Below are 49,699 nucleotides of genomic sequence, written 5' to 3'. Positions count from 1 at the left end.
CCACGCACTGGTGACGGCTGGCTCCGGCCTGGCCCTCGCCCTGCCGGCGGTTTACGCCGCCCGCGGCTGGTACCAGCCGCGGGCGGCGTAAACCGCCGGCAGGGCGAGGGCCAGGCCGGAGCCAGCCGTCACCAGTGCGTGGTCCGCGCAGGCGCCGGCCAGGCTCTCGAGGGCGGCGCCGTCCACCGCGTCGACCACCACTAGGCGATGGCCTTGCGTCGCCAGTTGCGCCAGGCGCGCCGCCAGCGCGCCCGGGCCCTGGCGGACGACCGCATGGGTCGCCAGCCCGACCCGGCCCCGCGACTGGGCCTGCAGCACACGGACCAGGTTGGCGTCGGTCATGGGCGTCAGCGGGTGGTGGCGCATGCCCGACTCATGCAGCAGTTGCTCACCGACGAACAGGTGCCCCTGGAAGACGGTGCGGCCGTTCTCGGGCAGCGCGGGGCAGGCCACGGCCAGTGGCGCGTCCAGCGCGTCTAGCAGGGCCTCGGCCACCGGCCCGATGTTGCCCTCGGCGGTCGAGTCGAAGGTGGAGCAGTACTTGAAGTAGATCTGGCGCGGCGCGCCCTGACGCAGCCAGGCCAGCGCCGCCAGGCTGTCGGCCACCGCCTGCTGCACCGGCGCGGTGCGGCTTTTGAGCGCCACGACGACCGCATCGGTCTCAACGGGCAGCGGGTCGCGCAGGTCGGTGCAGACCACCGACCGCAAGCCCTGACGCACCAGCATGCTGGCCACATCGGTGGCGCCGGTGAAATCATCCGCGATCACGCCCAGGATCATGGCGAGCCTGCCCGGGTCAGTAGCGCAATGCGCCGCCACGCCCGGCCGCCTGCTCGAAGGCGCGCATCACCAGGCTGCTGGCCACATTGGCAAAGTAGCGGGCGCCCCAACCGGCGTAGCGCTGGCGGGCCTCCTCGTCCAGGGTGAGCACGCCGGCGCACTTGCCGGCGTCGGCCACCGCGCGCACCGCGCGCTCGATGGCGCGCTGCACCGGCGCTTCCTGCCAGCGGTTCTCATGGCCCATGGTGTGCGAGAGGTCATTGGGGCCGATGAAGACCGCGTCCACCCCCTCGACGGCAGCGATCTCATGCGCGCACTCAACCGCCTCGGGCGTTTCGATCATGACAATGAGCGCAAGCGACTCGTTACTGCGGTCGGTGTGCGCCGGGCCGCCGAAGGCGCCGTAACCGGCGGCGCGCGTGCTGAAGGCACTGCCCCGCCAGCCACGCAAACCCGGCTGGCCGGCCGGGCGCGGGTAGCGCATGCGCTCGGCCAGGCGCTGGGCGTGCTCGGGCGTGTTCACCATCGGCACCTTCACACCGCTGGCGCCCGCATCGAGGGTTCTTGCAATGTCGGCCTCGAAGCAACGGACGATGGGAACAATGCCCGTGGCGCGGGCGGCGCGCAGCAAGTGCTCGGTGGTCTCGATGCTGGCGGTGCCATGCTCGTTATCGATCACCACGAAGTCGAAGCCGGCGAAGGCGGCCATTTCCACCATCGCGGGCGAAGGCAGGCCGCAGAACAGGCCGTGGAGGCTGCCGGTGCCACGCAGCGCCGGGCGCAGCCGGGTATCTAAAGGCATGCCCGGTGCCGGGGCGGGACCCAGGGGAGAAGAAGTGGCTTGCATTCGCAGGTTCCTTTCAGCGCTGTGAGCGGTCAACAAAATGCTTGGGGGCCATGCAGCTGTTGGCGTCGATGGACCAGCCCGCAGCGGCCGCAGCCGCCACGGTGTCGGATTCCCATTGCACTGGCTTCTTCTCGTCGCCGGCCGTCATCAGGAGCAGGTAGGCCTCCGCGGCGCCGGCGTTGTGAAAAGCGCGCCAGGCATCGGCGGGCACCGAGTAGGCGTCCCAATGCGTGGGGGTGCCGCGCAGGACCTGTCCGAAAAGGCCGTCATCGGCGCGCACCTGAAGCTCGACCTCGCCCCGCTTGGCTAACACCACCTGCTTGTGGCTCAGGGCATGCCAGCCCACCTGGCCACCGGCCGGAATGCGCAGCCACTCAATGGAAAAACCATGGGCGTTACCCACCGGCGGGCTGACCGAGCGACTCTGGCTCATGCCCAGCCCGACCACTGGCGCCAGGGCGGCACCATGCCCCGGCAGCATGCTGTCGAGAAGCGAATCGCTCGCCCAGCGCAAATCGGCAAAACGCACCACGCGCTGGCTCATAGCCTCAGGCGACCAGTCTTCTAGCGCAGCGATCTCTTCGGGTGTCATCGGCTGCAGCAAGCGTGTGCCAGGCGGCACCACCTCGCCGCGGCGGGTATCGATCATGCGGTAGTCCTCAGTGAGGAACACGCCCGCCTGCTGGGCTGCGGCCAGGGTGGTGGGGCCCCAGAGAATGCCGCCGGTGTCGTCGCGCCCCAGGCCGGTGAACAGAAAGCCATCGTCCACGCCGACGTTGCAAAAGGCGCGGTAGATCCAAGTTGGCACCGAAGCGATATCGCCTTCTCCGATGAGGGCGTGCTTCTCGTCCGGATTGAAGCCCCACATGAGCCGCCAGTCACCGCGAAAGCACATGAAGATCTCGCAGGTGAAGTGCATGTGAGGTGGGTTTATCTTGCCCTGCGGGATCGACACGCCGCCGACCTGGAAGCCGTGCGGCTCGCGCAGGCTCACCGGCTGGTTGGGGTTTTGCGACACGCCAGGGCCGATGAGCGCGTAGTTGTACTTGGGCGAGCACTCCTCGATCGCGTAGTCGATGAAGGCCTCGGTGGTGTAGCGCAGGCTGTCAAAGGGAATGAAGCGCGCGCGCAGTTGTTCCAGGTTCATGGTGTCGGCAGATTCAGGGCGTGTCGGTTCGGAAGAACGGAGCCAGGGCGGCGGCCACCGCCGCGGGTCGCTCCAGGGGAAGGTAGTGGCCAGCGCCGGGGAGGGTGATGCAGTGTGCGTCCGGCCGGTGCGCCAGGGTCTGGGCCTGCGTAGCAGGGCCGCACCACGGGTCTTGCTCACCACAAAGCAGCAGCAGTGGGCCGCCCCAACGGACCAGTGTCTTGAGCCCGTCGGGGCGGGTGGCATTTAAGCGCGCCTGGGCGAGAAAGGCCGACTCGGAGGTCGCCTCGGCCATGGCCTCAAGGCACTGGGTCAACGCCGGCGTACGGCCTTGGGCGGGCACGGCTTGTTCGGTCATCTGGCGCGCCACGGCCGCAGGCCCCTGCGCGCGCCACTGGGCGATTTGCGCGGCCACCCGGGACTCGTGCGCCGGCGTACCTCCCAGGGCGCTGGCGGCCACCAGAGAGAGGCGCCGGACCCGCTGCGGGGCAAGACGCAACAAGGCGAGCGCGAGCACGCCGCCGAGGGAAAAACCCACCAGGTCTAGTGGGTCGGGCAGGCCTGGCAGCTGACGTTGCCACCAGGCCTCGGCCTCGTCCAGCTCGGACAGATCAAGTACGCGCGCGCCTTCGGCTGGTGCCCCCCCTGTGGGCCACTGTTCGAGCATGGGCGCGAACAATCGGGGGTCGCACAGTGTGCCAGGTATCAGTAATTGCAGGGGCTGGGGCTCGAGGGCGCTCATAGGGCCCCCGCGCTCGGCGCTGAGCTCATGGGCTCACTCACGTCCGAACCCGTTCACCGGTCACCGCATCGAACCAGTAGAGCCGGTCCAGGGGGAGGCGTAAAGCCACCCGAGCGCCGCGGCCCAGGCGCAGGTCCTTGGGCGCCTTGACGGACACCACCCGCTCGTCAAGCTTCAGATTAATCATGGTGCAGTCACCCAGCAGCTCAAAGGTGAAGACCTCGGCTGAAAAGCTGCCCGGGCCGCCATCGCCGAGCTGCATGTCCTCGGCGCGAACCCCGAGTGTCCAGGCGCCCTCGCCCGGCGCCCGTAGTTCGATGGCGGGACCACCCGCCCAGCGGATGACGCCACCTTGCGCAGCCAGGGGCACCAGGTTCATCGCAGGCGAGCCAATGAAGCCGGCGACGAAGGCATTGGCCGGGTCGCTGTAAATGTCCTCCGGTCGTCCCAGTTGCTGGATGATGCCGTCGTGCATCACCGCCACCCGATGGGCAAGGGTCATCGCCTCCACTTGGTCGTGGGTGACATAAACAGTGGTCACACCGAGCTCCTCGCTCAGGTGCTTAATCTCGGCGCGCGCCGTCACTCGGAGCTTGGCGTCCAGGTTGGACAGGGGCTCGTCCATCAGGAACACGCGCGGGTTGCGCACCACGGCCCTGGCGAGCGCCACCCGCTGACGCTGGCCACCCGAAAGTTCGCGCGGCATCCGGTGCAAGAAGGGTTTGAGTTGAACCCGGTCCGCCGCGCGCTCGACCAGTGCGCGACGCTCCTCACGCGGGATGCCTCGCAGCTTGAGCGGATAGCCGATGTTGTCGAAGACCGACATGTGCGGGTACAGGCCGTAGTTCTGGAACACCATGGCCACATCCCGGCCTCGGGTGGGCAGGTCGTTAACCCGCTGTTTGTCGAAGAGGATGTCGCCGCCGGAGGGCTCCTCCAGCCCGGCGATCATCCGCATAGTGGTCGTCTTGCCGCAGCCCGAGGGACCCAGCAAGACCAGAAACTCGCGGTCGGCGATGTGCAGGTTGAGGTCCCGGACCACGGGCGTGTTGCCAAAGCGCTTGTCCAGATGCTGCAGGTCGATGACGGTCATGAATGGTGTGGAGTTCGGGAAAGGGGCGACTTCAGCGCACCGAGCCGGCAGTGAGACTGCCGACGAAGTGCTTTTGCACCATCAGGGAAATGAGGAACATGGGCAGTGTGATTAGCAGCCCGCCGGCCGCCATGAGCTCCCACAGATCGCCCCGCTCGGTGCGAAAGCCGATCAGCCCAATGGGCAGGGTCAACGCATATTGCTTACCCAAGATGAGGGCGAAGAGAAACTCGTTCCAGGTCAGGGTGAAGCTAAAGACCGCCGCGGTAACGATGCCCGGCCAGGCGGCGGGCACCACGATCTCGGCCAGCACCCGCCAGCGCGGCGCGCCGTCGACCATGGCCGACTCCTCGATCTCCAGCGGCACCGCGTCCAGAAAGCCCTTGATCATCCACACCGCATAGGGCAGAACGATGGACAGGTTGACCAGCACCAGGGCGATGCGCGTATCGAGCAGCCCGTAGGCCTTGAACATGAGAAAGTAAGGCAGTACCACCACCGCCGCCGGAATGAACTGCGAAGCGATCACCAGCAGAAAGAGGAATTTCTTGAGCGGGAACTCAAAGCGTGAGAAGGCGTAGGCCGCCGTCGTGGCCATGGGAATGGCCAGCAACACGGTGCCGCCTGCGACCAACAGGCTGTTGATGATCTTGCCGCCCAAGTTCCAGGGATGGGCGAAGACAGTGACCAGGTTCTCCAGCGTCGGCCGGAAAAAGAGTGCGGCGTCCAGCGAGTAGACGTCGCGCGGCAGCTTGAAGGCGGTGAGCAGGATCCACAGGATGGGCAGGACGATCACGCCCACCAGCAGCATCACGGCTGCGCCGTGCAGCAGATCGAAACTCCATCGGCGCACGAAGGCCAAGCCCGGACCGGGAACGCGCAAGACGGCATCGCTCATTTTTTGAGGACCAGTCGCAGGTAGAACATGGCAATACACAGCAGCGTCGCCGTCAGCAGGTAGGCCGCTGCAGCGGCATAGCCCATGTCGTAGTAGCCAAATGCGCTGTTGTAGACGTAGTAAGCCAGGGTCTGAGTCGAGGTGCCCGGACCGCCGTTGGTCAGCGTGAAGATGCTGTCAAAAGCCTTCAGCGCAAACACCGACTTCAAAATCACAACGATCCCCAGCACAGGCATCAGCTGTGGCAGGGTCACGTCCCAGAAGACGCGAATCGGGCCAGCGCCATCTACCTCGGCTGCCTCCTGTGTCTCCGGCGGCACCGAGGCCAGGCCACCGAGAATCACCAGCGTCATGTAGGGCGCCCAGTGCCACACGTCGGCAGCGACCACTGCCGCCATGGCGAGTTGGCTGTCGGAGAGCCAAACGCGCCCCTGCAGCGCCGGTATGAGCAAGCCAAACAGGTACTGAGCGATGCCGTATTCGGCGTTGAAGAAAAACCGGAAGGAAATGCCGATAACCGCCGGACTCATCACAAAAGGCAGCACCAGCAAGACCCGCCCGAGCGAGGTCAGCCGCCCTTGGCGTTTAAGCAGCAAAGCCGCCCCCAGCGCAAGGAATAAGGTGACCGCGACATCCCAGCCCACGAAGATCAGCGTCACCCCCACCGACTCCAGAAACTCCGGGTCGTCGGTGAGCAAGGTGATGTAGTTTTCGAGACCGACCCAATCACCTGGCGTGTCGCTGCGGGCCAGCTTCCAGTCCCGCAAGCTCAGGACGAAGGAGTAGCCCAGAGGAAACACCGCCATGGCCAAGACGAAGGCCAGGGCTGGCGTGAGGAGCCAGACCCAGGCCGGGATGTGCAGTCGCTGCATGGACCGATCAGGCGCGCATGATGCGTCGGGCGCGCTGTGCAGCGCCGTCAAGCGCCGACTTCACGTCGCCCTTACCCGACGCCAGTTCGTTGACGGTTGCCTCGAGCAGGTCCGACATCTGCGGCCACTGCGCGAACAGCGGGACGCCACGAGCGGCCTTGAGCGACTGCGCGGCCGACACATGCATCCCACCAAAGCGGACGTTGACATCGCCGTTGATCAAGTTGGGAACCTGTACCGCGACCACCTCGTTCTTGGTCCTGTCCAGGAGCAGGTCACGCTCGATCTCGGGCTGGGTGAGCCAGGCGAGGAATTCCATCGCCGCATCCTTGCGCGCGCTGTTGCGGTTGACACCATAGAACCACGTGTTGGTGTAGGTTGTACCCGCCTTACCGGCAACGGAGGGCAGTGGCGCGAAGCCTACCTGCTCTGGCTTGAGGGTGGAGGTCTTGGCGTCGGTCAGGTTGGCATAGCGCCACCACCACACGGGGACCATCGCGCTCTTGCCCTGCGCCACTGAATTCACCGCATCTGTCTCGTTGAAGGAGGCACTTGCCGCCGGCGCAGCCTTGTGCTTGAGAAGCACGTCCAGGTATTGCTGCGTGGCGAGCACCGCCTGTGGCGAGTTGAAGGCGACTTGGCCCTTGGCGTCGACCAGGTCGCCGCCATTGCCCCACAGGTAATTCATCCAGATCATCAGGTTCTGGCCACCGCCCTTGCCGTAGTACATCGCCACACCGGCCATGTCGGTCTTGGATTGGATGACCTTGCTGGCCTCGACCATATCGGCCCAGGTCTCGGGCGCCTTCAGGCCCAGGCGGGCGAAAATGTCCTTCCGGTAGAACATCAGCTGCACGTGGCCGCGGATCGGGAAGCCGATGTAGTTCGGGCCATTGCCTAGCCCGTCACGCGCGGCACGCAGGTGGGCCTGCGGGTAGCGCGCGGTCATGTCGATCTTTTTCTCCGCCAGGCGGGCGTTGAGCGGCTCGAACAGGTTGTAGAGGCTGGGGCCCCAGATGTCCATAGCGCTCAGCACGTCGTACTGGTCGGTCTTGGCCACGAGTTCTGCGGTGAGCTTTTCCCGTGTGCTGGCGAAGGGCACATACTGGTACTTCACCTTGATGCCGGTGAGGGCTTCGAACTCCGAGAGCCGGGCCTCGTGGGCGCTGAATTGCGGCGCCACCACACTCAGCACGTTGACTGTCTGGCCCGCGTAGGGCTTTCCGGGCTTGATCGTGGCGCTCTGCGCCATCGCCGAACCTGCGCCGTAAGCGCCAAGGGCCGAGGCACTGGCCCATTGCATCCATTCGCGTCGTTGCATCATCGCTTGTCTCCTTTTTGGGGGGTAGGTAAGGGATCAGGGGTGAGGGGAAAAAAAGGCTCACCGGCTTGTGGCAACGTCATCGCCTGGGCCGGGTTGTCGATCGCTGGCGTGCCGATTGACGAATTTGCAATTGGCCGGTGAGGACCACGGCCTTGCCACGGGGCTTGCGCTTGGCGTCAGCGCTTTGCGCCTTGAGCTGGGCGGTCAGCAGCTGCAGCACCGACTCGATCATTTCGGGCAAGGGCTGCGTGTAGGTGGTGAGCTGGTAGGCCGCCCAAGCAGCTTGAGGGACATCGTCAAAGCCGACCACCGAGACCTGCTCGGGCACTTGCAGGCCGAGCTCGTGACGCAGGGTGTCCATCACCGCCAGCGCCATCTGATCGTCGGCGACCACGATCGCGTCAGGGCAGTCACTGACAGGCCTACGAGCACCATCATCACCGACATACCATCCCCGAACCACCCCCTGGGCCCGATCCGCGCGGTAGTCACCCTCGCCGTAGGCGAAGAGGCGACGACGCCCTTCAGCCAGCGCCTGGCGACAACCCTGCTCGCGCGCCTGGTTGGTGGACGCGTCCTGGCTTCCCGCCAAGTAGGCGATGCGCCGATGATCGTTGTCCAATAGGAAGCGGGTTAGCTGGCGCGCGCCCTCGGCCTGGTTGGTTTGCACCGAGTGGAAGCCGCTGTCTTGGGTATCTGCAACGCGGTTGAACAAGACAACCGGAATGCCGGCCTGGGCACAGGCCTTAGCGAGCTCTGAATGCAGCGTGGTCGCGGCCAGCACAATCCCGTCGACCCGGTACTGCAGCAACTGCTCCAGCAAGTTCCCCTGGCGGCCATCGGCAACGAAAAGCAAGAGCTGCATGCCCTCGGCCTGCAGTCGCTCGGTAAGCAGCTGCAGAAAGCGCGGGTAGAACAGATTGTCGAGGTGGGCCAGGACCACGCCGATGATGCGGGTGCGGCCGGTGCTCAGGGTCCTGGCATGCAGATTGGGCCGGTAGCCCAGGTCGGCAGCCACCTTCATGACACGCTCGCGTGTTTGCGGAGCCACGCTCGCCCCCGGGGTAAAGCAACGGCTTACCGCCGACTGCGAGACGCCAGCCGCTGCCGCCACGTCGCGAGAGGTGACATGTGCCGGCCGGCACTCAGGGCGCCGGGATACATCGATGACGGACGCTGATGCCATGTCGATCTACAGATTTGCATACGTATGCAAGGCTTTACTGTAGCGCGTGAGGGCCTGGGACAGACCTAGAAGAAACCCGGGTAATCACCCGCTTCGAAAACAGATGTGTCAGGGCGGGGCCTGATAGATACCGCAGACTACTGAAGGCTCAGGCCCCGCAACACTTCTTGAATTTCTTGCCCGAGCCGCAACTGCAGGGGTCATTGCGCCCTGGCCCCTCCGCCTTGCGCACCGCCACCACGCGCGGGCCCATGCTTTTCCAAAGCTTGCGCAGCTCATACACGCCCCACAGGGCCGAGCCGTACTGGTCGATGCGGCGCTGGCTCACGCTGGGCGGGCCATCCTCGCTGTGCATGGACAGGATGGGCGTGTCCGTGTCGGGGCGGGTCAGGTCCTCGATGTCCGCAATGGCATCGTCCAGCATTTCGACGGCCTCGCGGTCACGCGGCGGTGCCCAGTCGTCGGAAAAGGTCTGGACCGCATGCAAAAAGCCATGGGCCCAGGTCTCGGCGAAAGAGGGCAGCTCGGCCAGCGGAACCTCGCCGCGTTCGGCCTCGGGCAGCGCGAGCAGGGCGCCACGCACGTCAATGGCCGCGGGCTGGTAGGCGCGCTCGTCGTCCAGCATTTCGACCTCGGCGTCCAGGGCGGCGGCCACTTCCTGCCAGCGTTGCTTCCAGCGCAGGATGAATTCCATCTGGGCCATGGGCCTGAAGTCCGACCCGAGCAGGGGCGGCCAGTATTCCTCCGCCGGCACCTCGCGGCGGGTACAGACGAGCGCCGCCAGGAAGCCCTCGCAGAACTCCCAGTCGGGCGTCTCGGGTTCGGACTCGCGCATGTGGTCGAGGGCCAGGTCCTGGGCGTCGAAGTCGTCGGGGCCCAGGGGCTTGGGATCAGCGGGGGAAACGGAATCAGGCTGGCTCATGGAGGTCTTCGGGGTGGAGCGCGGACCGGGCCTGGACAGACCAAGGCGCCAGGCGCTTTTTCATGGACAGGACGGCGCGGTCCTTGGAAAGCAGCAGGGCCTGGCGAGATACCGCCAGGTCGATGAATTTCTGGTCGTCGGGATCGCTGCAGGTCAGGGGCGCCTTGACGGGCGCCTCGACCAGCGTGGCGTGGCGGTCGAAGGCGTCCAGCACCACTTGGGGCGCCAGACCGTAGTAGGCCAGACGCGGCGCGATCTGAGGATAGCCCAGTACCCGCTCGAGTTCCTCGCGCATCGCCGCCGTGGCCCACCATCGCAGGCGCCCAGCCTCCAGGGCGACGCGCAAGGGCTTGGCGGCTTCGTCGGCGAAGACGAAGGCGTCGAGCACGATGTTGGTATCGAGGACGGCGTTCATCGGCCAGGGTCAGGCACCGGCCTGCGGGTCACCCTCGGGTGAGGCGGGCGTGGTCGGCGCGGATTCACGCGCGCGGACTGAGCCGGCCACCATGTCGAAGCGAAACAGGCGGCATTCCAGCGGGCCGTTCCACATCGGCACCCGGCGCGACTCTTTGAGCCGCATGCGCGAGGGCAGCTTGAGGTCGGGGGTGAGCATCCAGGCGGTCCAGCCAGGGTAGTTTTTCTTCCAGTGGCTGGCTAGGCGGACGAAGAAGTCGCCCGCGGAGTCCTGGCCGCTTTCATCGCGCGCGGTTTCGCGCCCACCGCGGCTGGAGACGCCGGCCACGCCGGCGGCCTCGATGCGCTCACCATAGGGCGGATTGACCAGCATGACCGCAGGCGCGGCGCAAGGCGGCATGCGCTGTAAGGCGTCGCCGCCTCGCAGTTGCAAGGCGCTGGCCACGCCAGCGCGCTCGGCATTGCGCTGGGCAAAGTCGACCATGCGAAAGGCCACGTCGGAGCCGAAGATGGGGACCTGCGGCTCACGCCGCATCGCCTGCGCCTCGGTCTTGAGAGACGCCCACACATGCGGCTGGTAAGGCAGCAGCTTCTCGAAACCGAAGCTCCGCTGCAAGCCCGGCGCGATGCCGCAGGCGACCTGAGCGGCCTCGATGGCAATGGTGCCGCTGCCGCAGCAGGGGTCGTACAGCGGCATGTCGGCGTTCCAGCCACTGGCGGCGATCATGGCGGCCGCCAGGGTTTCCTTCAACGGCGCGTCGCCCTTGTCCTCGCGCCAGCCGCGCTTGAACAGCGGCTCACCGGAGGTGTCGATGTAAAGCGTGCAGTGGGTGGAGGTGAGGTGCACATACAGGCGGGCATCAGGCCAGCGGGTTTCCACGCTGGGGCGCTCACCGGACTTGGCGCGAAAACGGTCAACCACCGCATCCTTCACCTTGAGCGCAGCGAAGTTCAGGCTTTTGAGCGGGCTGTGCTGGGCGGTGATTTCCACCTTGAAGGTCTGGCGCGGCGTGAACCAGATCTCCCAGGCCACCGCCGACGCCGCTTCGTACAGGTCTTCCTCGCCGCGGTAGGGCGTATGCGAGAGTTGCACCAGCACCCGCTGCGCCAGGCGGCTGTGGAGGTTCAACCGCAGGGCCTCGCGCCAGGATGCTGTAGCCACCACGCCGCCGCGGCCGATAAGCAAGGCCTCGCCGGCCAGGCCGGTGAGGCGGTGCACCTCGTCGGCCAGCAGGTCCTCGACGCCGGCGGCGCAAGGAAGAAAAAGCGGGAGGTCGTTCATCGGGTCAGAAGGATAAGGTCAGGCGCGGACACCGCCCGGCGCAGGAATCAGGCAGAAACAGCGATACAGAGCGGCACCCGGGTGTCAGAGTGCCTTGCGCAGGTTGGCAGGTGCGATGCGCAGGGCCTCACGGTACTTGGCCACCGTACGCCGCGCGCACTCGATGCCCTGCTCCTTGAGCATGTCGGAGATCTGGCTGTCCGACAGCGGTTTGTTCGGGCTCTCGGCCGCCACCAGTTGGCGAATCAAAGCGCGCACCGCGGTGCTGGAGGCGTTAGCGCCGCTTTCGGTACCCAGGGCGGAGCCGAAGAAGTACTTCAGCTCGAAAGTGCCGTAAGGCGTGGACATGTATTTGGCGGTGGTCACCCGCGAGATGGTCGACTCGTGCAGGCCCAGCTCGTCGGCGATCTCGCGCAGCACCAGGGGCCGCATCGCCAGCTCACCGTGCGTGAAGAAGTTCTTTTGCCGCTCCACGATGGCGTTGGAGACGCGCAAGATGGTGTCAAACCGCTGCTGAATGTTCTTGATGAACCAGCGCGCCTCCTGCAGCCGCTGCTGCAAGGCCTGCTGACCGTCACCCTTGTGGCCCTTGAGCGCGCCGGCATAGATGTCGTGCACACGCAAGCGTGGCATCACGTCCGGATTGAGCTGCACCCGCAGCCGGGCCTGGCCGCCGCGCATCGTGCGCGTCACGATGACATCGGGCACGACCACATTGCGCTCAACATCGACGAAGCGCCGGCCCGGTTTGGGCTCGAGCCGCCCGATCAGGCCGATCGCCGCCTTGATCTCGGCCTCGCCCTCCCCCGTGGCTGCCATCAGGCGCTTGACGTCACGCCGGGCCAGCAGCTCCATCGGTTGACGCACGATGGCCAGCGCGACCATGCACAGGGCCTCTTGGGCGTCATCGGCCGCCTCCGCCAGCGCCTGTAATTGCAAGGTCAGGCACTCGGCCAGGGTACGCGCGCCCACGCCCACCGGCTCCAGGTGATGCAGCAGGCGCAGGGCCACGGTGAAGTGGTGAACCAGTTCCTCCTGCTGTTCGAAGTCTCCAGGCGCGAGGGTGGCCGCCAGATCCTCCAGCGGGTCTTCCAGGTAGCCGTCTTCGTTGAGCGATTCGATCAGGAAGCGAAGCGCGGCCACATCTTCGCGGGCTAGCCGCAGACCCAGGGCCTGGCGGTGCAGGTGGTCCTGCAAGGACTCATTGCCGCGCGCGAGCTCGGTGGCGTCGACATCGTCATCCTCCGAGCCCGAGGACTTACGCGCCGGCGCGTCACCGCCCCACTCGCCGTCGTCAGGGACGACCTCGGTGCTGCCGTCACCCTCCCAGTCGCTGGGGCCGGATTCAGCCGCCGAATCGGACGTGGACTCCGACCCAGATTCGGACAATGAGGTAGGCGCGCTGTCTTGCGCGAGGCGCTCGCCGGCCTCGGCAAGGACCTCGGCGCCCAGGCCATATTCCTCGCCAGCCTCCACCACCTCGGCCACTGGCTGGTCGGCGCTGGCCAGACCGAATTCCTCGCGCGGGGACTGATCGTCGGACACCTCGAGGAAGGGGTTGTCGCCGAGCATCTGCTCGACCTCCTGGGCCAGCTCGAGGGTCGACAACTGCAGAAGGCGAATGGACTGCTGCAGCTGGGGCGTCAGCGCCAGGTGCTGGGAGACGCGTAGTGAGAGGCCCTGCTTCACCAGCCCTCCTACATCCGGAAATGCTCGCCGAGGTAGACCCGGCGCACATCTGCGTTGTTGACGATTTCATCCGGCGTGCCCTGGGCGAGCACATGGCCGTCGCTGATGATGTAGGCGTGGTCGCAGATGCCCAAGGTCTCGCGCACGTTGTGGTCGGTGATCAGCACGCCGATGCCGCGCGACTTAAGAAAGCCGATGATGCGTTGAATCTCGATCACCGCGATGGGGTCGATGCCGGCAAAGGGCTCGTCAAGAAGGATGAAGCGCGGGTTGGTGGCCAGCGCCCGGGCGATCTCCACCCGCCGGCGCTCGCCGCCGGAGAGGGCCATCGCCGGCGAGGCACGCAGGTGCTCGACGCGAAGGTCTTCGAGCAAGGATGTCAGGCGCTGCTCGATGGCGGCTGGCTTGAGCGGACGGCCGCTCTCATCGCGCTGGAGCTCGAGCACGGCGCGGACGTTGTCCTCGACGTTGAGCTTGCGAAAGATCGAGGCCTCTTGCGGCAGGTAGGACAGGCCCAGCTGCGAGCGGCGATGCATGGGCATACGCTCCACCGCCTGGCCGTCAATGCTGATCTCTCCCGCATCGGCCCGCACCAAGCCCACGATCATGTAGAACGAGGTGGTCTTGCCCGCGCCATTGGGCCCCAGCAGGCCCACCACTTCGCCCTTGGCGACGACCAAGGACACATCCTCGACGACCTTGCGGCTGCCGTAACTCTTGGCGAGGTGGCTGGCGACCAGGCGACTGGCAGCGGGAGGCGGCGCAGCCGCAGCAGGGTCGGCCATGACGGCCTCGTTCACTTGCGCTCCCCGGCCAGGCCAGGGCTGGCGCGTAGCGGCGCCGGAGCGGATGCAGCTCCCGCGGGAGCGGAGGTCGCGCCCGGGGAGGAGACTCGGGGCGCCAGCACTGCGCGGACCCGACCACCTGCGCCCGGGACCGCGCCTGGGGCACGTTGCCCCAGCGGGGCGCCGTTCACGGTGAAGACGTCGGTGGTGTTCTCGTAAGTGATCAGGCTGCCCTGGGTCTCGTCGGCCAGAGTGGTGCCGCGGTAGCGACGCATCTCGGCGCGGCCGATGAACTTGACCCGGTCGCCCTTGCCGTCGTAGTCGATGGTCTCGGCCTCGCCCTCGAGGTAGTCGTCGGCGCCCTCCCGCTTTTGACGCCAGAAAGCGCGCTTGCCGGGCTCGGCGGTGATCAGGCCGTGCTGGAAACCTTCGGGATCCTGGCGCACCTCGAGGCGGGCGCCGCGGATCACGATGCTGCCCTTGGTGGCCACCACCTTGCCGGTAAAGACGCTGGTTTGTTTGAGGTCGTCGTGGCGCAGGTCGTCAGCCTCGACGTTCATCGGCTTGTCGCGGTCAGCCTTTTCGGCATACGCCCACGGGGTCACTGCCAGAACACTGGCGGCGAGGAGGATCGTCAGGAAGCGATAGGTCATAAGGGCATGAATCTTGCTGTTTGAAGACTCTGCCGGGATTGTAGCCACCGGACAGCGGTGCAGGGCAGCAAAAACGTGCGGCGCAGGTGTTGTCCCTGCGCCGCTGGGCGCTCAGCGGCCCTGGCGAACTCGCGCCACCAGGCTGTCGGCGACCTGGACCGCCCGGGCCATGTCGCCGGCCATTTCGCCGTCGGTGTAGAAGCGACCGGCTACGCCCAGGGCCGGGACGCCCTCGACCTCATAGGCGTCCTGCAGCAACTGCGCCCGCCGAATGCGGGTGGTCACGCCAAAGGACTGGTAAGCCGCCTGCACCTTGGCCCGCGGCAAGCCCTGCGTCTGAGCCCAGGCCAGGATGGCCTCTTCGCTGCCCAAGGGCTGGCGGTCCTGGTGGATCGCCTGAAACACCTTCATGTGCAGGTCGAGACGGCCGAGGGTCTCGAGCACAAAGAACAGGCGTTGCTGCGGCTCGAAATCGGGCCGGAAGGCCACCGGCACGCGCCGCAGCACCATGTCGCGAGGCATCCGGCGCGACCAGGCCTCCAGCAGCGGCTCAAAGGCGTTGCAATGGGGGCAGGAGTACCAGAAGAACTCAACCACCTCGATCTTGCCGGTCGGCGCATCGACTGGCGCCGGCTTGGCAAGGCGCCGGAAGTCCTGGCCCTCCTGGGGAGGGCGCTGGGCGCGCAGCGGGCCTGCGAGGGCGAGGGCGCCGCCCACCAGAAGGCCGGCATGAAAGACACGTCGTTGCATGGCGAATTCCTGCGAAATGGAGGGGCGATCAGACTCGGTTGCTGACCCGCGAGATCTCGGCGACGGCTCAGGCAGTTAACGCGGAACCCGCACCAGTGCGGCTTCGGTGCCGCTGGCATCGAGCCTGGCCTTGCTGCGATCAGCGTCCTCTTTGCGATCGAAGGGGCCGATGCGAACGCGATAGACGGTGCGGCCAGACTGCTCTCGCTCGCTGACACGCGCCTCCAGGCCCAGCAGGGAAAGCTTGGCGCGCTGGGCCTCGGCCTCTTGCGGGCTGCGGAATGCGCCGGCCTGCACAAAGTACTGGAAAGGGTCAGAGGAGACGACAACAGCCGAGGCGCGTGACGCCGGTGAGGCCGCTGACGGCACGGCCGCGCCAGGGGCGAAGACGGCGGGCGGATTGGGCGCAGCGGGATAGCTCGGCGACGGAGTCAGGCCCTGGGCCGGGGCCGCGGTGGCAGACGGCCCGGCAGAGCCCTGAACCGGAGCAGCGGGCACAGGCACAGGCACAGGCGCAGGTACCGGCGAGGACGCCGGCGCGGCAGGTGCGGGCTCCGGCGCGGGGACAGCACCGGCGGCGCTGGCGGCACTGGCTGCGGCCTTGGGCTTGCCCTGAAGCAACGCGTTCGGGTCCCAGTTCTGGTTCTTGCGCAATTCAGCCGCGTCTTGCTCGGGTGTGCGGGCCTGGTTCTTGTTGGTGAAGGGCATAGGCACCTTGGTGACGTAGACCGCCACCGCCAGCGCAACACCGAGGCCCAGCACCAGGCCGACGACCAGCCCCAGCAAGGTGGTACCGCGCTGCTTGTGCTTCGGCCCTGGCCTCGGCGCGTGATTCATCTGGCTGCCTCTCACATTTTCTGCGGAGCACTCACGCCCAGCATCTTCAAACCATTGTGCAATACCTGGGCGCAGGCCGCGACCAGCGCCAGCCGGGCCGTACGGACTTTTTGGTCGTCGACCAGGATGCGCTCGCTGTCGTAGTAGCTGTGGTACGCCGCGGCCAGCTCGCGCAGGTAGAACGAGACGTCATGCGGCGCAAAGTCTTCGGCCGCCGCAGTGAGCATGGCCGGGTAACGGGCCAGCACCAGCATCAGGGACTGGGCAGCGGCGCCCTCGAGCGGGGACAGGTCGACACCCTGAAGTGAGCCCAGGTCACCGCCCCAGGCCGCCAGCACCGAGCAGATGCGCGCGTGGGCGTACTGCACGTAATAGACCGGGTTGTCGTTGTTCTGCGCCAAAGCCAGATCAACGTCGAACACGTACTCGGTGTCGGGCTTGCGCGAGAGCAAGAAAAAGCGCACCGCGTCCTTGCTGGTCCACTCGATCAAATCACGCAGGGTCACATAGCTGCCGGCGCGCTTGGAGATCTTCACCTCCTGGCCGCCGCGCATCACCCGCACCATGGTGTGGAGCACGTAGTCGGGGTAGCCCTCGGGAATGCCCACACCAGCGGCCTGCAGGCCAGCGCGCACCCGGGCAATCGTGCCGTGGTGGTCGGTGCCCTGGATGTTGACCACCTTGGTGAAGCCCCGCTCCCACTTGGTGATGTGATACGCGACGTCGGGCACGAAGTAGGTGTAGCCGCCGTCGGACTTGCGCATCACGCGGTCCTTGTCGTCGCCGTAGTCGGTGGACTTGAGCCAAAGCGCGCCGTCTTGCTCGTAGGTCTTGCCCGCGGCCTGTAAGCGGGCCACCGCGTCGGCCACCTTGCCGCTGGTGTACAGGCTGGACTCCAGGTAGTACTGGTCGAACTTCACCTCGAAGGCCTGCAGGTCCAGGTCCTGCTCATGACGCAGGTAGGCGACGGCGAACTGGCGGATGCCGTCCAGGTCGGCCACGTCACCGGAGCCGGTGAATTCGCGGTCGTCGGCCTTCACGGTTTTGCTGGCCAGGAAGTCGGCAGCGATGTCGGCGATGTAGTCGCCGTTGTAGGCCGCCTCGGGCCAGCCGGCGTCGCCAGGCTTGACGCCCTTGGCGCGCAGCTGGGTCGAGTTGGCCAGCGTCTCAATCTGCACGCCGGCGTCGTTGTAATAGAACTCGCGGTGCACATTCCAGCCCTGGCTGGCGTAGAGGTTGCAGATCGCGTCGCCCAGCGCAGCCTGGCGGCCGTGGCCCACGTGCAGCGGGCCGGTGGGGTTGGCCGAGACGAACTCCACCAGCACCCGACGGCCATTGGGGGCCTGCTGTCCGAAGCAGGCACCTGCGGCCAGCACTTCGGCCACCACCTGCTGCTTGGCCGCGGGCTTGAGGCGGATGTTGATGAAGCCCGGGCCGGCAATTTCGAGGGCGTCGACCCATCGGGCATAGGCCGGGGTGGCCAAGAGGGCGGTCTTGAGCGATTCCGCCACCTCGCGGGGGTTGCGCTTGAGTGCCTTGGCCAGTTGCATGGCGGCGGTGCAGGCGAGGTCGCCGTGGGCAGCGGCCTTGGGCGATTCAAAAGCCGCTTTGCTGCCCGATCCGGGCTGAAGATTTTCCAACTCGGACGCCAGAGCGCCGAGCAATTCTTGGGTGACGAGAAGCATCGGGCGATTCTACGGGCGGGGGTGGGAAAACCCGTCCTGCTCCGGCGGCGGCGTCGCGCGGGCGCTGCGGGCGGGTCAGGCCAGGGCCCGGGACGAGAAGGCGGGATGGGCGAAATGCCGCCGCAGGTGGTCGATCCACAGGCGCAGGCGCAGCGGCAGGTGCTTGCGCTGAGGCAGCATGGCGTGGATGCCATTGGGCGGGGCGGCGAAGTTGCCCAGCACCTCCACCAGCCGGCCGGCGGCAATGTCGGCCTCTACCTCCCAGGTGCTGCGCCAGGCCAGCCCCAGGCCGCGCAGGCACCAGTCATGCAGCACCTGACCGTCCGAGCAGTCCACCCGTCCGCCAGGGCGCAGGTACTCGACCTGGCCATCCACGGTGAAAGCCCAGCCCCGCGTCTGGGAGGCCTCGCTGGAGAGGGTCAGGCAGTCGAAACGGACCAGGTCGCCCGGGTGCAGGGGGATGCCGTGACGGCGCAGGTAATCCGGCGTGGCCACACACAGGCGCCGGTTGTCGGCCAGACGCACGCTGACCAGGGAGGAGTCGGGCAGGTCGCCCACCCGAACGCCGCAGTCGAAGCCCTCAGCCGCCAGGTCCACCACCCGGTCGCTCAGGTTGAGGGAGAGCGTCACCTCCGGATGCCGCGCCAGGAAGTCCGGCACCAGCGGCGCCACATGCCGGCGACCAAAGCCCGCCGGGGCGGTGATGCGAAGGTGGCCGCTGGCCTGCAGGCCGCCGGCGCTCACCCCGGCCTCGGCGTTGGCCAGGTCGGCCAACAGGCGCTGGCAATCCTCGAGAAAGGCGCTGCCCTCGTGCGTCAGGGCGAGGCGGCGCGTGGTGCGCACCAGCAGCTTGACACCCAGGCGCGCCTCCAGCGCGTCCATCCGCCGGCTCATGATGGCCGGGGCCACGCCCTCGGCCCGGGCCGCGGCGGTGAGGCTACCGCGGGTGGCCACCAGGGCGAAGGATTCGAGCTGCTTGAACTTGTCCATGGAGAGAGGTCATCTTCACTTTGATTATGTTCATTTTTATCAAAGATAAATTGCCAATCGATTCCTTAATGAGCGTTTGAGTATCAAATACAGTCAGGCCATAGCCCGCCACGCCGGGCCCCCCTCTTCCCATATCCAAGGACTCCCGCATGACCGCTCGAACCACCCTCCACGGCCTCCAGGTGGACGCCGCCCTCGCCCGCTTCATCGACGAACAGGTGCTGCCCGGCACTGGCGTGGCCCGCAACGCCTTCTGGAAGGGCTTTGACGCCCTGGTGCGCGACCTGGCGCCCAAGAATGCTGCCCTGCTGGCCAAGCGGGACCGCATCCAGTCCGAAATGGACGCCTGGCACACCGCCAATCCTGGCCCGATCAAGAACATGAAGGCCTACCGCGCCTTCCTCAAGAAGACCGGCTACCTGGTCAAGCCGCCGAAGGGCGTGAAGGCCACCACTGCCAACGTCGACGCCGAACTGGCCACCCAGGCCGGCCCGCAGCTGGTGGTGCCTATCCTCAACGCCCGCTACGCGCTCAATGCCGCCAACGCCCGCTGGGGTTCGCTGTACGACGCGCTCTATGGCACCGATGTCATTGCCGAGGCCGGTGGCGCCGAGAAGGGCAAGGGCTACAACCCGGTGCGCGGCGCCAAGGTGATCGAGTACGCACGCTATGTGCTCGATCGCACCGCCCCCCTGAAGAAGGGCTCGCATATCGACTCCACCCGCTACGCGGTGAAGGACGGCAAGCTGGTGGTCACGCTCCAGGGTGGCGCCACCACTGGCCTGGCCGACAAAAAACAATTCGTGGGCTTCCAGGGTGACGCTGCCGCGCCCTCCTCTGTGCTGCTGGCTCACCACGGCCTGCACCTGGACATCCGCATCGACACCCAGCACCCGATCGGCAAGACCGACCCGGCTGGCGTCGCCGACCTGGTGGTCGAATCCGCCCTGTCCACCATCTTGGACCTGGAAGACTCCATCGCTGCGGTAGACGCCGAGGACAAGCTGCTGGCCTATGGCAACTGGCTGGGCATCCTCAAGGGCACGCTGACCGAGCAGGTCACCAAGGACGGTCGCACCTTCACCCGCGGCCTCAACCCCGACCGCCTCTACACCGCGCCCTCGGGCAAGGGCCAGGTGCGCCTGCATGGCCGCTCGCTGCTGTTCGTGCGCAACGTGGGTCACCTCATGACCAACCCGGCCATCCTCTGGGGCCAGGGCCAGGAAATTCCTGAGGGGATCCTGGACGCGGTCATCACCACCACCATCGCACTGCACGACCTGCAAGGCCACGGCAAAGACGGCCTGCGCAACTCGCGCAAGGGCTCGGTCTACATCGTCAAGCCCAAGATGCACGGCCCAGAGGAAGTGGGCTTTGCCAACGAGCTGTTCGGCCGCGTCGAAAAGCTGCTGGGCCTCAAGGCCAACACCGTCAAGCTCGGCATCATGGACGAGGAGCGCCGCACCAGCGTGAACCTGCAGGCCTGCATTGCCGCCGCCAAGGCGCGCGTAGCCTTCATCAACACCGGCTTCCTTGACCGCACCGGCGACGAGATGCACACCGCCATGCGCGCCGGCCCGATGATGCGCAAGGGCGATATGAAGTCCAGCGCCTGGATCCAGGCCTACGAAAAGAGCAACGTCATCACCGGCCTGTCCATGGGCCTGTCGGGCCGTGCGCAAATCGGCAAGGGCATGTGGGCCATGCCCGACCTGATGGCCGCGATGCTGCAGCAAAAGATCGGTCACCCGCTGGCTGGCGCCAACACCGCCTGGGTGCCCTCGCCCACAGCCGCCACGCTGCACGCCATGCACTACCACCAGGTCGACGTGTTCGCGGTGCAAAAGCAATTGGCCAAGACCTCGATCGACAGCGCCCGAGATGAGCTCCTCGCGGGCCTCTTGCAGGTGCCAGTGGTGACCAAGGCCGACTGGAGCGCCGCCGACCGCCAGCAGGAGTTGGACAACAACCTCCAGGGCATCCTGGGCTATGTGGTGCGCTGGGTCGACCAGGGCGTAGGCTGCTCCAAGGTGCCCGACATCCACAACGTGGGCCTGATGGAAGACCGCGCCACCCTGCGCATTTCCAGCCAGCATGTGGCCAACTGGCTGCGTCATGGCGTGGTGACCTCGGCGCAGGTGAATGAAACCTTCCGCCGCATGGCCCGCGTGGTCGACCAGCAAAACGCCGGCGACCCGTTGTACAAGCCCATGGCCGGCAACTGGGACACCAGCTACGCCTACCGCGCCGCGCTGGACCTGGTGTTCAAGGGCGAAGCCCAGCCCTCGGGCTACACCGAGCCGCTGCTGCACGCCTGGCGCCAAAAGGCCAAGGCGAGGGCCTGAGGGAGAGGCGTCGTGGTGGGCAGCGACATGCGTGACGCAGAACCGGGCGCCCCTGCGGCGTCGTCGGGCACCGGTGACGCGCAGGGCACGCTCCCTGCCACGGTCGACCCCACGCGCTGTCCCTTGTGCGGCGGGCCCAACACCTGCGCCATGGAGACCGCGCGCGCCACCGGCCAGCCCCAGCCGCCTTGCTGGTGCACGCAAGTGGACTTCAGCGCCGAGCTGCTGGCGCGGGTGCCGCCTGAGGCCCAGCGACGCGCCTGCATCTGCGCGCGCTGCGCCGCTTCGGAAAACCCTGCGACGACGGCGAGTGTCACCACAAGAGCTAGCAGTTACAGGTAAGTCGCCCGGCTAAAGGGCCCCGATCACGCCCAGCAGACGGCCCTGCGCCAGCGCGGTCCACACCAGGTTGGTCCCGGCGTTGAGCGCCTGGAGGTCGTTGACCAGGCGCGGGACGGTGTTGGCCCGGTCTGTGCCCACGGGGTTCGTCACAGACTCACCCGCGCGGACATCCTCGACCACCGCGGCTATGACTTTCTGCAGGTCGGCCTGGGTCTGGGCATCCATGCCAGCCGACGCCAGATCGGTTCTCAGCGCCGCGCACCAGGCGGCAAAGCCGGCCAAGTCCATCCCCGGCTGTATCGCCTGCTCGAGCAGCGCCGTGTGCAGGTCGGCACGGGCGGCGTCCCGGTCCTGGAGGATGGGGTCTTGCTGGTCGCTCACACCAGCCTGCCGGCTGGTGCCTGCCAGGCCCAAGGCGCTCGCCGCGTAACGCAGGGCGGCACTGGCGGGGGCAATGCCCTCGTGTGGCATGGACAGGGCCAGCCCGGCGGCGCCCAGGCCGACGATCAGCACCGCGCTGACGTTTTTGCCAAGCGACTTGGCCTGTGCTTCGGGCAGGCCCCAGCGTGTACCCAGGGCGTAGATGAGGTTGCCCAGGGAGTTGGCGCCCAGGGGCATGCGAACCGGCGGCGTTTCCTTGGCGCCGCGCCAATCGGCCCAGGCGCACATGGAATCAGAGACCAGGACTGCGGCCCGTACCGAGGCAATGAGGACGAATGGAAGCGCCGCACCGCCAGTTGCCACTGCCAGCGCCGCCGCCACACCCAGCGTGATCAGAGCCCCACCCGTCGACAGCAGCTTGTTGAAGAATGTCGCCTTGCGCAGCTGGACGCCCGCCGCCTCGGCAAGCTGGTTCTTCGTCGCCCATCGGTGGGCCATGCGCACGATGTACTGGCGGTTGGAGCGGACCGCCACCACGCCCGGCCCCTGGGCCAAGGCCATCGCGGCCGCCTCGATCGCGCGCGCCTCCTCGGGGGGCGGGGCCACCGCCGGCGGCTGGAGCTCGCCCGGAAAGGCTTGCAATGGCGGCGGCGCCTCCACGACAGCGGGGGGCGGCGGCACTTCGCCGGCGGCGGCGCCCTGCGAGGGCGGCGTACCCTTACGCCAGGCGGCGTGGACCGAGGAGCCCACTGGGACATGAAATTGGATCGTGTCTTTCATGACGGTCCAACAGACATCAGAAAATTTCCTGGATCAGCGCGAGATCGAGAGCGCCCGCATAGCCCGCCACCTGCGCCAAGGCAAGCGTTCTCTGGGCAGGGGTCAGGCGCTTCGAGGTGTCGAGATCCATCCGGACCTGGTCCCGGGCCTCCCGGCCCCGGCCATAGTCCGGAGCAGACGCCCAGGCCCCGTCCCTGAGCGTCTCGAAGGCCTCCGACAGGGCCGCATCGGACGCGTCCGTCGCTTCGGGCCGGCCGACGGTGATCTGCGCGCACCAGGTATCGAAGAGTGACCGGTCCATGGTGCCATCCGGTGCGACGAAAAACCGTTGCGCGCTATTCCTGAGCAACTCGAACAGCGCCTGCTTGGCCTGGTTGTCGATTTCGACGCGGTGCTCGGCGCGGGCGGCCATGGCCGCCCGCGCAGTACCACCGACCAGACCCGTTCCAGAAGAGATCCCGCCCGCCAGCATGGTCACCAGCGTGAACGCCTCGGTCGGCACGGTCATGGCCATGCCCGTCGCCGCCAGACCGATAACAGCCACTGCACTCACCCCCTGGCCCAAGAGCTTGGCCTTCTTCTCCTTCACCGCCTCGTCCGGCTCACTCAGGCAGGACTTGGCCAGGGTGTAGACCAGGTTCCCCACGGAATTGGCCCCCAGGGGCAGGGACCGGGGCGGCGACTCCTGCGACCGCTTCCAGTCAACATAGGCGCAGGCACAGTCGGCCACCAGGACCGTCGCGCGGACCGACGCAATGATGAGTAGCGGCGTGGCAGCGCCGCCGGTGGCCACCGCCAGGGCACCGGCAATGCCCAGGCACACCAGCGCAGACCCCAGGGCAACGAGCTTGGACATGAAGGTGGCGCGGGTCAGATCCACGCCCGCCTTCAGGGCGCGCTCGTGGTTCGTCGCCCAGCGCAGGACCTTCGCCTGCACCTCACTCCGGCCGGCTTCCGCGGCGTGCGGCCAGGGATGCGTGTCCAGCCGGTGCAGGCTGTGGAGGTTGCGCGCCTCCTCCGGGGACAGGGTCGTTGCGGCAGGCGACAGGGCGCCTGGCAGCGGCGCCGGCCCCCAGCTACTCCCGGTCGCGCCTGCATCGGCAGGCGCAGGCGGGGGTGGGGCCGGGTGGACTCGGAGCAGGCTGGGCGAAACAGGCATGGCACCCCTCATGCGGTACGCCTCAGGCGCCCGCGCGCACCAGCTGGTCCAGGCGCTGCAGCGCGGCCTCCCGTACCGCGGGCTGGCCCGGCTCGATCCAGGACAGCTTGACCGCCGTCTCGAACGCCTCCCGGGCCGCCTCCAGTTCGCCCATCGCCCCCAGGCACTCGCCAGCCCGATAGGCGCACATGGCGTCGGTCGCGTCGGACAGCAGGGCCTCGGCGTAGAAGCGGCCGGCAGCCTCCCACTGGCCCACGCTTTGCAGGGCGTGGGCGAAAGCCACCTGGTAGCGACGCTCCCAGGGGTCTTGCTGCACCACAAAGGCCAGCCGCTCAATGGCCTCATCGAAGCGAGCGGCGGACAGGTCCTCCAGGGCCAGGCCATAGACGGCCTCGAGCTCGTCGGTTCTGATCCCGGCAAGCTGGGCCGGCTTCACCCCATGCAGCAGGACGGCGTCACGCCGGCCCTCAGGGGTGCTTACATCGAGAAGCTCTTCCGCCATTCCTGACTCCTTACTCATCCACGCTTTGGTTGCATGGAAGAGCTGTCGGTTCCCTGTCGCCCCAGCCACAATGGCGGCATGTGCCAACTCCTCGGAATGAACTGCAACACGCCGACGGATGTGACCTTCAGCTTCAGCGGCTTCGCGCGGCGTGGTGGCCAGACCGACCACCATGCGGACGGCTGGGGCATCACCTTCTTCGAAGGACGGGGCGTGCGGCATTTCGTCGACCATGAGCCGGCGTCCACCTCACCAGTGGCCGAGCTGATCGCCCGCTACCCGATCAAGAGCCGCCACGTGGTGGCCCATATCCGCAAGGCCACCGAGGGCGCGGTGGCGCTGGAGAACTGCCACCCCTTCGTACGCGAGCTGTGGGGGCGCTACTGGGTGTTCGCCCACAACGGCACCTTGAAGGACTTCCACCCCCGATTGCACGGAAACTTCCGGCCGGTGGGCCAGACCGACAGCGAGCGCGCCTTTTGCTGGCTGATGCAGGAGCTGGCCAAATCGCATGTCAGCGTGCCCAGCGTCGCCGAATTGACGCTCACCCTGCGCGAGCTCGCGCCGCAGATCGCCCGGCATGGCAGCTTCAACTTCCTCTTGTCCAATGGGGAAGCGCTATGGGCGCATTGCGCGACCAACCTCTACTTCGTCGAGCGCAGCCACCCCTTTGCGCATGCGCAGCTGGCCGATGAAGATTTGTCGGTGGACTTCGCCACTGTGACCGCGCCGGGCGACCGGGTGGCGGTGGTGGTGACCGCGCCGCTCACTACCAACGAAACATGGACGCAGATGACGCCGGGCGAGCTGCGGGTGTTCGTGGACGGAGTGAGTGCGGGCTGAGCGCGGATAGACCGCAACCGCGGCGCGGCGGCTCAGGAGGCTGCGACCGCTGCCTCCAGGGCGTCGACAAACATCGCCGCGACATCAAAACCAGTTTGTTGGGTGATTTCCTGAAAGCAGGTCGGTGAGGTGACGTTGATCTCGGTGAGGCATTGGCCGATCACGTCCAGTCCGACCAGCAAGAGGCCGCGCGCGGCCAGCACTGGGCCCAGCGCCTCGGCGATTTCACGGTCACGGGCCGAAAGCGGCTGGGCCACGCCCTTGCCGCCAGCAGCCAGGTTGCCGCGCACCTCGCCGCCTTGCGGGATGCGGGCCAGGCAAAACGGCACCGGCTTGCCGGCAATGACCAGCACCCGCTTGTCGCCCTCGGAAATCTCGGGCACGAAGCGCTGCACCATCAGGGTGGTGGCGCCGCCGGCATTGAGCGTCTCGATGATGGCGCCCAGATTGAGCCCATCGTCCTTGACCCGGAAGATGCCCATGCCGCCCATGCCGTCCAGGGGCTTCAAGATGATGTCGCGGTGCTCGGCATGGAAGTCGCGCACCGCCTGTTCGCTCCGGGTCACCAGCGTGGGGCTGGTGAACTGCGGGAACTCCATGATGGCCAGCTTCTCCGGATGGTCACGCAAAGCGGTGGGCTTGTTGAAGACACGGGCGCCCTCCCGTTCGGCTTGCTGCAGCAAATGCGTGGCGTAGAAGTACTCGCTGTCAAAGGGCGGGTCTTTGCGCATGACGATGGCGTCGAAACCGGCCAACGCCTGCACCACGCTGCGGCGCTCGGCGAACCATTCTTCTTCTGTGCCGGTGAGCGTGACCTCGCGCACCCGCGCCTCAACCCGGCCACCGGAGCGCCACACCAGGTCGGCAGGCTCGCAGGCCGCCACCGTGTGCCCGCGGCGCTGGGCCTCACGCATCATGGCGAAGGTGGTGTCCTTGTAAATCTGGAAGGACTCGAGCGGGTCGGCGACGAAAAGCAGGTTCATGGGGCGTGTTTTCTTTGGCGCGGCCGTGGCAGCCCGGAGCAGGACACCTAGGCGCGTGATCGTCCGTAATGTTGCACGAAAAGCGCGAGCGCGCCGGCCGCCAGGCCCCAGAAGGCCGAGCCGATGCCTGCGATCACCACGTCACTGACCGTCACCAGAAATGTCAGCAGGGCCGCCTCGCGCCGACCCTCGTCGGCGAGCGCAGTGGACAGGCCGCTGCCGATGGTCCCCAGCAGGGCCAGCCCGGCGATGGCCGACACAAGCTCCTTGGGGAAGGCGCCGAGCGTGCCTGCCACCGCGCCGCCGAACAGGCCCACCGCGAGATAGATCACGCCACAGACCACTGCCGCGGTATAGCGCCGCGCCGGGTCCTCGTGCGCCTGCGGCCCCATGCAGATCGCTGCGGTAATCGCCGACAGACACAGGGCGTAGCCGCCGAAGGGTGCGAGCAGCAGCGTGGCCAGGCCGGTGATCGCCACCAGCCGCGAGATCGGCATGGCGTAACCAGCAGCGCGGATCGCCGCCACCCCCGGCAGGTTCTGCGAGGCCATGGTCACGACGAACAGCGGCAAGGCCATGCCCACCAGGGCGCGAACGCTGAACTCCGGTGCGGTGAACACCGGCTGCGCCAGGGCCAGGGGGATCGGCTGCCAGGCCATGCGGTCGCTGGCCAGGGCCTGGAGCACACCCGCCGCCAAAGTCACCACCACCGCATAGCGGGGCAGGTACCGGCGCGCCAAGAGGTACGCCACCAGCATGACCAGCACCAGCGCGAGGTCGGTGGCAGCGGCGCCGAAGGCCTGCAGGCCAAAGCGCGCCAGCACGCCGGCGAGCAGGGCCGAGGCCAAGGCCATGGGAATGCGGTCCATCACTCGCTCGAACCAGCCCGTGGCGCCCGCGAGGGTGATGAGCGCGCCGCTGGCAAGAAAGGCGCCCACCGCCTCGGCCATGGACAGGCCGCCCGCGAGCGCGGCAGAGGCCACCACCGCCGCGCCCGGGGTAGACCAGGCCACCATCACCGGCTTGCGCAGCCAGAGGGATGGCAGCGCGGTGCACAGCCCCATGCCCACGCCCAGAGCCCAAATCCAGGAGGTGATCTGCTCGGGGGTGGCCGACAACGCCTGAGCGGCCTGAAAGATCAAAGCGACCGAACTGGTGAACCCCACCAGAACCGCGACGAAGCCGGCGGTTGCGGCCGACAGGCTCAGGTCACGGAAAAAGCGCATCGCGACAAGGATTCCAGGGCGCGAGGGCGCGTTGCCCCCAGGGGCGACCAACAGACGGCCCCGACCACTGCGCGGGGCAGGGCTGCGATCAGATCGCCACCTTCGAACCCAGCTCGACGACTGAGTTGTTGGGCAAGCTCAGGAAGTCGGCCGCACCACTCGCGTTGTGGTGCATCTGAGCGAACAGCTTCTCGCGCCAAGGCGCCATGCCACCGCCGATGGTCGGCACCACCACATCGCGGGAGAGGAAGTAGCTGGTGGTCATCGGGTCGACCTGGCAGCCATGCTCGCGCAGCAGGGCAAGGGCCCGCGGCACGTCGGGGTCGTTCTTGAAGCCGTAATTGAGGATCACCTGCCAGCAGTTGTGACCCAACTGCGTCACCTCCACCCGGCGGGTCAGTCCGACCCAGGGCACCTCGTGACTGCGAACCGTGACGAACAGGTTTTGCTGGTGCAGCACCTTGTTGTGCTTGAGGTTGTGCAGCATCGCGTTGGGCACCGAGCCCGGCTCGGCGGTGAGGAAGACGGCCGTACCCTCGACTCGGGCCGGCGGGCTGATGAACACGGCCTCTAGGAAGCTGGACAGCTCGATCGCGTCTGATTTGAGCGCGTCGTTCATCAGCGCGCGGCCACGCTTCCAGGTGACCATGAGCGTGAAGATGGCGCCGCCGATCAGAAGCGGGAACCAGCCTCCGTCGAGCAGCTTGAGCATGTTGGAGGCGAAGAACACCGCGTCGATCAGGAAGAACAAGCCAGTGGACGCCACGCACAGCCACAGCGGGTACTTCCAGCCATAGCGGATCACGAAGAAGGTAAGTACTGTTGTGATCAGCATGTCCAGCGTGACTGCAATGCCGTAGGCCGCTGCCAGGTTGCTGGAGGAGCGGAACATCACGACCGCCAGCACGATGGCGACGAACAGGCCCCAGTTGACGAAGGGAATGTAGATCTGGCCGGTCTCGCGCACGCTGGTGTGCTGGATGTTTAGGCGCGGCAGGTAGCCCAGTTGGATCACCTGCTTGGTGACGCTGAAGGCGCCGGTGATGAGAGCCTGGGAGGCGATCACGGTGGCGGCCGTGGCCAGCAGCACGATGGGCAACTGGGCCCATTCGGGCGCCATCAGGAAGAAGGGGTTCTTCACCGCTTCCGGGCGCTCGAGCAGCAAGGCACCCTGACCGAAATAGTTAAGGACCAGGGAAGGCATCACCACGCTGAACCAGGCCAAGCGGATCGGCGTCTTGCCGAAGTGGCCCAGGTCGGCGTAGAGCGCCTCGGCGCCGGTCACGCACAGCACCACCGCGCCCAGGATGATGAAAGTCGTGCCGGGGTTGGCCCAGGCGAAGCCGACCGCGTGGTGCGGGCTGATCGCCTGCAAGATGGTGGGGTGCTCCAGGATGTTCACCACGCCCAGCAGAGCCAGCACCGCGAACCACACCAGGGTGATGGGGCCGAAGAAGCGACCTATACCCGCCGTGCCGCGCTTTTGCACCCAGAACAAACAGAACAAAATGGCCAGGGTCAGCGGAATCACGGCCCGCTTGAAATCCGGCGACACCACTTCAAGGCCTTCCACGGCCGACAGCACCGAGATCGCCGGCGTGATGACGCCATCGCCATAGAACAGGCTGGTGCCGAAAATACCCACCATCAGCAGCACATTGCGCAGCTTCGGCTTGTCTTTGACCGCCTGCGAGGCCAGGGCCAGCATGGCCACCAGGCCGCCCTCGCCATGGTTGTCGGCGCGCAGCACCAGCAACACATACTTGATGGAGACGATGACGGTGAGCGTCCAGAAGAAGAGGGACAGGATGCCGTAGACGTTGCTCGGGGTGAAGGGCACATGGCCGGAGCCAAAGACCTCCTTGACCGCATACAGCACGCTGGTCCCGATGTCGCCATAGACAACGCCAATGGCGCCCAGGGTGAGGGCTGTCAGGGAGGATTTGGAGGAGGACACGTGGGGGTCAGTCGTAGTTCTCGGCGTCGGGATCGGTGGCCTCGAGCTCGTAGCTGGCCGCCAGCAGCGCCAGGCGACCGATCACGCCGTACATGTAGAAGCGGTTGGGAGCGCTTGCGCCGGGCTTCTCCCCAGGCTGGGGCAGCCGGCTGGTGTTCTCGAACGCCAGCGGCACAAAACTCGCCCCGGGCGCGTTGAGGTTCTCGTCGACTCCGCGCTCGGCGTGGATCCGGTAGAAACCACCGACCACGTAGCGGTCCATCATGTAGACCACCGGCTCGGCCACCGCCGCATGAATGCGCTCCTCGGTGAGGACGCCTTCCTGGATGATGACCTCGTGGACCTGCTGGCCGTCCTTGACCACCGACATCTTGTTGCGCGTCTTGCGATTGAGCTGCTCGAGCTCTTTGGCGTCGCGCACGGTCATGATGCCCATGCCGTAGGTACCGTTGTTGGCCTTCACGACGACGAAGGGCTTTTCGTGGATGCCGTAGTCCTTGTATTTCTTGCGGATCTTGGACAGAAGCGCGTCGGTCTTGTCCATGACGCACTCGCCGCCTTCACCCGAGGCGAAGTCGACCTCACCGCAGTGGCTGAACATCGGGTTGATCAGCCAGGGATCGATGCCCAGCATCTTGCCGAAACGCTTGGCGACTTCCTCGTAGCTCTGGAAGTGGTTTGTCTTGCGCCGCACGCTCCAACCGGCATGCAGGGGCGGCAGCAAGTACTGCTCGTGCAGGTCCTCCAGGATGCCGGGGGCGCCCGCCGACAGGTCGTTATTGAGGAGGATGGTGCAGGGGTCGAAATCCTTTAGGCCCAGACGGTGCTTGGTGCGCACCACGGGGTCGAGGGTGATGACCTCGCCGCCGGGCAACTCGATCCGGGTGGACTCGGTGATCTCAGGGCTGATGGAGCCCAGGCGGACGTTGAGGCCCGCCATATGAAAGATGCGCTGCAACTGCGCCAGGTTGCTCAGATAGAAGGTGTTGCGGGTGTGGTTCTCGGGAATCACCAAGAGGTTCTTGGCCTCGGGGCAGATCTTCTCGATCGCCGCCATGGCCGCCTGCACCGCCAGCGGCAGCATCTCGGGGGTGAGGTTGTTCCAGCCGCCAGGGAAGAGGTTGGTGTCGACCGGCGCGAGCTTGAAGCCAGCATTGCGGATGTCCACCGAGCAGTAAAACGGCGGCGTGTGCTCCATCCACTCCAGGCGGAACCAGCGCTCAATCGCCGGCATGGACTCGAGAATGCGCTGCTCGAGTTCGTTGATGGGGCCGGTCAAGGCCGTGACGAGGTGGGGGACCATGGAGCCCTTGAGTTGCTACGGGAATGCGGACTCCCATTGTAGGGTTTCACCCCATTAGGTCCGGACCTGCCCCTCGCCCAGCACCACCCATTTCAAAGAGGTCAGGCCCTCAATGCCCACCGGGCCGCGGGCGTGGAACTTGTCGGTGCTGATGCCGATCTCGGCCCCCAGGCCGTACTCGAAACCGTCCGCGAAGCGGGTACTCGCATTCACCATAACGCTGGAGGAATCAACCTCACGCAGAAAGCGCTGGGCATGGACATGGTCCCGGGTGAGGATGGCGTCGGTGTGGTGGCTGCTGTAGTGGTTGATGTGGGCAATGGCCTCGTCGAGGCCGGCGACCACCTTCACGCTGATCACAGGGGCCAGGTACTCCTCGAACCAATCCTGCTCGGTGGCGGGCACGACCTTGGCGCCGGGGACCGCAGCCAGGACAGCCTGGGACTCAGGACAGGCACGCATCTCGACCCCCTTGGCCGCGAACACCGCGCCGATACGGGGCAGAAAGGCGGCTGCCACGCCCCGGGCCACCAGCAGGCCCTCGGTGGCATTGCAGGGGCTGTACTTCTGGGTTTTGGCGTTGTCGGTGACGGTCAGCGCGAGGTCGAGGTCGCTGGGGTCGTCGACATAGGTATGGCAGTTGCCATCTAGGTGCTTGATGACGGGCACCTTGGCCTCGCGCGAGATGCGTTCGATCAGGCTCTTGCCGCCCCGGGGAATGATCACATCCACATACTGGGGCATGGCGATGAGCTGGCCCACCGCCTCGCGGTCGGTGGTCTGCACCAGTTGCACCGCCTCGGCGGGCAAGCCCGCCGCTGCCAGCGCCTGTTGCACCAGCACCGCCAGGGCCTTGTTGGAGTCGATGGCTTCCGATCCGCCGCGCAGGATGCAGGCGTTGCCGCTCTTAATGGACAGGCTGGCCGCCTCGATGGTGACGTTGGGACGGCTCTCGAAAATCATCCCGAAGACGCCGATGGGCACCCGCATCTGGCCCACCCGGATGCCCGAGGGCTGCTGGCGCAGGCCAGAGATCTCGCCGATCACGTCGGGCATGGCAGCCAACTGCTCGCAGCCCTGGGCCACGGTCTCGATGACCTTGGGCGTCAGGCGCAGCCGGTCCACCATCGGGTCGGACAGGCCGGCGGCCTGCGCCCGCCCGATGTCCAGGGCATTGGCCTGACCCAGCGCCGGCGCGCTTTCACGCAGCAGGCCGGCGAGGACGCGCAACGCGCGGTTGCGGGTGGCGGCGTCGGCCCGGGCCATGGCGGCCGAGGCGGTGCGGGCCTGTGCGCCCAGGGACTGGACGTATTCGGCGATGTTGAGCGCGTTCATGCTGAAATTTTCTCATGCGCCGGCGCGCAGGCCAGGCAAAGCTCCAGGGCCAGACGCTGCAGGGCCTGCCAGCTGTCTGTCGGCCAGCCGGGCGCCTTGAGGCCCTTGACGATGCCATCCACCACATGAGCCGAATGCAGAAGGCCGTCCAGCGCCAGCGGGGTGAGCCGGGGCAGTACCCGCTCGAAGAGGCGCTCTTTGAGGCCCCAGACCCGCTGCTCACGCAGCGCCATCGGCAACGGCCGGCCGGCGGCCATCGCATCCTTGACCCGCTTGAGCGCCCGAATGTCCTCGGCCAGGGTGTAGTGCACCAGTACCTCAGCCTCGCCCTCAGCCTGCAGGCCCTCGAGCATACGCTGCACCCGCTGTACCTGACCAGCCAGGACCGCCTCGGACAGCTTGAACACGTCGTAGCGGGCGACGTTCAGCACGGCCGCCTCGACCTGCTCGTAGGCCAGCTCGCCCGGCGGGTAAAGCAGGGCCAGCTTCTCGATTTCCTGGTGCGCCGCCAGCAGGTTGCCCTCCACCCGGTCGGCGAAGAACTGCAAGGTGCGCTGGCCCGCCTCGCCCGCCAGCACCCGCTGTCCGTGGCGGGCAAGACGCGCGGCGATCCAGGCCGGTAGCTGGGCGCGCTCTATTGGGTCGACCTTGATGGTGACGCCAGAGGTTTCAAGAGCACTGAACCAGGCACCCTGGGTGCTCATGCGGTCGAGGCGAGGCAGGAGCACCAGGGTCAGCACACCCTCGTTACCCTCGGCCTGCTGGGCCAGCTGCTGCAGGGCGACGCTGCCTTCCTTGCCCGGCTTTCCCGAGGGAATGCGGACCTCCACGATCTGCCGGTCGGCAAACAGGCTCATGGAGCCACCGGCGGCCAGCACCGCACCCCAGTCGAAATGCGCGCCAGCGACGGTGTGCACCGTGCGTTCGGTGTAGCCCTGGCTGCGGGCAGCGGCGCGAATCGCATCGGCCGCCTCCTGCACCAGCAGCGGCTCGTCCCCGTGCAGGGCGTAGAGCGAGCGCAAGCCCTTCTGAAGATGGGGCTGGAGTTGGTTCAGGGCCAGCTGCATGATGGAATGGCTGTGAGGCCGCGTGGGATAGACCGGTGGGCGCCGTGCGGGTGGTGACGCCGATCAGCCTGGCTGCAGCGTTGCCAGCCGTCGGACCAGTTGCTGCGTCAGGTCGGACTGCATGTCGCGGAAAAGGATTTCCTCCTCCGCCTCCTTGGCCAGGGCCACGGTCTCGTTGTAGCTCACATCCCGCTGCTGCTCCATCAGCAGGTCGGTGATCAGGTCGACGCCGCGCGCCGAGCGGGCCGAGACCCGCACGGAGAGCTGCAGCTGCAACTCGCGCACCTGGCCGTTACTGGTGCGGCTAACCACCACACGGGCACGCTGCTCGCCCGAGATCAGCAGCACCACCTGGGCCCGCTCCGGCGGGTCCTTGGGGCCAAAGACCTGCAGGCCGTTGCCCCGCAAGGCAAGCCGAAGTTCCTCGGCCAGGGGCGTGGTCGCCGCCAGGTGCAAGCTGTCATAGGCGAACCTGGCTGAGCCGCGAAGGCGGAAACCGCAAGCCGCCAACATCGGGGCCAGGGCTAGGGCACCGCCGGTGAGGGCGGCCGATCGCAGCAGGCGGCGGCGCTCCATCAGACCACCAGGTTGACCAGCCGGCCAGGCACCACCACCACCTTCTTGGGTGCAGCCCCCTGGGCGAACTTGGTGAAGGCCTCGCTGGCGACGGCGATCTGCTCGATCTGCTCGCGGCTGGCCCCGGCGGGCACCCGCAGGCTCCCGCGCAGCTTGCCGTTGACCTGCAGCATCAGCTCGACCTCGTCCTGCACCAAGGCAGCTTCATCGACCTGGGGCCAGGGCGCGTCGATCAGTTCGCCATGGATAGCGGCGTAGCCTAGCGCCTGCCACAGGCCGTGGGCGATGTGCGGGGTGGCCGGGTAAAGCGCGCGAAGCAAAATGCCGAAGCCCTCGGCCAACGCGGCATCTGCACCCGCGTCTGCACCAGCCTCAGCCTCGGCCTTGAAGTTCTCCAGCGCGTTGAGCATCTTCATCGCACCGGAGACCACGGTGTTGTACTGCATGCGCACATAGTCGTAGTCGACCTGGCGCAGCACGGTATGGATCTCCAGGCGCAGGGCACGGGCGGCCTTGCCCAGGTCCCCGGCCTGAACCGCTTGCGCGCGACCCGCCACCGCAGCGGCCTGGCTGCCCGCCAGCTTCAGGCCGAAGTTCCAGACCCGGCGCAGGAAACGGTGGCTGCCCTCGAGCGCGGCGTCGTTCCACTCCAGCGTGGCCTCGGGCGGCGCGGTGAACATGGTGTAGAGGCGCGCGGTGTCGGCGCCGTAGGTCTCGATCAGGGCCTGCGGGTCGACGCCGTTGTTCTTGGACTTGGACATGGTGGTCCAGCCCTCGTAGGTGACCGGCTGGCCGTCGGCCTTGAGCGTGGCTGTCACCGCCTTGGTCTGCGGGTCGCGAACGATGTCGAGTTCGTGCTGCCAGTAGTACTGCTTGCCGGTGGTGGTGCGCGAGAAGGCCTCGTTGAGCACCATGCCCTGCGTGAGCAATTTGGTGAAGGGCTCGTCAATCTTGACCAGGCCCAGATCGCGCATGACCTTGGTCCAAAACCGCGCGTAGAGCAGGTGCAAGATGGCGTGCTCAATGCCGCCGATGTACTGGTCCATCGGCATCCAGTACTGGGCGCCCTCGGCCACCATCTGCTGGTTGTTCGTCGGGTCGCAGTAACGCATGAAGTACCAGGACGAATCCACGAAGGTGTCCATGGTGTCGGTCTCGCGCCGGGCCGGCTTGCCGCAGACGGGGCAGGTGCAGGCCAGAAAGTCCTCGCGCTTGTTCAAGGGGTTGCCCGAGCCGTCGGGCACGCAGTCGAGCGGCAGGACGACCGGCAGGTCCTTCTCGGGCACCGGCACCGCGCCATGCTCGGCGCAGTGAATGATGGGAATCGGGGTACCCCAGTAACGCTGGCGGCTGATGCCCCAGTCACGCAGGCGCCAGGTGGTCTTTTTCTCGCCAAGGCCCTTCTGGCCCAGGGAGGCCGCGACCGCATGGACGGCCTCCTTGTAGCCGAAGCCACTGAAGATGTCGGAGTTGATGGTCACGCCCTGCGTCTTGTCCGCGTACCACTCCTGCCAGTGGTGGTAGTCGTAGGCTTGGCCATTGACATCGATCACCTGCACGATCGGCAGGCTGTACTTGAGAGCGAAGGCAAAGTCACGCTCGTCGTGACCGGGCACGCCCATCACCGCACCATCGCCATAGCCCATGAGCACATAGTTGCCCACCCAGACATCGACTGGCTCGCCGGTGAGCGGGTGAGTGACCTGCAGCCCGGTGGGCATGCCTTCCTTTTCCCTGAGCGCAAGCTCGGCCTCGGTGGTGCCACCCTTCTTGCATTCTTCGATGAAGGTGGCCAGCGCGGGGTTGCCCTGGGCCGCGTGGGTGGCCAGCGGATGCTCGGGCGCCACCGCGCAGAAAGTGACGCCCATGATGGTGTCGGCGCGGGTGGTAAAGACATAGAGCTTGCCATCGCCAATGGGCTGGCCGTCGGCGTCCTGGATGGCGTGCGGGAAAGCAAACCGCAGGCCCTCGCTCTTGCCGATCCAGTTCTCCTGCATCAGCTTGACCCGCTCGGGCCAGCCGGGCAACTGGTTCTGTACGTGCTCGAGCAGTTCTTCGGCGTAGTCGGTGATCTTGAGGTAGTAGCCCGGGATCTCGCGCTTTTCGACCACCGCGCCGGTGCGCCAGCCCTTGCCGTCGATCACCTGTTCATTGGCCAGCACCGTCTGGTCCACCGGGTCCCAGTTGACGACCTGGGTCTTGCGATAAGCGATGCCTTTTTCAAGCATCTTCAGGAACAACCACTGGTTCCACTGGTAGTAGCTGGGGTCGCAGGTGGCGATCTCGCGCGACCAGTCGATGGCCAGTCCCATCGCCTGCATCTGCTTCTTCATGTAAGCGATGTTGTCGTAGGTCCACTGCGCCGGCGGTACGCCGTTCTTGAGCGCCGCGTTCTCGGCTGGCAGGCCGAAGGCGTCCCACCCCATCGGCATCAGCACGTTGTGACCGTTCATGCGCAGGTAGCGCGTGAGCATGTCGTTGATGGTGTAGTTGCGCACGTGCCCCATATGCAGCTTGCCGCTGGGATAGGGGAGCATGGAGCAGGCGTAGAACTTCTTCTTGCTCGCATCCTCGACGACGCGGTAGGCGTCGCGGGCGCTCCAGTGGTCCTGGGCCGCCTTCTCGATCTCGAGGTGGTTGTACTTGTCTTGCATGGTGCTCAAATTGTAGGGTCGGGCACCGGCCGCGGCGGCCGCACTGGCCGCAACGATGCCGTGGGACGCGATCAGGGCTTGACCGGCTCGGCAACGAAGGCGATGCGCGCGAGCCCGGCCTGCTGGGCCGCGCCCATCACCTCGGCCACTCGGCCGTAGGGAACAGACTGGTCAGCGCGCAGCCGAAGCTCGACATCCGGGTTGTCACGGGCTGCCTGGGCCAGGCGCTCGGACAGTTGGGCGGCGGTGGCGGGCTGGTCGTTCACGAAACGCTGTCCCTGGGCGTCGATCGAGACCGACAGGAAGCGGGGGGCGTCGGCGGGCCGGGTGCCGGCCGCTTGGGGCAAGTCCAGCCGCAGGGCGCTGGCGAGCAGGGGGGCGGTGACCAGCAGGATGACCACCAGCACCAGCAACACGTCAACCAGGGGGGTGACGTTGATCTCGGAAATGGGAGCGGCCTGACCGCCGCGCTCGAGGCGGCCGAAGGTCATGGCACGACAACTTCCACGTCCAGCGCTGCGTGCGGGGCGCTCGCTGGCTTGGGGCGGCCCGGCGCTGCGCTCATGACTTTCCCGCGAGGAGGTCGCGCAAGTCGAAGGCGAAGCCTTCCAGCGTGGCCTCTAGCCGGGCAACCCGGCGGTTGAAGACGTTGTAGGCCAGCACCGCCGGCAGTGCCACCGCCAGGCCGGCGGCGGTCATGACCAGGGCCTCCCCGACCGGGCCAGCGACCTGGTCGAGGGTCACCTGGCCACCGCCCGTCAGGCCTGCTAGCGCGTGGTAGATGCCCCAGACAGTTCCCAGCAGGCCGACGAAGGGCGCAGTGGAGCCGACCGTGGCCAGCAGCACCTGGCCGAACTGTAGACGGTCGGTGAGGCCGTGCAGGGCGTCGCGCAGGCTGCGAGTGAGTTGCTGGGCGCGGTCGCCACCCGCTGCCAAGCCGCCAGTGGGCGGCTCCGTGGCGTCCACCAGGCAGGAGACCAGCGGCTCGCGCTCCAGGTCAGCCAGACGGGCGCGGGCCTCGGCCACCGAGGCCGCCTGCCAGAACGCGGAGACGCCAGCCAAGATGTCGGCGCCCACGCGGCGCAGGAACCAGAGCTTCCAGAGAATGACAACCCAGCTGGCGACAGACATGACGAGCATCAGCAACGCCACCCCTTGCGTCAGCGCATCACCTTGGCGAAGTATTTGAAGCAGGTCCATGGGTCGGAGGCCGCCAGGAGGGATCAGCGCAGCCCGAGGACGTCGAACATGTCGAACAGGCCCGCCGGGCGGTCCGCCAGGAAGCGCACCGCCCGCAGGCTACCCTGGGCGTAAGTTGCGCGGCTCGAGGACTTGTGGGTGATTTCGATCCGCTCGCCGGTACCGGCAAAGAGCACGGTATGGTCGCCCACGATGTCGCCACCGCGCACGGTGGCAAAGCCGATAGACGAAGGGTCACGTTCGCCCGTCACGCCCTCGCGGGCATACACCGCGCAGTCTTTCAGGTTGCGACCCATCGCCTCGGCAATCACCTCGCCCATCTTGAGCGCGGTGCCCGAGGGCGCGTCGACCTTATGGCGGTGGTGGGCCTCGATGATCTCGATGTCATAGCCGGTAGACATCGCCTTGGCGGCCATCTCCAACAGCTTGAGGGTGACGTTCACCCCCACACTCATATTGGGCGCCATCACGATGGCGATGTCGCGGGCGGCGTCTTCGATTTCCCGCTTTTGCGCCTCGGAAAAACCGGTCGTTCCGATCACCAGCTTGACACCGCGCTCGCGGCACACCCGCAGGTGGGCCATCGTGCCCTCGGGCCGGGTGAAGTCGATCAGCACCTCGGCGTTGGCCAGGCCGGTGCGAAGGTCGGCGGTCACCGGCACGCCGCTGGCGTGTCCGAGGAAGGCGCTGGCGTCGTTGCCCAGGGCCGGGCTGCTTGGAATGTCGAGCGCGCCGGTCAGGCGACAGTCGTCGGAGGCGCGCAGGGACTCAATCAGCATGTGACCCATGCGGCCGGTGGCGCCAGCAACGGCCACGCGGTGGAAGGAGGATGTCGCCATCGGCAGTTTTGATTCGGGTGGTGGTCGGTCCGCCCCGGCGCCCTCAGCGCGCGGGGACGGGGGCGGGGGTGGGGACAGATGCAGGCTCGAGCGGCGGGTAACGGCCGACCGAGACAGCAGCCGGCGCTCCTGGCGCCGAGGCGGCTGCAGCACGCGGGCGGGCAAAGCGGGACAGCTGGGCCTCAGTCGCCTCGAGCACAGGCACCTTGCCGACCTGACGCTTGTCCACCGCATCGGCGAACTCGGCCTCGGTCGGCGGCGTGTCGCCCTCGAGGCGCTCGAGCCGGTCGTCCTTGAAGAACAGGCTCAAACGGAACGCCTGTGGCGCCACCCCTTGACGGCGCAGTGTGAAGGCGTAGTCCCAACGGTCAGCGTGGAAGACGCTGGTGGCCAGGGGCGTACCCAAAACTTCGCGCACCTGATCGCGGGTGATACCAGGCCGCAGGTACTCGACCTGCTCGCGAGACACGAAGTTGCCCTGAACCACCTGCGGGCGATAGGGCTGTACGACCCCGGCGACGCGTTGACTGGTCGATTCCACGGTGCCACAGGCTGTGGCCAGCGCGCAGGCAGCCAGGCCCATCCCCAGGCGCAGCGCCTGCCGCCAGCCCCAAGGGCGGTCGGATTGTCGAAGGGAGAAATGGGGCATCTCTGAGTGGACGGATATGATCGGCGCATTGTAGCGGCGACCCCCCTGATCGCAGCCTGTTTGGGGTGATCTTCGCAAGCACTGCACCCCCGCCTGCCCATGGCAAACATCGACGAACTCAAGAGCAACGGCCTCAAAGCCACGCTGCCGCGCCTGAAGATCCTGGAGGTGTTCCAGCGCGGCACGCTGCGCCACATGACGGCCGAAGACCTCTACCGGGTGCTGCTCGAAGAGCGCTCAGACATCGGCCTGGCCACCGTCTACCGGGTCCTGACCCAGTTCGAGCAGGCGGGCATCCTGTCGCGCAGTCACTTCGAAAGCGGCAAGGCGGTCTATGAGCTCAATGAGGGCCAACACCACGACCACCTTGTCTGCCTCGACTGCGGCCGGGTGGAGGAATTCTTCGACCCGGAGATCGAGACGCGCCAGCAGAAGGTGGCCGCCGCCAAGGGTTTTGCCATCGCTGACCATGCGCTCAGCCTGTACGCGCACTGCACCAAGACGGACTGCGCCAACCACCCGGGCGCCAGCCGCCGCTAAGCGCGGCTGAAAGCGGCTCAGTGCCGCCGGCGAGGGCCGATCAGCCCGAGGCGCCGCCTTCAGCCTCCATGGCGCGCCGGTGGCGCTCCACGAATTCCTCGTAGGTGTCCACCCCGCGCATCTGCAAGATGGCATTGCGAACCGCCGCTTCGACCAGCACCGCGATGTTGCGGCCGGCGACCACCTGGATTACCACCTTGCGAATTGGAACCCCCAGCACATCCTGGGTCAGTGGCTCCGAGGGCAAGCGCTCGTACTCGCGCTCCAGGGTCTCGCGGCGCACCAGGTGAACGAAGAGCCGCAGGCGCATCTTGCGGCGCACTGCGGATTCGCCAAAGATGGCCCGGATGTCCAGCAGGCCGATGCCTCGCACCTCCAGCAAATTCTGCAGCAGCTCCGGACAGCGGCCCTCGATCGTGGTCTGGTTGATTCGGTACAGGTCGACCGCGTCGTCGGCCACCAGACCGTTGCCGCGCGAGACGAGTTCAAGGCCTAGCTCGCTCTTGCCAAGGCCCGATTCGCCCGTGATCAGAACGCCCAGACCCAGGATGTCCATGAACACCCCGTGCATAGTGGTCCGCTCGGCGAAGTGCTTGGACAGGTAGGCCCGCAGCACGTCGATCACGAAAGCCGAGGACTCCCGGGTGGCGAACATCGGGATTTGCGCACGCTCGCACATGGCGGTGAGCGCGTCGGGCGCCACCTGGCCGTCGGCCAGAACCAGCACCGGCGGCTCGAGGGTGACGATGCGGGAGATGCGCCGGGCGCAATCTTCGGGGGTGGAATTGGTGAGGTAGGCGATCTCGCGCTCGCCCAGGATCTGCACCCGATAGGGGTGGATGTAGTTGAGGTAGCCCACCAGATCGGCACCGGAGCGGGCCGCGCGGATCGCGATTTCGTCAAAGCGACGCTCGGAGGCGCCCAGGCCAGCAACCCACTCCCACTTGAGCTTGGCCCGATGGTCCTCAAACAGGACATCGGCGCTGACGACGGTGGGCTTCACGGATCGGCGGCGCGGGTTGGACGGAAGGACCCGGCCTCAGGCCGGCTGGGCCGACTGCCAGCCCTCGATCAGGGCGTGCAGCTCTTGGGAGGTACTGCTGGACTTGATGCGCTCCCGCAGGGGGGCATCGCTGAGCAGCTCAGCGATCTCGGACAGGATCTCGAGGTGCTTTTGGGTAGCCGCCTCGGGCACCAGCAGGAAAATCAGAAGGCCGACCGGCTGCTCGTCCGGGGCGTCGAAACCGATAGGGCTGGACAGCTGGAGCAGTGCCGCCATGGGCGCCTTCAAGCCCTTGATGCGGCCATGGGGAATGGCCACACCATGACCCAGCCCGGTGGAGCCGAGGCGCTCACGGGCAAACAGGCTGTCGGTGATGAGGGCGCGCGAGAGACCATGCAGGTTCTCGAACAACAAGCCCGCCTCCTCGAATGCCCGCTTCTTGCTCGTGGCATCGACGTGCACCAGCACCTGGGTGGCCGGCAGGATAGAGGCGAGGCGGTTCATGGTTGGGGAGCGAATTATGCACCCCATGCCCAGCACTCCCAACGGCTCATAGAAGGTGCGTGGACAAGGCGCCACAGGGGTCACCAACTCATGCGCCGGGGACCAGCGACCCGCTGTTCGCTAGGGCGGGGAAGACAACGCGCCCTGAAGGGCGCCCCGGCGCGGGGAACGCAGGGGCGAACTGACGAGGGAACGCGCCGGGGGGAGGCCCAGGTCGTGGGGGTCTCGGGCGCGGGTCAGGCCGCCGGGCTGATCAGGGGTGCCCCCAAGGCCTCGCTACCCAGGACGTCCCGTTTGGCGGTACGGCCGGCCAAGGCCCGTTCACCGATACGGTTTTTATGCTCCGACACCTGGCGGTCCAGCTTGTCAACCAAGAGGTCGATGGCGGCGTACAAGTCCTCGTCGGCGCATTCGGCGAACAGGTCGCTGCCCTTGACATGAATGCGGCACTCGGCCCGCTGCCGTCGCTCCTTCTCCTTCTGGTTGTCCACCTTCAGCAGCACCCGGATATCGACCACCTGGTCGAAATGACGGGTGATGCGCTCGAGCTTGTTGACCACATAGGCGCGCAGGGCGGGGGTGACTTCCAGATGGTGACCGCTGATCGTCAAGTTCATGGGTGCGTCTCCAGTTGCACGGTGGGAATAGCCGCTGCGCTGACCAGCGCAACAGCTGGAAGGATCACAAGTCAAACCCACTATGCGCCTGGCCGCCCGGTTTTGCAACGCGGGCAAGGCGTCTGGGGGTATGCGGCTTCACCCGCCCGGGGGTGGCGAGGGGGGTCGGGACGGTCGAGGTTGGCATGTTCGATTCGCTCAACCCGAGGCTTGTCCGGGGACGAGGGCGGGCGGCGACGACGGATCATTCGGGCGAGGGACATCTCAGAGGGTTCCTGGCAACAAGGCGCCAAACTGCTGTCGGCGCGGAGGCCTGCCCGGCAGCCCATGCGGGGCCCTTTGCGGCACCACATCCGACGTCAAGGCCACCGCCCCGGCCAGGACCGGCGGGGGCGCGGTCGGAGATCCAGCGTCACCCAAGGCATGGCTGCGAAATGGCCATGGCGGTGCGGCGCGCGTATGCCGATGCGGGCCGGGCGGGCTAGCGGCGTCCGGCGTGGCGCATCCTCTCGCACTGCTTCGGGTGGAGGACGGCGAGACAGGGTCCGCAAGAACTTCAGTAACAGGGTGAAACATGGGCGCAGGCTCCCGAGAAAATCTGTCCGCCGCGCTCGTTGCATCCAGGGTGGCAACACCAAGGTGCAACATGCGCCAAGCGTGAGATCGGTAGACGACATTGGCAACAATCTAGAGCCAAGCTCCTCTGCGGGGCGTCGGCTGGCACTGCTATCCGAGGTAGGACGATTCCTGCAACTTGGAAGATGCATACATTTGAACTAGCATGGGGTCGAGCGGATCCGTGACCACTGAACCATGACCCTTGCCACCCTGATCCAGATGAGCGCCACAGCGCCGCAGCGCAGGCGGCAGGCGCTGGTCCTTATGGGGGGTGGCGCGCGCACGGCCTACCAGGTGGGCGTACTACGCGGACTGGCCAACCTGCTGCGGGTTCAGTCGACCGCCCCCAGCACCTCGTTTCCTTTCCAGGTGCTCGTGGGCACATCCGCTGGCGCGCTCAATGCGGCCTTCCTGGCCAGCGTCGCCACCCAAGGCCTGGACGCCTTCGACCGGCTCGCCGACTTCTGGTTGCGGCTGCGCAGCGAAAGGGTCTACCGGCTGGATGCCCCCCATTGGGTGCGGTTCTCCCGCCTGCTGGCTGCGGTGCGGCTCTGGAGTCGTGCACGCCAGGAGGGCGCACTGCTGGACACCATGCCGCTGGTCGACACCCTGCACCAGGCCATCTCGCTGGACGGGATCGAGGCCTCGCTGGCAAGCGGGGCGCTGGACGCAGTGGCGGTGACCGCTTCGAGCTACACCTCCGGAGAGCACTGGACTTTTTGCCAGACCCATCCGGCGGGCCCTTCCGGCTCGGGCGGCCCGCGCCAGCCCTGGGCGCGCCCCGGCCGGCGTGGTGAATTCCAGCCGCTGACGATCGAGCATTTGATGGCCTCGGCTGCCATCCCGCTGCTGTTCCCCGCTACGCCGCTGTGGGTGGAGGGTCGGCGCGAGTACTTCGGCGACGGCTCGATGCGCCAGATCTCCCCGCTGTCGCCTGCATTGCACCTGCAGGCCGACCGGGTGCTGGTGATCGGGGTAGGTCAGCCGCAACGCGCCGGGATGGGCGGCGCAGCCACGGCGGCAGCCGCACCCATGGGCGAGCCTCGCATGGGTGCGATCATGGGCCACGCCCTGGCCAGCGTCTTTCACGACACCCTGCAGGCCGACGTGGAGCAGGCCCAGCGGGTCACCCAGACCCTGCGGCAGATGCCCCGTGAAATCGCAGCGCTCATGCCCTACCGGGCGGTCGACGTGATGGCGCTGCAGCCCAGCGAGTCACTGGACGCGCTGGCCCAGGCCCATGCAGGCGCGCTGCCGAGAGAGGTGCGCCGCGCCCTGGCTGGCCTCGGCGCCATGCGCAGCGGCGGCCCCTTGGCCAGCTATCTGCTTTTCGAGCCGGCTTTCGTCAGCGCACTGGTCAACCTCGGGGAGCAGGACGCTTACACCCACAAGGCCGAACTGCTGGCTTTTCTGGATAACGGCCGAGCAAGCCCCATCGGTTCCAGCAGCTGAGCGCGGCATAATCCAACGGTCGAAACCACCGGAGGCATTTGCCTTGGAAACCTGCCCTAGTCGGTAGCTTTCGACGCCCGTGACTGCGGCGTCGGAAGCACCCATCCCCGCCGCACCCCCGCCTTGTCACGGAGTGAGCCATGCTCAACATCTTCACGCTCGTCAATGGGCGCCTCTTCCAGGAAGAAATCGAGTCCCTGGAAGAACTCTCCAAGTTCCAGCCCATCTGGGTAGACCTCGAATCGCCCACGCTGGAAGAAAAGCGCTGGGTCAAGCAGTACTTCGGCCTGTCCATCCCCGACGACGCGATGGACGAGGACATCGAGGAGTCCGCCCGCTTCTATGAAGAAGACAACGGCGACCTGCACATCCGCAGCGACTTCCTGGTCGCTGGCGACGACGAACCCCGCACGGTGCGGGTGGCCTTCATCCTCAACTTGGTCAATGAAAGCCTGCGCAGCAAGGGCGTGCTGTTTTCCATCCACGACGAAGATATCCCGGTGTTCCGGCTGCTGCGCCTGCGCGCCCGCCGTGCCCCCGGGCTGATCGAGGATGCCAAGGAGGTGCTGCTCAAGCTGTTCGACGCCGACGCGGAGTACTCGGCCGACACGCTGGAAGGCATCTACGACGAGCTCGAGAAGGCCGGCAAACAGGTGCTGTCGGGTGAAGTGACCGACACCCTGGCTGGCGAGGTGCTGGGCGCCATCGCCCGCCAAGAGGACTTGAACGGCCGGATCCGCCGCAACGTGATGGACACGCGCCGCGCGGTGAGCTTCATGATGCGCAGCCGCATGCTCTCGGCCGAGCAGTTCGAGGAGGCGCGTCAGATCCTGCGCGACATCGAATCGCTGGACAACCACACCGCTTTCCTGTTCGACAAGATCAACTTCCTGATGGACGCCACCGTCGGCTTCATCAACATCAACCAAAACAAGATCATCAAGATTTTCTCGGTGGCCAGCGTCGCCCTGCTGCCACCGACCTTGGTCGCCAGCCTGTACGGAATGAACCTGCGCTTCCCCGAGATCGCATGGCTGGGCGACCTGGGCTACCCCTATGTGCTGGGCCTGATGATCGCCAGCGCCCTGGTGCCCATGTGGTACTTCCGAAAACGAGGCTGGCTACGATGAACACACGCCCGATGAACCGATACCTCTTGCGCATTGCGCGCCTCCTTCGCGCCGCGAGCGCTCTGGCGGTGGCCAGTGTCACCTTGCCAGCCCTGGCAGCCGGCGGTCACCATGCCATCGACGACGCCGCCCTGCTGGAGCCGGGCCGCTGCAAGCTCGAGTCCTGGGCCAGCCGCAGCGGCCCCGGGCCGCTGGGCTTGTTGCACGGCGCAGCCGGTTGCCGGCTCGGGCCGATCGAGTGGTCGCTCGGCGTCGACCAAGTCCGTGAGGACGGCACCCGGCAGCGCACTTTGGGCGCCCAACTCAAATGGGCGACGGCGCTGACCCCCTGGCTCAGTGGCGGCCTCGCCGTGGCCCCGGCCTGGACACCGACGGCACGGCCACGGGAGCGGTCGGTGGTGGTCAACGGCCTGCTCACGGGCACCTGGAGCGAAGACCTGCGCTGGCATGCCAACCTGGGGCGCACGCAGGCGGATCCCGGCGGCGCACGCGCCTGGCGCGGCGGCCTGTCGGTGGACTGGGCCTTCCGCCCCGATTGGCAGGTGATGACGGAGCGCTATCGGGAGGACGGCAGTGACTTCCTGCGCTCGGGTCTGCGCTGGCAGCCCGCGCAGGGCTGGACGCTGGACGCGAGCCATGCCTGGCGCCTGCGCGGCGAGGGCAAAACCGCCAGCACACTGGGCCTGACTTTCGAGTTCGAGTAAGGGCCAGCTTGGCCGGCCCGCAGGGCGAAGGCCGCGCCGCTCAGGCCAGCAGGTGGGCGACGATGGCCGCCGAGTGCCGGCTGGCCACCTCCTGGACGAAGTGCAGAAAATCGCCGTGGGCCGCGTCGTCGGCCCGGTCGGAGATGGTGCGCACCGCCGCATAGGGCAGACCGTAGTCGTGGCAGACCTGGGCGATGGCGGCGCCCTCCATTTCGACCGCCAGCGCGTCGGGCAGTTCTGCCTGCAGCGCCCGCGCCTCGGCGGTGGTCGCGACGAAGCGATCGCCGCTGACGATCAACCCCCGATGCAGCCGGGCCTGCGGCAAGGCAGCGCCAGCAGCCAGCGCCAAGCGTGCGCTGAGCGACGCATCGGTGGCAAAACGACTTTTCCCGTAAAGGGGGACCTCGTGACGTGGGAACAGGGGTGAGGCGTCTAGGTCATGCTGCAAGAAGGCGTCGGCCACCACCACGTCACCCACCTGCACGCCAGGACCCAGGCCTCCGGCCACGCCGGTGAAGACGATGGCGGAGGCGCCGAATCGCTCAATCAAAGTGACTGCAGTGGCCGCAGCTGCCACCTTGCCGATACGCGAGAGCACCAGAACCACATCCTGGCCATGCAAGCGCCCGCGAAAAAATTCACGCCCCGCGACGGTGCTGCAGGTCTCGGCCGGCATGAGGGCAAGCACCGCGGCCAGCTCCTCGCGCATGGCGGCGACGATGGCGAGTGTCATGAGGCCCTCTGCGCAAGCAGAGACAGATCCCGAGGTCCGAAGGGCGGCCGAAGGCTCAAGTCTTGTCGCGCAACTCGCGGCGAAGGATCTTGCCCACCGGGGTCTTGGGCAGCTCGGTGCGGAACTCGATGGCGCTCGGCCGCTTGTAGCCGGTGAGGTTCGCGTGGCAGAAGTCGCGCACCTGCTGCTCGGTGAGCGCCGGGTCCTTCTTGACGACGAAGAGCTTGACCGCCTCGCCGCTGTGCTCGTCGGGCACGCCGACCGCGGCGCACTCGAGCACGCCGGGCAGCATCGACACCACGTCTTCTACCTCGTTGGGATAGACGTTGAATCCTGAGACCAGGATCATGTCTTTCTTGCGGTCAACGATCTTGAAGTAGCCCCGCTCGTCCATGAATCCGACGTCACCGGACTTGAACCAGCCGTCGGCGGTCATGACCTTGGCGGTCTCGTCTGGGCGCTGCCAGTAACCCGCCATCACTTGCGGTCCCTTGATCGCAATCTCGCCGCGCTCGCCCACCGGCACGTCATTGCCATCGTCGTCGAGGATCTTCATCCGGGTCGCAGGAATGGGGACGCCGATGGTGCCGGTGAAGTCGGTATTGGTCACCGGGTTGCAGCTGGCCGAGGGCGAGGTTTCCGACAGGCCATAGCCCTCGCAAATGGGACAACCCGTCTTCTCCAGCCACTGCTTGGCAACGGCGCTTTGCACCGCCATGCCGCCGCCCACCGAGATCTTGAGGTGACTCCAGTCGACGGTGCCGAAGTCGGGATGGTTGACCAGGCCGTTGAACAGCGTACTCACCGCGGGGAAGCTGTGGAAACGGTGCTTGGAAAGCTCCTTGAGCACCGCCGGCAGGTCGCGCGGGTTCGGAATGAGAATCTGCTTGCCGCCATTTCGCATGGACACCATCATGCTCACGGTGAACGCAAAGATGTGATAAAGCGGCAGCGCGCAGACACCGGTGGGTTGCTCGCCCGCCGGAATTTTCTTCATGACCGGGTCGTTCCAGACGTCGGACTGCAGCACATTGGCCACCACGTTGCGGTGCAAAAGCACTGCGCCCTTGGACACGCCGGTGGTGCCGCCGGTGTACTGCAGGACAGCAATGTCATCAGGGCCCACCGCTACCGGCGACAGGGTGCGCCCCTCGCCCTGCGCCAGTGCGGCATTGAACCGGACCGAGCCGGGCAGGCTGAAGGCCGGCACCATTTTCTTGACACGACGAACGACGTAGTTGACCAGGGCACCTTTGAGCGCACCCAGGCGGTCGCCCATAGCTGCCACCACCACATGCTTGACGCCGGTATTGGCGATACAGGCCTGCAGGGTATGGGCGAAGTTCTCAACGATGACAATCGCCTTGGCGCCCGAGTCGCGCAGTTGGTGATCAAGCTCGCGCGCGGTGTAGAGCGGGTTCACATTGACCACCACCATGCCAGCACGCAAGATGGCGGCGACGGTGATCGGGTACTGGGGCAAGTTAGGCATCATGACCGCCACCCGGTCCCCTTTGGACAACCCAAGACCCTGAAGATAGCTGGCCAGTTGCCGGCTCAGGCGGTCGGTGTCGCCAAAGCTCGTTTCCTTGCCCAGAAAGCTGTAGGCGGGGCGGTCGGCAAAGCGGGAGAAACTCTCCTCCATCAGCTCCACCAGCGAACGGTACTGGCCAGGGTCGATGTCGGTGGGGACGCCGGCAGGATAGGCGGATAGCCAGGGGCGGTCGGTCATTGTGGTCACTCCTCGGTACTTCCGAACGTTAAGACAGGACTTCCAGTCCCGGTGCCGGCTGCATGACGGCCCCGAGTCACTCCCTGCTGCGGTCTGCGCCGCTTGACTACGAGGGCGGCAGAACCATCCGCGCCCTCTTCGCTCACTCCACGGCCTTGACCATGTCCTCGACCACCTTCTTGGCGTCGCCGAAGACCATCATCGTCTTATCCATGTAGAAAAGTTCGTTGTCCAGCCCGGCGTAGCCAGCAGCCATGCTTCGCTTGTTCACGATCACCGTCTTGGCCTTGTAGGCATCGAGAATGGGCATACCGTAGATCGGGCTGCCCTTTTGCATGGCGGCGGGGTTGACCACGTCATTGGCGCCCAGGACGATGGCCACGTCGACCTGCCCGAATTCGCCGTTGATGTCTTCCATTTCGAAGACCTGGTCGTAAGGCACCTCGGCCTCGGCCAGCAGCACGTTCATGTGACCGGGCATACGGCCGGCGACGGGGTGGATGGCGTACTTGACGGTGATGCCCTTGTGCGTGAGCTTCTCGGCGAGCTCCTTCACCGCATGCTGGGCGCGCGCCACCGCCAGGCCGTAGCCGGGCACGATGACCACGGTTTCCGCATTGCCCAGGATGAAGGCGGCGTCATCTGCACTGCCGCTCTTCACGCTGCGTTGCGGCTGTGCGCTGCCAGTGGCGGCGGTGGCGTCACCGCCAAAGCCGCCCAGGATCACGCTGAAGAACGAGCGGTTCATGGCCTTGCACATGATGTAGCTGAGGATGGCGCCCGAGCTGCCGACCAGAGCCCCGGTGATGATCAGGGTAACGTTCTCGAGCGTGAAGCCCAGCGCCGCCGCCGCCCAGCCCGAGTAGCTGTTCAGCATCGACACCACGACCGGCATGTCGGCGCCGCCGATCGGGATGATGATGAGCACGCCCATCACGAAGCCCAGGGCGCAGATCAGGCCGAAGTCGAGTGCGCTTTCCGAGTGCCAGAAGCCGAACAGGAAGAACAGCGTGGCCACCGCCAGGGCCGCGTTGAGCTTGTGCTGGCCGGCAAAAGTGACCGGGGCGCCCTGGAACAGACGGAACTTGTACTTGCCGCTCAGCTTGCCGAAGGCGATGACCGAGCCGCTGAACGTGACCGCACCGATGAAGGCGCCCAGTGCCAGCTCGACCCGGTTGCCGCCCGGAATGGCGCCGCCCTTGGTGGTGATGGCGAAAGCCCAGGGCTCAGCCACGGCCGCGGCCGCGATGAACACCGCCGCCAGGCCGATCATGCTGTGCATGAAGGCGACCAGCTCGGGCATCTTGGTCATTTCAACCCGGCGGGCCATGGTGGCACCGGCGGCGCCGCCCACAACGAGCGCGCCCAGCACCCAGGCCAGGCCTTCGCCGAAACCGACGTCCAGCGCGACGGCCTGGCGCTGGATGAGCGCCGCGGTGGTCAGCACGGCGATCGTCATGCCGATCATGCCGAACAGGTTGCCGCGGATCGAGGTGGTCGGGTGCGACAGGCCCTTCAAGGCCTGGATGAAGCAGACGATGGCGATCAGGTACAGCAGCGTGACGAGGTTCATGCTCATGCCGATGCTCCCTTGTCTGCCGCGGGCTTCTTGTCTTTCTTCCTGAACAT

Annotated in this window: 47 protein-coding genes; 7 read left to right on the top strand and 40 right to left on the bottom strand. The window is 66.7% G+C overall.

What is annotated here, in order from left to right:
* Positions 1–51 precede the first annotated feature (51 nt).
* The 19 genes from otnK to QE494_RS07855 form a co-directional block, all read right to left on the bottom strand.
* Positions 52–780 (bottom strand): 3-oxo-tetronate kinase, encoded by a 729-nt coding sequence (gene otnK, locus QE494_RS07945; protein WP_336619430.1) that lies wholly within the window; start codon positions 778–780, stop codon positions 52–54.
* Positions 781–796: 16 nt separating this feature from the next.
* On the bottom strand, positions 797–1,627 hold the full coding sequence (locus QE494_RS07940) for an HpcH/HpaI aldolase/citrate lyase family protein (RefSeq protein ID WP_300042387.1): 831 nt from the start codon (positions 1,625–1,627) through the stop codon (positions 797–799).
* A gap of 13 nt (positions 1,628–1,640) precedes the next feature.
* Positions 1,641–2,774, bottom strand: coding sequence for a hypothetical protein (locus tag QE494_RS07935; protein WP_300042386.1), 1,134 nt, complete (start codon positions 2,772–2,774; stop codon positions 1,641–1,643).
* 13 nt (positions 2,775–2,787) lie between these two features.
* Positions 2,788–3,516, bottom strand: a complete 729-nt coding sequence (locus tag QE494_RS07930) for an alpha/beta fold hydrolase (RefSeq protein WP_300042385.1) — start codon at positions 3,514–3,516, stop codon at positions 2,788–2,790.
* Between the two features lie 37 nt (positions 3,517–3,553).
* On the bottom strand, positions 3,554–4,609 hold the full coding sequence (locus QE494_RS07925; protein ID WP_300042384.1) for an ABC transporter ATP-binding protein: 1,056 nt from the start codon (positions 4,607–4,609) through the stop codon (positions 3,554–3,556).
* A gap of 31 nt (positions 4,610–4,640) precedes the next feature.
* Positions 4,641–5,507: a carbohydrate ABC transporter permease gene (locus tag QE494_RS07920; RefSeq protein WP_300042382.1), complete on the bottom strand. Its 867-nt coding sequence runs from the start codon at positions 5,505–5,507 to the stop codon at positions 4,641–4,643.
* A complete protein-coding gene (locus QE494_RS07915; RefSeq protein ID WP_300042381.1) occupies positions 5,504–6,379 on the bottom strand; it encodes a carbohydrate ABC transporter permease in 876 nt (291 codons plus the stop codon). The genes QE494_RS07920 and QE494_RS07915 overlap by 4 nt, the downstream gene beginning before the upstream one ends.
* Positions 6,380–6,386: 7 nt before the next feature.
* Positions 6,387–7,703: an ABC transporter substrate-binding protein gene (locus QE494_RS07910; RefSeq protein ID WP_300042380.1), complete on the bottom strand. Its 1,317-nt coding sequence runs from the start codon at positions 7,701–7,703 to the stop codon at positions 6,387–6,389.
* Between the two features lie 76 nt (positions 7,704–7,779).
* Positions 7,780–8,889, bottom strand: a complete 1,110-nt coding sequence (locus QE494_RS07905) for a LacI family DNA-binding transcriptional regulator (RefSeq protein ID WP_300042378.1) — start codon at positions 8,887–8,889, stop codon at positions 7,780–7,782.
* A gap of 148 nt (positions 8,890–9,037) precedes the next feature.
* Complete coding sequence (locus tag QE494_RS07900; protein WP_300042377.1) at positions 9,038–9,811, bottom strand: UPF0149 family protein; 774 nt, start codon at positions 9,809–9,811, stop codon at positions 9,038–9,040.
* Positions 9,798–10,226 (bottom strand): putative toxin-antitoxin system toxin component, PIN family, encoded by a 429-nt coding sequence (locus tag QE494_RS07895; protein ID WP_300042376.1) that lies wholly within the window; start codon positions 10,224–10,226, stop codon positions 9,798–9,800. The genes QE494_RS07900 and QE494_RS07895 overlap by 14 nt, the downstream gene beginning before the upstream one ends.
* A gap of 9 nt (positions 10,227–10,235) precedes the next feature.
* A complete protein-coding gene (locus tag QE494_RS07890; protein WP_300042375.1) occupies positions 10,236–11,507 on the bottom strand; it encodes a class I SAM-dependent RNA methyltransferase in 1,272 nt (423 codons plus the stop codon).
* Between the two features lie 84 nt (positions 11,508–11,591).
* Complete coding sequence (locus QE494_RS07885) at positions 11,592–13,196, bottom strand: RNA polymerase factor sigma-54 (RefSeq protein WP_300042374.1); 1,605 nt, start codon at positions 13,194–13,196, stop codon at positions 11,592–11,594.
* A gap of 8 nt (positions 13,197–13,204) precedes the next feature.
* Positions 13,205–13,981, bottom strand: a complete 777-nt coding sequence (gene lptB / locus QE494_RS07880; RefSeq protein WP_300042388.1) for an LPS export ABC transporter ATP-binding protein — start codon at positions 13,979–13,981, stop codon at positions 13,205–13,207.
* Between the two features lie 11 nt (positions 13,982–13,992).
* Complete coding sequence (gene lptA / locus QE494_RS07875; RefSeq protein ID WP_300042373.1) at positions 13,993–14,634, bottom strand: lipopolysaccharide transport periplasmic protein LptA; 642 nt, start codon at positions 14,632–14,634, stop codon at positions 13,993–13,995.
* Between the two features lie 111 nt (positions 14,635–14,745).
* Positions 14,746–15,384: a thiol:disulfide interchange protein DsbA/DsbL gene (locus QE494_RS07870; protein ID WP_300042372.1), complete on the bottom strand. Its 639-nt coding sequence runs from the start codon at positions 15,382–15,384 to the stop codon at positions 14,746–14,748.
* Between the two features lie 75 nt (positions 15,385–15,459).
* Complete coding sequence (locus tag QE494_RS07865) at positions 15,460–16,221, bottom strand: SPOR domain-containing protein (protein WP_300042371.1); 762 nt, start codon at positions 16,219–16,221, stop codon at positions 15,460–15,462.
* 11 nt (positions 16,222–16,232) lie between these two features.
* Positions 16,233–17,906 carry an arginine--tRNA ligase gene (argS, locus tag QE494_RS07860; protein WP_300042369.1) on the bottom strand — a complete coding sequence of 558 codons (1,674 nt, stop codon included), beginning with the start codon at positions 17,904–17,906 and terminating at the stop codon, positions 16,233–16,235.
* Positions 17,907–17,981: 75 nt separating this feature from the next.
* The gene (locus tag QE494_RS07855) at positions 17,982–18,896 is read right to left on the bottom strand and encodes a LysR family transcriptional regulator (protein ID WP_300042368.1); all 915 of its coding nucleotides are present in this window, start codon (positions 18,894–18,896) and stop codon (positions 17,982–17,984) included.
* Between the two features lie 149 nt (positions 18,897–19,045).
* Between QE494_RS07855 and QE494_RS07850 the strand changes: the two genes are divergently transcribed.
* Complete coding sequence (locus QE494_RS07850; protein WP_300042367.1) at positions 19,046–21,241, top strand: malate synthase G; 2,196 nt, start codon at positions 19,046–19,048, stop codon at positions 21,239–21,241.
* Between the two features lie 27 nt (positions 21,242–21,268).
* Positions 21,269–21,583, top strand: a complete 315-nt coding sequence (locus QE494_RS07845) for a cysteine-rich CWC family protein (RefSeq protein WP_300042366.1) — start codon at positions 21,269–21,271, stop codon at positions 21,581–21,583.
* 9 nt (positions 21,584–21,592) lie between these two features.
* On the opposite strand, the gene QE494_RS07840 is transcribed toward QE494_RS07845, so the two are convergent.
* Genes QE494_RS07840 through QE494_RS07830 form a run of 3 tightly spaced genes read right to left on the bottom strand, consistent with a single transcriptional unit; the run spans position 21,593 to position 24,405 of the window.
* On the bottom strand, positions 21,593–22,744 hold the full coding sequence (locus QE494_RS07840) for a hypothetical protein (RefSeq protein ID WP_300042365.1): 1,152 nt from the start codon (positions 22,742–22,744) through the stop codon (positions 21,593–21,595).
* A 16-nt stretch (positions 22,745–22,760) separates the two neighbouring features.
* The gene (locus QE494_RS07835; RefSeq protein WP_300042364.1) at positions 22,761–23,903 is read right to left on the bottom strand and encodes a hypothetical protein; all 1,143 of its coding nucleotides are present in this window, start codon (positions 23,901–23,903) and stop codon (positions 22,761–22,763) included.
* A 22-nt stretch (positions 23,904–23,925) separates the two neighbouring features.
* Entirely contained in the window at positions 23,926–24,405 is a 480-nt protein-coding gene (locus tag QE494_RS07830; protein ID WP_300042363.1) for a hypothetical protein, read from the bottom strand.
* A gap of 78 nt (positions 24,406–24,483) precedes the next feature.
* Between QE494_RS07830 and QE494_RS07825 the strand changes: the two genes are divergently transcribed.
* Positions 24,484–25,248, top strand: coding sequence for a class II glutamine amidotransferase (locus QE494_RS07825; protein WP_300042362.1), 765 nt, complete (start codon positions 24,484–24,486; stop codon positions 25,246–25,248).
* A 32-nt stretch (positions 25,249–25,280) separates the two neighbouring features.
* Here QE494_RS07825 and gshB read toward each other — a convergent pair whose 3' ends face one another.
* The 12 genes from gshB to QE494_RS07765 form a co-directional block, all read right to left on the bottom strand.
* A complete protein-coding gene (gene gshB, locus QE494_RS07820) occupies positions 25,281–26,231 on the bottom strand; it encodes a glutathione synthase (protein WP_300042361.1) in 951 nt (316 codons plus the stop codon).
* Positions 26,232–26,278: 47 nt separating this feature from the next.
* On the bottom strand, positions 26,279–27,457 hold the full coding sequence (locus QE494_RS07815) for a benzoate/H(+) symporter BenE family transporter (RefSeq protein ID WP_300042360.1): 1,179 nt from the start codon (positions 27,455–27,457) through the stop codon (positions 26,279–26,281).
* A gap of 88 nt (positions 27,458–27,545) precedes the next feature.
* Positions 27,546–29,414: a potassium transporter Kup gene (locus tag QE494_RS07810; protein ID WP_300042359.1), complete on the bottom strand. Its 1,869-nt coding sequence runs from the start codon at positions 29,412–29,414 to the stop codon at positions 27,546–27,548.
* Between the two features lie 7 nt (positions 29,415–29,421).
* On the bottom strand, positions 29,422–30,717 hold the full coding sequence (gshA, locus tag QE494_RS07805; RefSeq protein ID WP_300042358.1) for a glutamate--cysteine ligase: 1,296 nt from the start codon (positions 30,715–30,717) through the stop codon (positions 29,422–29,424).
* Between the two features lie 54 nt (positions 30,718–30,771).
* Positions 30,772–32,052, bottom strand: coding sequence for a glutamate-5-semialdehyde dehydrogenase (locus QE494_RS07800; RefSeq protein WP_300042357.1), 1,281 nt, complete (start codon positions 32,050–32,052; stop codon positions 30,772–30,774).
* Positions 32,049–33,119 (bottom strand): DNA polymerase III subunit delta, encoded by a 1,071-nt coding sequence (holA, locus tag QE494_RS07795; protein WP_300042356.1) that lies wholly within the window; start codon positions 33,117–33,119, stop codon positions 32,049–32,051. The genes QE494_RS07800 and holA overlap by 4 nt, the downstream gene beginning before the upstream one ends.
* Positions 33,120–33,182: 63 nt before the next feature.
* Entirely contained in the window at positions 33,183–33,695 is a 513-nt protein-coding gene (gene lptE, locus QE494_RS07790; RefSeq protein WP_300042355.1) for an LPS assembly lipoprotein LptE, read from the bottom strand.
* Positions 33,695–36,349, bottom strand: coding sequence for a leucine--tRNA ligase (gene leuS / locus QE494_RS07785; protein ID WP_300042354.1), 2,655 nt, complete (start codon positions 36,347–36,349; stop codon positions 33,695–33,697). The genes lptE and leuS overlap by 1 nt, the downstream gene beginning before the upstream one ends.
* 71 nt (positions 36,350–36,420) lie before the next feature.
* Positions 36,421–36,840 carry a biopolymer transporter ExbD gene (locus QE494_RS07780; protein WP_300042353.1) on the bottom strand — a complete coding sequence of 140 codons (420 nt, stop codon included), beginning with the start codon at positions 36,838–36,840 and terminating at the stop codon, positions 36,421–36,423.
* 70 nt (positions 36,841–36,910) lie between these two features.
* Positions 36,911–37,549, bottom strand: a complete 639-nt coding sequence (locus QE494_RS07775) for a MotA/TolQ/ExbB proton channel family protein (protein ID WP_300042352.1) — start codon at positions 37,547–37,549, stop codon at positions 36,911–36,913.
* Between the two features lie 23 nt (positions 37,550–37,572).
* Positions 37,573–38,388: a 4-hydroxy-tetrahydrodipicolinate reductase gene (gene dapB, locus QE494_RS07770; protein WP_300042351.1), complete on the bottom strand. Its 816-nt coding sequence runs from the start codon at positions 38,386–38,388 to the stop codon at positions 37,573–37,575.
* Between the two features lie 43 nt (positions 38,389–38,431).
* Positions 38,432–39,037: an outer membrane protein assembly factor BamE gene (locus QE494_RS07765; protein WP_300042350.1), complete on the bottom strand. Its 606-nt coding sequence runs from the start codon at positions 39,035–39,037 to the stop codon at positions 38,432–38,434.
* Between the two features lie 99 nt (positions 39,038–39,136).
* Between QE494_RS07765 and fur the strand changes: the two genes are divergently transcribed.
* On the top strand, positions 39,137–39,577 hold the full coding sequence (gene fur / locus QE494_RS07760; protein ID WP_300042348.1) for a ferric iron uptake transcriptional regulator: 441 nt from the start codon (positions 39,137–39,139) through the stop codon (positions 39,575–39,577).
* 40 nt (positions 39,578–39,617) lie between these two features.
* On the opposite strand, the gene hprK is transcribed toward fur, so the two are convergent.
* From hprK to raiA, 3 genes are all read right to left on the bottom strand, one after another.
* Positions 39,618–40,580, bottom strand: a complete 963-nt coding sequence (hprK, locus tag QE494_RS07755) for an HPr(Ser) kinase/phosphatase (protein ID WP_300042347.1) — start codon at positions 40,578–40,580, stop codon at positions 39,618–39,620.
* Positions 40,581–40,616: 36 nt separating this feature from the next.
* Positions 40,617–41,084 carry a PTS sugar transporter subunit IIA gene (locus QE494_RS07750; RefSeq protein ID WP_300042346.1) on the bottom strand — a complete coding sequence of 156 codons (468 nt, stop codon included), beginning with the start codon at positions 41,082–41,084 and terminating at the stop codon, positions 40,617–40,619.
* Positions 41,085–41,320: 236 nt separating this feature from the next.
* A complete protein-coding gene (raiA, locus tag QE494_RS07745; protein WP_300042345.1) occupies positions 41,321–41,701 on the bottom strand; it encodes a ribosome-associated translation inhibitor RaiA in 381 nt (126 codons plus the stop codon).
* Positions 41,702–42,514: 813 nt separating this feature from the next.
* Between raiA and QE494_RS07740 the strand changes: the two genes are divergently transcribed.
* From QE494_RS07740 to QE494_RS07730, 3 genes are all read left to right on the top strand, one after another.
* Positions 42,515–43,771, top strand: a complete 1,257-nt coding sequence (locus QE494_RS07740; protein WP_300042344.1) for a patatin-like phospholipase family protein — start codon at positions 42,515–42,517, stop codon at positions 43,769–43,771.
* A 140-nt stretch (positions 43,772–43,911) separates the two neighbouring features.
* Positions 43,912–44,901: a magnesium/cobalt transporter CorA gene (gene corA, locus QE494_RS07735; RefSeq protein WP_300042343.1), complete on the top strand. Its 990-nt coding sequence runs from the start codon at positions 43,912–43,914 to the stop codon at positions 44,899–44,901.
* 11 nt (positions 44,902–44,912) lie between these two features.
* On the top strand, positions 44,913–45,605 hold the full coding sequence (locus tag QE494_RS07730) for a hypothetical protein (protein WP_300042342.1): 693 nt from the start codon (positions 44,913–44,915) through the stop codon (positions 45,603–45,605).
* A gap of 40 nt (positions 45,606–45,645) precedes the next feature.
* Here the strand turns inward: QE494_RS07730 and QE494_RS07725 are convergent, their stop codons facing one another.
* The 3 genes from QE494_RS07725 to QE494_RS07715 all read right to left on the bottom strand — a co-directional run bounded on the left by QE494_RS07725 (position 45,646) and on the right by QE494_RS07715 (position 49,649).
* On the bottom strand, positions 45,646–46,338 hold the full coding sequence (locus QE494_RS07725; RefSeq protein WP_300042341.1) for a 5'-methylthioadenosine/adenosylhomocysteine nucleosidase: 693 nt from the start codon (positions 46,336–46,338) through the stop codon (positions 45,646–45,648).
* A gap of 55 nt (positions 46,339–46,393) precedes the next feature.
* Positions 46,394–48,070 carry a long-chain-fatty-acid--CoA ligase gene (locus QE494_RS07720; protein ID WP_300042340.1) on the bottom strand — a complete coding sequence of 559 codons (1,677 nt, stop codon included), beginning with the start codon at positions 48,068–48,070 and terminating at the stop codon, positions 46,394–46,396.
* Positions 48,071–48,212: 142 nt separating this feature from the next.
* Entirely contained in the window at positions 48,213–49,649 is a 1,437-nt protein-coding gene (locus QE494_RS07715; protein WP_300042339.1) for an NAD(P)(+) transhydrogenase (Re/Si-specific) subunit beta, read from the bottom strand.
* Positions 49,650–49,699: the final 50 nt, after the last annotated feature.

Source organism: Ramlibacter sp. (assembly GCF_029866045.1).
In the GTDB taxonomy this organism is placed as follows: domain Bacteria; phylum Pseudomonadota; class Gammaproteobacteria; order Burkholderiales; family Burkholderiaceae_C; genus Ramlibacter.
The sequence above is the reverse complement of the archived record's forward strand: the minus strand, read 5'-3'. Positions and strand labels throughout refer to the sequence as shown.

Coding starts and splice junctions, on each gene's coding strand:
- otnK (WP_336619430.1), bottom strand. CDS start 780: ATGATCCTGGGCGTGATCGCGGATGATTTCACCGGCGCCACCGATGTG.
- QE494_RS07940 (WP_300042387.1), bottom strand. CDS start 1,627: ATGCAAGCCACTTCTTCTCCCCTGGGTCCCGCCCCGGCACCGGGCATG.
- QE494_RS07935 (WP_300042386.1), bottom strand. CDS start 2,774: ATGAACCTGGAACAACTGCGCGCGCGCTTCATTCCCTTTGACAGCCTG.
- QE494_RS07930 (WP_300042385.1), bottom strand. CDS start 3,516: ATGAGCGCCCTCGAGCCCCAGCCCCTGCAATTACTGATACCTGGCACA.
- QE494_RS07925 (WP_300042384.1), bottom strand. CDS start 4,609: ATGACCGTCATCGACCTGCAGCATCTGGACAAGCGCTTTGGCAACACG.
- QE494_RS07920 (WP_300042382.1), bottom strand. CDS start 5,507: ATGAGCGATGCCGTCTTGCGCGTTCCCGGTCCGGGCTTGGCCTTCGTG.
- QE494_RS07915 (WP_300042381.1), bottom strand. CDS start 6,379: ATGCAGCGACTGCACATCCCGGCCTGGGTCTGGCTCCTCACGCCAGCC.
- QE494_RS07910 (WP_300042380.1), bottom strand. CDS start 7,703: ATGATGCAACGACGCGAATGGATGCAATGGGCCAGTGCCTCGGCCCTT.
- QE494_RS07905 (WP_300042378.1), bottom strand. CDS start 8,889: ATGGCATCAGCGTCCGTCATCGATGTATCCCGGCGCCCTGAGTGCCGG.
- QE494_RS07900 (WP_300042377.1), bottom strand. CDS start 9,811: ATGAGCCAGCCTGATTCCGTTTCCCCCGCTGATCCCAAGCCCCTGGGC.
- QE494_RS07895 (WP_300042376.1), bottom strand. CDS start 10,226: ATGAACGCCGTCCTCGATACCAACATCGTGCTCGACGCCTTCGTCTTC.
- QE494_RS07890 (WP_300042375.1), bottom strand. CDS start 11,507: ATGAACGACCTCCCGCTTTTTCTTCCTTGCGCCGCCGGCGTCGAGGAC.
- lptB (WP_300042388.1), bottom strand. CDS start 13,981: ATGGCCGACCCTGCTGCGGCTGCGCCGCCTCCCGCTGCCAGTCGCCTG.
- lptA (WP_300042373.1), bottom strand. CDS start 14,634: ATGACCTATCGCTTCCTGACGATCCTCCTCGCCGCCAGTGTTCTGGCA.
- QE494_RS07870 (WP_300042372.1), bottom strand. CDS start 15,384: ATGCAACGACGTGTCTTTCATGCCGGCCTTCTGGTGGGCGGCGCCCTC.
- QE494_RS07865 (WP_300042371.1), bottom strand. CDS start 16,221: ATGAATCACGCGCCGAGGCCAGGGCCGAAGCACAAGCAGCGCGGTACC.
- argS (WP_300042369.1), bottom strand. CDS start 17,906: ATGCTTCTCGTCACCCAAGAATTGCTCGGCGCTCTGGCGTCCGAGTTG.
- QE494_RS07855 (WP_300042368.1), bottom strand. CDS start 18,896: ATGGACAAGTTCAAGCAGCTCGAATCCTTCGCCCTGGTGGCCACCCGC.
- QE494_RS07850 (WP_300042367.1), top strand. CDS start 19,046: ATGACCGCTCGAACCACCCTCCACGGCCTCCAGGTGGACGCCGCCCTC.
- QE494_RS07845 (WP_300042366.1), top strand. CDS start 21,269: ATGCGTGACGCAGAACCGGGCGCCCCTGCGGCGTCGTCGGGCACCGGT.
- QE494_RS07840 (WP_300042365.1), bottom strand. CDS start 22,744: ATGAAAGACACGATCCAATTTCATGTCCCAGTGGGCTCCTCGGTCCAC.
- QE494_RS07835 (WP_300042364.1), bottom strand. CDS start 23,903: ATGCCTGTTTCGCCCAGCCTGCTCCGAGTCCACCCGGCCCCACCCCCG.
- QE494_RS07830 (WP_300042363.1), bottom strand. CDS start 24,405: ATGGCGGAAGAGCTTCTCGATGTAAGCACCCCTGAGGGCCGGCGTGAC.
- QE494_RS07825 (WP_300042362.1), top strand. CDS start 24,484: ATGTGCCAACTCCTCGGAATGAACTGCAACACGCCGACGGATGTGACC.
- gshB (WP_300042361.1), bottom strand. CDS start 26,231: ATGAACCTGCTTTTCGTCGCCGACCCGCTCGAGTCCTTCCAGATTTAC.
- QE494_RS07815 (WP_300042360.1), bottom strand. CDS start 27,457: ATGCGCTTTTTCCGTGACCTGAGCCTGTCGGCCGCAACCGCCGGCTTC.
- gshA (WP_300042358.1), bottom strand. CDS start 30,717: ATGGTCCCCCACCTCGTCACGGCCTTGACCGGCCCCATCAACGAACTC.
- QE494_RS07800 (WP_300042357.1), bottom strand. CDS start 32,052: ATGAACGCGCTCAACATCGCCGAATACGTCCAGTCCCTGGGCGCACAG.
- holA (WP_300042356.1), bottom strand. CDS start 33,119: ATGCAGCTGGCCCTGAACCAACTCCAGCCCCATCTTCAGAAGGGCTTG.
- lptE (WP_300042355.1), bottom strand. CDS start 33,695: ATGGAGCGCCGCCGCCTGCTGCGATCGGCCGCCCTCACCGGCGGTGCC.
- leuS (WP_300042354.1), bottom strand. CDS start 36,349: ATGCAAGACAAGTACAACCACCTCGAGATCGAGAAGGCGGCCCAGGAC.
- QE494_RS07780 (WP_300042353.1), bottom strand. CDS start 36,840: ATGACCTTCGGCCGCCTCGAGCGCGGCGGTCAGGCCGCTCCCATTTCC.
- QE494_RS07775 (WP_300042352.1), bottom strand. CDS start 37,549: ATGGACCTGCTTCAAATACTTCGCCAAGGTGATGCGCTGACGCAAGGG.
- dapB (WP_300042351.1), bottom strand. CDS start 38,388: ATGGCGACATCCTCCTTCCACCGCGTGGCCGTTGCTGGCGCCACCGGC.
- QE494_RS07765 (WP_300042350.1), bottom strand. CDS start 39,037: ATGCCCCATTTCTCCCTTCGACAATCCGACCGCCCTTGGGGCTGGCGG.
- fur (WP_300042348.1), top strand. CDS start 39,137: ATGGCAAACATCGACGAACTCAAGAGCAACGGCCTCAAAGCCACGCTG.
- QE494_RS07750 (WP_300042346.1), bottom strand. CDS start 41,084: ATGAACCGCCTCGCCTCTATCCTGCCGGCCACCCAGGTGCTGGTGCAC.
- raiA (WP_300042345.1), bottom strand. CDS start 41,701: ATGAACTTGACGATCAGCGGTCACCATCTGGAAGTCACCCCCGCCCTG.
- QE494_RS07740 (WP_300042344.1), top strand. CDS start 42,515: ATGACCCTTGCCACCCTGATCCAGATGAGCGCCACAGCGCCGCAGCGC.
- corA (WP_300042343.1), top strand. CDS start 43,912: ATGCTCAACATCTTCACGCTCGTCAATGGGCGCCTCTTCCAGGAAGAA.
- QE494_RS07730 (WP_300042342.1), top strand. CDS start 44,913: ATGAACCGATACCTCTTGCGCATTGCGCGCCTCCTTCGCGCCGCGAGC.
- QE494_RS07725 (WP_300042341.1), bottom strand. CDS start 46,338: ATGACACTCGCCATCGTCGCCGCCATGCGCGAGGAGCTGGCCGCGGTG.
- QE494_RS07720 (WP_300042340.1), bottom strand. CDS start 48,070: ATGACCGACCGCCCCTGGCTATCCGCCTATCCTGCCGGCGTCCCCACC.
- QE494_RS07715 (WP_300042339.1), bottom strand. CDS start 49,649: ATGAGCATGAACCTCGTCACGCTGCTGTACCTGATCGCCATCGTCTGC.